Source organism: Sphingorhabdus sp. (assembly GCF_046596595.1).
Taxonomy (GTDB): domain Bacteria; phylum Pseudomonadota; class Alphaproteobacteria; order Sphingomonadales; family Sphingomonadaceae; genus Sphingorhabdus_B.
Map to the genome: position 1 here is coordinate 115343 of NZ_JBKJMB010000036.1, position 56382 is coordinate 171724.

Sequence of the window (56382 nt, forward strand, 5' to 3'; positions counted from 1 at the left end):
CATTTGCGGTAATGCCGGTAAAGCTTATCGCGGAACACGACGTTGCCGTGGCTGGCGGGCCCACCACAACCGTAGCCGCGCTGGCCGGAACCGCTCCAAGACCTACACCTAAACACAAAGCGGCAACGCTGTACGCAGATAGCCCGCGTTTACCAGTCATAGAAAGATTTTTCATAATACACCCCAATTATACAAAACATTATCGTTCAATGCATTGGAGCGACCCACCCTCTTTCCGGTAGCATTTGAAGTTTCCTTCTTAACAAACTGTTAACGATTCGTGGAGTCATATTTTTGACGCGTCCCAATTCGAGACGCATTTGAGACCAGGGATTAACTCGCAATGGCTCCTGTCGGTTCAATACACATAAGGTGGTTGTAGATGCCAACAGATTAGGAGACCAAATACGCAGTATCGACCCAATGTCAGCGTCCCCTTCTGCACGCGATATCAATGATTGGATAGGGACCTCTCAAAAGTTCAAACTGCGTGTCAGCTCCCGCAATCGAACCTCTGGTTCCGTTTTCGCAGGCTGATCGGATTCGAATAGCGCCTATTGCGGCGACGAACCACGGGTGTTCTCTGGCCCGCAGGAATGTGTTATCTTGATTTTAATCACGGTTTATCCCCTAAAAAAGAGAGAAAACTCCTAACGTCAACCGGCTTGAGGCAGGACGATCTCCACACCTCTGATGAGGCACCGCCTATACCGGCATTGGTTGTTCGGCGCGTAGTTTTAGACCGTTGTAAGATATCTCAAGCTGCGCTCGCTCGCATAATGGGCATTTCCCGACCTTGGCTAAATCAAATGCTAACCGGTCGAAATTCAATGTCCCCTGAATTCGTTCTCCGCGGAGGCAAGTTAACAGCAACAAATCCACTTTATTGGACCACCTTGCAATCGAGGTTTAATCTTCATTAGGAAAATATTGAGCCTCAAAAGACCTTGGACAAGTTGGCTGAGTTGACGGTGCATGAACATGTTGCCTAGGACTGAACTCTGGTAACGAAATGTATTATTTTCGAGCAAAGCAGCTCCTGAAAATGACGCGGCGCTATCTTAAAGCAGATATTCGTTCACAGGTAATTCTCTGAATTATAGTCGTAACTTCATGACGCGTGGAATATGCGGTGGCAGTTGTGCCGCCTGCATCGACCGGTAAACGTCTGATTTCAAGCGTTCAGCATAACTCTCGTTCGACCGAAATTGGGTCGCTTGCTGACTGTCTGCTTTTGATCCCGGCCTCTCTTAGGCGGACCGTCCGTTCTGGGGCGTCCAATGATCGCTTTTTATAAACTTATTATGGGTTGGGAGCGGATATCAGCGCGGTTGCCATCGCAGACGGCGGTTTCATTAGTTTTTACGCGGTCTATCCAACATCAATCTAATCACTGCATCTTTATCTTCTGCCGACGCACGAGAAATTTTGCGATCAGCGAGCAAAGGACAGCCCAAATTGCGCCAATGCACCATCCAGCTATCACGTCGCTGGGCCAGTGGACGCCCAGATAGACGCGGGTGGCACCCACCAGAATCGTAAGCAGGATCGCGATGCTGATAAGGTAGATGCGAACCGTGACGAGCTCCTGCGACCGCGCCACGAGCGCGGCCAAGGTGAGATAGACCATGGCGGAGTTCATGGCATGACCACTGGGGAAACTGGCCGAAGTCACCTCGACCAGATGGGGAACCAACTCTGGACGGGCGCGAACGAAAAAGGCTTTGAGCCCGCTACTGACCACTGCCCCGCTGGCTATGGCCGTTGCAACGAACAGCGCCACATAGGCTTTGCGGTCGGCGACGAGATACCCGACAACCAGCACGGTAACGAAGGTGAGAACCGTCACACCGCCCAGCGCAGTGATGTCGATTGCCGTTGCTTTGAGCCATACCGGTCCGATTGGCAGTCCAGGATCCCTGTCGGTCCTGAGGCCGCGAAGGATTAGCTTGTCGAGGGCGAAGGTATCACCCTCCAGCACCTCCGACCCCAGCCAAAACATGCCAAGCAGGCCAAGCGCCAAGCCCAGGAAAGTCACGAGGAATTTGCTGTCGATGCGATGTGGACCGAGCAAGGTGGGAAGCAGACGTGGCATCTACAGCTTATTCACGCTCTTTGGCTGACTTCCGGCTCGCTGGGGCACAAGCAGAATAAGCAAGACAATTGCTCCTGCGAGCACGGCAGTTGCCAAAGGCCGGCTAAAATCCAGTCCTCCCTTGGCAATCGGCTTGTCCAAAAGATCGCCGACGGTGGCTCCCAGTGGGCGGGTAAGGATGAAAGCCGACCAGAAAAGCATGACTCGTGAGATATGGGTTAGAAAATAGAGCGCCGCCAGAATGGCAAGGATGCCCCCGAAAAGTAACGCAGCGCCGGAATAGCCGAGCGATCCATCTGCCACCCAGTCTCCAAGCGCGGTGCCAAGCGTTTGCGAGAAAGTTATCGTGATCCAATAAAACGTCTCGGCGCGTGCGGTATCAATGCGATTTACGTCGACTGTTCCGACGTCACGGTGCCAAGTAAAAAGGGAGATTGCTACCAAGCTGAACAGCAGTAAGGATCCTCCGGGGTAGCCAAGGCCCATTGAACGCGTGGCGAAGTCGGCAAGCGTCGTCCCCGCCGTCGTTGAAGCAATGATGGTCGCCCAATAAAGCCAAGGGCTGAAGCGGCGCGCTCTAATTTGCAGCCAGACGAGCACGATCAATATGATACCGAAGATAGCTGTACCAATTAGATAGCCGTTCAAGCTGCTGCTCGCGGCGCCTGGGGTCGTCTCGCCCAGCCAACTCATGCTCACCGCATCGCCGCCTGTCTCACCCAGCGTTGTCGCCAAAATCTTGGTGACCCAAAAGGCGAGGGTGACCGCAGGAACCTTACTCAGATTGTTGGTCGTGCGGTCGTCCATCTCGATTACCTTTGATATGGCCCTAGCTCATCGCTCGTACGCGGATGCATGGACGACCGCAATTGCGTCGTTACCGCAAAGTCCGCTTTTGATTTAGATATCCAGTTATCCGCTGCGCAGTTTTCCACTCACGGTATGTCTGCTGCTTTGGCGCATTAAGGGTTGGATATCTTGCTACGATGAGAATTTTGCGCGGATGAATTTAAATCGAACTGTTCTGAATTCCAGTCCGCTCCGCAGCAGCGATTGCTCACTTTTTAGTACTGAAGGACGAAATTCAAGATTGGACATTGCGCCCCCCCCTCCCGCTTGAAAACGGGCTGCGTTCGGCCACGGTTCGGTTTACACCATATGTGTAAGTGTCGGGGAGTTAGGGGAAGGTTATGGACAAGGTTTACAAAATTATACAATAAAAACAATGGCACGGTTGGTCTCCAAAACCGATGGTCGTGGGTTCGAGTCCACCAACTCCTGCCATTTTCTTGACAATCTGACCGCTGGTTGCGACGCTTTGTTTTCTTGTGGAGAGAGAATGATGATGAACTGGCAGGCAATGCTTGATGACGCGCCGGCGTATCGCGCGAAACGTGAGGAGTTTGACCGCGAAGGGTTCGTGCTGTTCGAGTCGGTCCTTGATCAGGCAATACTGACGGAAATCCGCAACGCTCTTGCCCCGTATCTCGCCGCGGACATTGCTGGCCGTAATGACTTTGAGGGCCTGAAAACCAACCGTGTATATGCGATGCTTGCGAAGGATCGCATATTTGCCGATCTGGTCTGTCACCCGCTTGCGCTTGCTTTTGCAGAGTCCGACCTTGGCAAGGAATGCCTGCTGTCTGCATGCCTTGCCATCAACATTCACCCCGGAGAGACCGTCCAGCCGTGGCATTATGACGACAGCCATTACCGGCTGCCGCGCCCCCGCCAGTCAATGGGTGTGAGTGCATTCTGGGCGATCGATGAGACCACCGAACTGAATGGCGCAACCGAGATCATTCCGGGCAGTCATATATGGCCCGAACAAAATCTGCCTGGCGGAAACACGCTGGCGACATTTGGTGACAAAAGAGTGCGAAACGTAGACGATGATCCCGGAGCGCGGTCGGACAGCGTGCAGGTGACGATGAAACCGGGTTCGCTTATGCTCGCAAAAGGCACCTTGTGGCATCGCGGCGGCGCAAACCGGTCGGGCGAAAGCCGCATGATCATCACCCCGCAATATTGCCCCGGCTGGACACGGCAGCTGGAAAATATGGCTTTAGCAGTGCCCCCCGCCATCGCGGCGACTCTGCCCGAACGCGCGCGGCAGTTGATTGGCTACTCAATCCATCCACCCTTCATGGGATATGTCGACGGCATGCATCCCAGCAGAGTGCTGGCAGACGCTTAATCCGCCTTGCGCTTCGCAATCTGGTGGTAAACCAGAACGATTACGGCGCCAATGGCAAGCCCGACAATACCGCTTAACGCCGCATCCGCGACCCAAGCCAGCGCGCCTTCATACAGGCCCAAAAGGTTCGCGGGATAAATGCCAAAGCCGTGGACGATAATCTGCCCGCCGACCCAAAGCATCGCGGCGGTGCCGATGGTCGACAATGCCGCAAGCAATTTGGGCATGCCTTTGACCAGCCCGCGCCCAATCGCCTGCGAGCCGCTGTTGTCGCGGCTCGCCATGTGAAGGCCAATATCATCCATTTTCACGATAAGACCGACCACGCCGTAGACGGCAATGGTGATGACAATTGCGACAAACGCCAGAGTTCCAGCCTCAAGCCAGATCGATGTTTCAGCAAGGCTTTTTACTTCGTTTAGTGCAATCGCCATGATTTCAGCCGACAGGATGAAATCGGTGCGCACCGCGCCCTTCACCATTGCGGCTTCGTGCTCTGTGCTCGTCAATTCCGCAAGTTCTTCGACGAGGCTCACTTCCTCATGCGGGGCAATTTTCTCCCAAACCTTCTCCGCGCCCTCGAAACACAGATAGGCGCCGCCCAGCATCAGGATCGGGGTGATCGCCCACGGCAGAAACACGCTCAAAAGCAACGCCACTGGCAAGATGATCACCAGCTTGTTGAAGAATGACCCCTTTGCAATGCGCCAGATAATCGGCAATTCGCGGTCAGGGGTAAATCCGGTGACATATTGCGGGGTGACTGCGGTATCGTCGATGACAACGCCAGCGGCCTTACTGCCTGCTTTGCCGGCAGCGGCCGCCACATCATCTACCGAAGCGGCAGCCACTTTTGCTATCGTGGCAATATCGTCGAGTAAAGCAGCAAGACCGGATGGCATTTAGACAATTCCTTGGCGTGGTGAGCCTTCGGAGATAACCAAAAACCCCCAAAGTTCAAGGCCGTTTGGTGTCAACCGATCGACAAGCCCGCTTTCCGAAACAGACTTGCCTCACATCGATTCCCGCGTTAAAGGCCTAGTCTTTCCGAAATAGGAACCTATATCGCTCTCGACCCGCCGGTCGGAGCGCTGGCGGCTATCCTCGGGATCGAACAGGAAGAAACGAAATGGCAAAGACAAGCCCAGGTGAATTCATCCGTCAGGTGCGGACTGAGATCGGCAAGGTAGTATGGCCGACAAGGCAGGAAACCGTGCAGACCGCGATCATGGTGTTAATCATGACGATCATCCTTGCCATTTTCTTTTTGGGCGTCGACGCGGTTTTTGCCGCAATCGTAAAGGGACTGCTCGCACTAGCCGGGAGCTAAAAGCAGCCCCTCGGAAAAATTTTGGGGAATAGAATAGATATTATGGCACGCTGGTACATCATTCACGCTTATTCGGGCTTTGAAAACAAGGTCCGCGACCAGATTCTGTCAGAAGCGGAGCGCATTGGCCTATCGCAGCTGGTCGAGGCTGTCGAAGTTCCCACCGAGCAGGTCACGGAAGTGCGCCGCGGCAAGAAGATCAAGGCCGAGCGCAAGTTCTTCCCCGGCTATGTTCTGGCCAAGCTCAACATGAATGACGACGTGTACCATTTGGTCAAGAACACGCCAAAGGTTACCGGATTTCTCGGCGCGGGCAACAAGCCGCAGCCAATCAGTGAAACCGAAGCCGCGCGCATCCTCAACACCAAGCAGGAACTCGAAGCTGCACCAAAGAAGCGCGTGTCGGTCGACTACGAAATTGGCGATCAGGTCAAGGTGCTTGGCGGACCATTTGCAAGCTTCAATGGCTTGGTCGAAGAACTAGATTTCGACAAGAACCGCGTCAAGGTATCAGTCAGCATCTTCGGCCGTGCAACGCCGGTTGAGCTGGACTTCGAAGAAGTCGAATTGATGAAGTAATGGCGTTCTCCCGTTGGGGAGAATGCGATGCAAGGCCGCGGTCTGCCTTTTGATAGGCTAAGCTTGCTTTTCCGGCGCGCTTGACCTATTTGCGCCGCTCTTCCGATGAGAATCAGAAGAAACCGTGCGGGAGGCTTTCTTCGGATTGCTGTTTGACCGCTTAATTTGATCCGCTTGTCTCATAAGGGATTTGGCGGAGAAAGAATGAAAGGACGCCTTTAATGGCAAAGAAAATTAGCGGCTATATCGGCCTGCAAGTACCTGCAGGTTCAGCCACCCCATCACCGCCAATCGGCCCAGCATTGGGTCAGCGCGGCGTGAATATCATGGAATTCTGCAAGCAGTTCAATGCCGCCACTGGCGACATGGAAAAAGGCACGCCCATTCCAACCAAGATCACCGTCTTTGCAGACAAGAGCTTCACCTTTGTCATGAAGGCGCCACCAGCGACCTATTTGATCAAGAAGGTTCTTGGCCTGAAGTCTGGTTCGAAAGAGCCTGGCAAGATTACCGCTGGCAAAATCACACGCGCGCAATTGGAAGAAGTCGCCACCATCAAGATGGCCGACCTCAATGCGAACGACATGGACGCAGCCGTTAAAATCATCGCAGGTTCGGCTACGGCCATGGGCCTTCAAGTAGTGGAGGGCTGATCCGATGGCTAAGCTGACGAAAAAAGCAAAGTCGCTTGCGCATCTCGATGCCGACAAGCTGTATGGCGTTGATGAAGCGCTGAAGGCGATCAAGGAAATGGCGACAGCCAAGTTCGACGAAACTATCGAAGTTGCCATGAATTTGGGCGTTGACCCACGTCATGCTGACCAGATGGTGCGCGGCATGGTTTCGCTTCCTGCCGGTACCGGCAAGGACATGAAAGTTGCTGTGTTTGCACGTGGCGACAAGGCTACCGCAGCAACCGCTGCTGGCGCAGACAAGGTCGGCGCTGAAGACCTGATGGAAGACATGCTGGCTGGCAATCTTGATTATGACCGCGTGATCGCAACGCCGGACATGATGGGCATTGTTGGTCGCTTGGGTAAGACCTTGGGTCCAAAGGGCCTGATGCCTAACCCAAAGCTTGGCACAGTCACCATGGACGTTGCCGAAGCCGTGAAGGCTGCAAAAGCTGGCCAGGTTGAATTCCGCGTTGAAAAGCAAGGCATCATCCACAGCGGCATCGGCAAGAAGAGCTTCTCCGATACCGACCTGCGCAAGAACTTCGACGCGCTGGTCGATGCTATCGTGAAAAGCAAGCCAAGCGGATCGAAGGGCAAATATGTCCGCCGCGTAGCCATTAGCTCGTCAATGGGCCCTGGCCTTAAAATTGATTTGGCGGACGTCGCCGGCGTTTAATTTCGATGGTCCGTCATCCTGAACTAGTTTCAGGATAACGAACGTTGGCTTGTTATCCTGAAACAAGTTCAGGATGACGATAGATTTAGAATAAGGGGCTGGAGGGAAACCTCCGGCCCTTTTTGTTTGGATGAACGCCTGAAGAATGGGCAGCGCAGAATCCTGACACTCATTACTCGTCACCCTGAACTTGTTTCAGGGTCTGTTTATCCAATTTGGCTCTAAGCGCGCTGCAAGATGGAACCTGAACCAAATTCAGGCGGTATAGCGATAGTGCAGAAATGGTCAAACGATGACCACAGTGGATAGTGTTCCCACAACATTTACGGTCATACAGACAATGATTGTCAGTCGTTGGTACCTGCCATTTGTTCATATTTGACCGAGGGGCAGCTTTTGGGTGATCTCCTACGAAAGCCGACTTACCGGACACGACAACATTGCTGCCGCTCATTCATATACTGGCAGCGGCAGGTTGAACTAAGAATTTGATGGGAGACTCACGAAATTAATGTTTAATCCATCAGATTGATGGAGAAATGTACACAATGGCTGCACCCGAATGAGGCCATGTTTGACGAGGGTGTATTATGCGGCAGAAACGTCTGTTAAATTATTTCGTATTATTAGCTTTCTTCGCCACGTGTGCTTGCGGCGACAGCTGCGTTTTCAGCAAGCGGTACCCCGACTATCGCTATCGTCTTACGGTGGAGGTCGAAACGCCGGAAGGTTTGAAAACGGGTTCAAGCGTAATTGAAGTTAATACAGCAGTGTCAGGCAAATATTCGATTGTCGGCCCAAACAAAGTAAATATGAAGATACGCGGAGAAGCAGTATCGGTGAATCTTGGCTACAGGGGTACATTATTCGCTTTGCTAAGGTCCGAATACAGCGAAGATTGGGCGCAGTACGCGCTGTTTTCTGCGCACGAACCTGTAAAACCTCCAATACTTACTTTTGGCAATCAGAGGGAGCCAACCTTTGAGGGACAAATGAAGAGTACGCTCAGGCGGCAGGGGAATTATTATGTCGAGCAATATCCGAATAACGTTTCAACTCGACCCGAGTTTCGCAACGAAGGCGGACGTAAAACCAGCAACTATCCGTACATGGTTCGTTTTAGAAATATCACTGATCCAGCCAGCATGGAAGCTGTTGACCCTAACAACCTTATTAAATCATTTGGAGAGGGGGTCGCACTCCGCCGCATAACTGTCGAGCGGACTGAGGACGCAGTTACCTCTAGTATTCAATCGAAACTTCCTTGGCTGAATCGCCTCGCGGAAGAGCGCAGTCCGCTAATTCCTGATCCTCATCGATCTAAGGAGGATACAACGTTGATCCGCCGAATTGGCTCAAGCAGTTTCAGCACAGAGCTTAACAATTAGGCTTCTAGTGGCCGTATGTTGCTTAAAGTTCGAAAGCGTCATGTCTCTTTCCTACAACATCCCAGCCGCCTGGTTAACTGATTGGCGACGCTAAATGCGAACTGACCGAACACGACAACATTACGGACATCGCTGCTCGTTCCGGTGCCGTTAACATTTCGGTCCTTTGAACCTTTGGGGACTTCCATTACTCAGACTGACTTCAGGGTCGGCCTTCATAGGAGGAAAAGGGATGCGAGTGACGAACGTAATGGCAGCTCTATTCTTTGCGCTGGCAGCTTGCAGCGTGAGCGGTCCGGATGGCAATGGCGGTGGCGCTGTCAATGGCAGTTCTGACGAAGTCTATGATATCCGAGTAACGGCAATGTGGTCGTGCCAAGCCGAGGCCATTAAAATCCTAGAGCACAACAATCTCCGAAGCCGAACAAATGCTCCAGCAAGCAATGACCAACCATTCGATGTTTTATACGGCTGGACAGATCGACCAAATGCGGAAAAAATTGCAAATGATATTAGGGCTCTCAAATGCCTGAACAAAGTCGTCGTTCAACAAACCAAAAAGGGCGATTTGTGTCCTTCATGCTAAAGCTAAGGCACTTCGCGAAACATGCAAGTTGACGGCAAATGCAAATCACCTGTAGCCTTCGTAAGTACGATTCGAGCAGAGGGCGACGTTTAAGTCCGCTAACCACAACATTTAGACATTCACGACAACAAAAAATCGCATCGGAATAGGACATTCGTTCACGAATGTTGGAGCCATGGTCCACGGTGGTCATCATTTGACCATTTCTGCACCATCGCTATGCCTCCTGAATCAAGTTCAGGGTGACGGTTAGTGAGAACTTAGGCCCTTTTGTTGGGCGACTTCCGAATGATTGACACAACCCCTTGCAATGTAGGATTTGGCCTGTCAGTTTAATCAGGCAACATCGCCAACCGCCCAATGGCTGCAGGGGCATGCACTCAGCCTCAAGCATTTCAAGCGATGGTTTAGGTGAGACCTTAGTGTGACTTTCCGAAGCAAAAAGCCTAGAAATCCTGACCTAAACCCCGGGCCGTTATCCCCGCGTTCGCGAGGATGACGAAATGTGTTTAGAATAACTCCCTCCCCCGCCGCGCTTGACTCTCCACCCAACCCTGCTAGTGGCAGCGCTGTCCGGTGAAGCGACGGCTTCACCGGCAACCGTCCGAGACAGTTGGCGATGGGAATATGCCCATCTTAATGTCCAGCCTAGACGGGGATAGAGATTTCAGGATTGTCTTTGGCCATCCTTCGCCACCGCTCCGACCATGCGTCGTCTGCGTTCGGCATGAAACTTCCCCACGGACTAAGTCAGCGGAACACCCATCCGGGTGATTCGCTTTTCGTGTTGGGTTGGGCCGGTTCGCCGGGACAGCCCGAATAAGGAGTAATGCATGAACCGTTCTGAAAAGACCGAAACAGTTGCATCACTGAACGCCACTTTTAATGAAGCGGCGGTTGTCGTTGTTACCCGGAACCTCGGGCTGACAGTTGCACAATCGACCGACCTTCGTTTGAAGATGCGCGACGTGGGCGCAAGCTACAAGGTTGCCAAGAACAGTCTTGCCAAAATCGCCCTTGAGGGAACGCAATATGGATCGGTAGCTGAATTGCTTACCGGACCTACGGCGCTCGCCACATCGTCGGACCCGGTCGCCGCTGCAAAGATTGCGGTCGAGTTCGCCAAGACCAATGACAAACTTGAAATTGTCGGCGGTGCGATGGGTGACACTTTCCTCGATGTAAACGGTGTAAAGGCGCTGGCTTCATTGCCATCGCTCGACGAACTGCGCGCTAAGATTATCGGGCTTGTACAAGCACCGGCAACGAAGATTGCTCAGCTCACGACCGCACCTGCAGCGAAATTGGCTCGCGTATTTGGTGCCTATGCTGACCAGAAGGCAGCATAACTTTTGAAATGAAACCGGCTGCGTCCATTTGGGCGAGCCCTACAGATATGACAGAAAATCGGAGTGTTATTTAAATGGCTGATATTGAAAAGCTCGTAGAGCAACTCTCAACCCTGACCGTTCTTGAAGCGGCTGACCTTGCAAAGGCTTTGGAAGAAAAGTGGGGCGTAAGCGCCGCTGCTGCTGTTGCTGTTGCCGGCCCTGCCGCTGCTGCTGCACCTGCTGCTGAAGAGCAGACTGAATTTGACGTTATCCTGACCGGCGACGGCGGAAACAAGATTGCAGTCATCAAGGAAGTCCGCGCAATCACGCAACTTGGTCTGACCGAAGCAAAGGCTCTTGTTGAGTCCGCGCCTAAGGCAATCAAGGAAGCCGTGAACAAGGCAGAAGCCGAAGAAATCAAGGCGAAGATCCTTGCAGCCGGCGGAACCGTCGAACTGAAGTAATTCGGTTTCGGAAGGTTATCTTTTCGAATAAGCAAAAAGGGCGGAGCCTTGGCTCCGCCCTTTTTCTATGCGTGTTCCAACGTTATCCGACGGTTTCAGCTGTCGGCGCGGGCTTCATGTCGCGCAGGCGCCCTGAAAAACCGTCTTTGTTTGCAAATAACGGATCCGTTATTGGTGTATGCACGTCTTTGCGGGGCGCAAACAAAGGATCGGTTATCGGTGCGGCGACCGCAGCTTTGCTGAACAACGGGTCAGTCATAGGGATGTCGGACCGCGCATCGACTATTTTGGGTTCCATTGGCCGAGCCGCCACAAACTGCGGCGCAACTGGCTGAGCCACAGGTGCCTGCGGAGCGGCCACGATTGCGGCCGGTGATACAGGACTATTCTTCACCTGCTGGCTGGATGAGGCATCACGTTGACGCGGCGCAGCCGTATGAGAACCGCGGCGGCGCGCAACGAATACGCCCCCTAAACCAAGAGCCGCAAGCAGCGCGGCAATTCCCGCAAACAAGGGCAGTTCATTATCACCCCCAACCTGTGGAGTTTCGGCCGTAGGAACTTGGCTTATATTATCATCTACAGTGCTAACCGCTGTCGTGCCGACAGGTTCAGCATCCATTGGGGAAATAGCTGGCTCGTTAATAGTCTGCGCCGGTGCTGCAGGCTCAAATGGAGCGACAGCCGCACGCGGGACGGGAGATACTCTTGAAGTGGTTTGCACAACCGTCTTGTTGCGCGGTGTCGGCGTGCGGACGGATTTAGCTTGCTCCTCCGCCTTTGCTTCCTCGAGGGCAGCGGGGTTCACCACGTCATTTTGGGCCGGTAATGTCCTGACGATTGGTGGCGGATTCACTGGAGTTTCGGCAGCAGGCTGAGCTGTGCTTTGCACTACCGGCACTGGAACGGCCACAACCTCCGCGTTTTGCGCTACGGCCATCGACGATCCCGCCATTAATGCCGCAACAAATGCTATATGTGTGCATGACTTTACATGAAGTGCTTTCGTCATATCGCTTCTCCTAAAAGGTAACGCAATACAAACGGTTGAACTCAGGAGTCGGACACATGCGAGCCGCCGTGACGTGCCGCTTAGGCGACGAGACGACTGTTACGGGCGCGCATTAATCTGCCGTTCAGCAAAATTTGGTCGATGACTGACCTGACCATGCTGTCACCTGCGTTGCTAACGTGGCCCCAAATCGGACCTTTCACCAGGTGCAGTTTTTTCTTTGAATTTCCGCATGGCAAAGGCAGTTAGGGCACATGACTGACAATGCAGATCTTGCCGCCTTAATACGAAATATTCCGGATTACCCCAAACCGGGGATCATGTTCCGTGACGTGTCTAGCCTGCTTTTAGATGCGCAAGGCTATCGCACTACGATTGACCGGCTAGCGGCTTTGGTTGACCCAGACACCACGCTGGTCGCCGGCATCGAAGCACGCGGCTTCATCGTGGCGTCCGGTCTGGCTTATGTGCTTGGTTTGGGACAGCTGATGCTTCGCAAACCTGGCAAGCTTCCCGGCGAAAAAATCGGCACCGATTATACGCTGGAATATGGAACCGACCGGATTGAAATGCATGTCGGCCATGTGCAGCCAAACCAGAAAGTGCTGCTTGTCGATGACCTCATTGCCACTGGCGGTACTGCAATGGCGGGCGTTGAACTGATCCGCCAAGGGGGTGGCCGCGTAGAGCAAGCCCTCTTTATCGTCGACTTGCCTGACCTTGGGGGCGCTACAAAGCTGCGTGCCCATGACATCCGCGTTCAGTCGCTGATCGGCTTTGACGGCGACTGATCAGCTCATGGCGTTTGCGGATATCGCGAAGCGCAGGTCTTGATGTCCTTGGGTGCGGGCCGCTCGCCATTGACTTCAAACCGGGCGATATATCCCCCCAGTTTCAGCTGTTCGGTAAATCCCGTCAGGCGATAGCCGACTGCGTCAAATTCACAGAACAACAGTTTCGGCGGAATACCGTGCCGATCAGTCGCGCGGTCGCGGTCGACAACAATTACTTGGCCGCCCTTGGCCAGCGCGGGCCGCATGCGCCAGAGGAAGGCGTAAGGTTCTTCGATCTCATGATACATATGCACCATGAAGATCCGGTCGAAACTATTCTCGGGCAGGCGGGGATCGTCGACCGCGCCTTCTTTAATCGCGACATTATCGAGCTGCTCGCGTGTCACGCGCTCTCCGAGCCGATCGAGCGCGCCGCGGTTGATATCCTGCGCCAAGACGCGGCCTTTGCGTCCAACGCGTTCGGCAAGCCGAATGGTGTAATAGCCCTCGCCCGCGCCGATGTCAGCGACGGTCGTTCCGGGCTGAACACCTGCCCAATCCATCACAAATTCGGCTTCGCCTGCCTCATCGCGTGCAGCTTCGGTTGAAAATTCGGTATCGCCAGCTTGAGAGACCATCCGGTCAGGCCGCGGAAATTCACGGGAGGTCGCATTTTTATCCTGGGATGCAGCTTCTGGCGAGCAGCTGGCCATCAACAACAGCAGCCCGGCTATCCCCATCGCCCTGACTTTCTTATGCATATGCATCCCGCCTACCCTTCGGCCAGCGCAAGTGGTGTGCCGTCGGCCTGCGCGTCGAACGTGGTGAACACATGCCTGACCCAATCGGGCAATGGAATTGGCCGATGCACTTCAAGGTCAACATGCACGCTGACCAGATCAACCGTGGCGCGCAAATCGTCCGAACCGTCTTCAGTCGCACCATGGATTTCAACCAGCTGAGTCATGCTTGTGCGGCCAATTGCGGTCGTTCGCGCCATGACTTCGATCAGTTCGTCCGGCTTGATTGGCGCAAACCATGTAACCGTCGCCTTCTTGACATGGAACTCCAACGGTTCTCCATCAGCATGTTCACGAAACTTCACGGCGCGCCAATATTCGGTAATCGCAACATCGGCATAATCGAGATAGCGCGCGTTGAAGACGACGCCTTGTGCATCGGTTTCGGACCAGCGCACGCGGAAGCGGTGATGAAAGGCAAAGTCGTTGCGTGCCATTTCAAATCGCCTTTGACTGGCCGGGGGTGTTGACCCCCATCGACTGCAAGTATTTCTTCACGTTGCGCGCAGCCTGGCGAAGCCGATGGTCGTTTTCCACCAAAGCAATGCGGACATAGCCTTCGCCATCTTCGCCATAGCCCACGCCCGGGGCAACCGCGACCTTTGCCTCGGTCAGCAACTGTTTGGAAAATTCAAGGCTCCCCAAATGCGCTAAAGCAGGGGGAAGCGGTGCCCATGCAAACATCGAGGCACGCGGCGCGGGAATATCCCAACCTGCGCGCCCAAACGCGTCCACAAGGATGTCGCGGCGCTTGTGATAAAGCAGGCGGTTCTGTTCGACAATGTCCTGCGGACCATTGAGCGCTGCACAGGCAGCCGCCTGAATGGGTGTGAATGCGCCGTAATCGAGATAGCTTTTCACACGAGTCATTGCCGCGATGAGCTCACGGTTGCCGACCGCAAAACCGACCCGCCAGCCTGCCATTGAATAGGTTTTGGACAATGACGTAAATTCGACAGCGACGTCCTTGCCGCCCTTTACCTGCAATATGGACGGCGTGGGATTACCATCAAAATAGAGTTCCGAATAGGCAAGGTCGGACAATATCCATACCTTGTTTTCCTTAGCCCAAGCGACAAGCCGTTCGTAGAACGCGAGGTCCACTGTCTCGGCCGTCGGGTTGGACGGGTAATTGACGACCAGTATCGACGGACGCGGAACCGTGAACGCCATTGCCCGCTCAAGCGACCGGAAGTAATTCTCGTCGGGCGTGGTGGGTACGGACCGGATCGTCGCGCCTGCAATTATGAAGCCAAAGGTGTGGATGGGGTAGCTCGGGTTTGGCGCAAGCACGACATCACCCGGCGCGGTAATCGCGGTGGCGAGGCTCGCCAAGCCTTCTTTCGACCCCATCGTGACAACGACCTCGGTCTCGGGATCGACATCGACCCCGAAACGTCGACCATAATAATTGGCCTGTGCCTTACGAAGCCCTGGAATGCCTTTGGAAGCCGAATAACCATGCGCGTCGGGCTTCTGCGCCACTTCGCACAGCTTCGCGATCACATGCGCCGGCGGGGGCAAATCAGGGTTACCCATGCCTAGGTCGATTATGTCCTCACCCGCCCCGCGCGCCGCCGCACGCATCGCGTTGACTTCAGCGATGACATAAGGTGGCAAGCGTTTGATGCGGTAGAATTCTTCGGACATTGGCTCCCGTTTCCGGTTATCTATTTCAAGAGCCGCCTTCATGGGCGAAGTTTCCGCCCATTTCCACAAAAACTATATCACACATCGATTACCGGGGCCGGTTACCCTTTGCCTTATGCTTCACGCCATGTTTTGACGGCGGTGGGCCGTCCTTGCGGAACGGACGAGCGCCGTCGCGGCTGAATGAACCGCCGCGCGGACCGTCGCCACGTGGACCGCCTCGTGGTGGACCGTCGCCGCGAGGGTTCACGCCCAATTGCGACCGCTGTGGCCGTTCGCCATCGCGGCCCATGCGCTTGTTTTCGCGCGCGGCTTCGCGGGGCGGACCGTTCGCCTGCACGATTTCAACGTCATTGTCTTCGTCGTGACCGGGCTGCGCAATCGCCTTGGTAAACTTTGCGACAGCTGCTGCTGCGATACCTACGTGGGTTTCATTTGCAGCGATACGAATGGCGCCAATGTCGTTCTTGGTGACACCGCCACGACGGCACAATAATGGCAATATCCATTTGGGATCAGCATTGTTGCGGCGACCGACGTTCAGTTTGAACCAAACGGAATCGTCAAACCCGGCGCGATGATCGTCGCGTGGACGCTCACGGCTGCCGTCGTCCAGCAAATCTTCGGCTTGCGGCATTTTGGCGCGATGAACCCGAACCAATGCAGCGGCAATATCTTCGGCCGACATTGTCTCAAGAAGTTTTGCACCCAAAGCGCGATCTTCATCCTCGACTTCAACGGGGGCCAAAAGCGTTTCGAGCAAACGATCATGATCCTTCGCACGAATATCTGCCGCCGTTGGAACCTTGATCCAATCCGCTTCGATCTTTGCACCGCGCAGCATGGACTCAACGCGCTTGCGGCGTTGATACGGCACGATGAGAACAGCTGTTCCTTTGCGACCCGCGCGGCCAGTCCGCCCCGATCTGTGCTGAAGACCTTCGGCATCGCGCGGAAGTTCTACGTGCACGACCAGCGAGAGGTTGGGCAAATCGATGCCACGTGCGGCAACGTCGGTCGCAACACAGACGCGCGCACGGCGGTCACGAAGCGCCTGAAGCGCTTGGTTGCGTTCCGATTGCGAATGCTCGCCCGACAGGGCCACAACATTAAATCCGCGCTCAGTGAGGCTGGCATGAAGACGGCGGACATTTTCGCGCGTCGCGCAAAACAGTATAGCTGTTTCTGCTTCGTGAAGCCGCAGAAGGTTGACCACGGCATTTTCGATGTCCGGCGGAGCAACCGTAACAACCTGATAGCTGATATCGCCATGGCCGCGGTCTTCGCCAACGGTCGAGATACGCAAGGCATCGCGTTGATAGCGCTTGGCGAGCGAGACGATCGGCTTGGGGATCGTCGCAGAGAACAGCAATGTCCGCCGGTCTTCAGGCGTGGCATTCAATATTTCTTCAAGCTCTTCGCGAAAGCCCATGTCGAGCATTTCATCGGCTTCATCAAGGATGGCAACCTTTAACGCGGACAGGTCAAGAGCGCCGCGCTCGAGGTGGTCGCGAAGCCGTCCCGGCGTTCCGACAACAATCTGCGCGCCTTGGTTAAGCGTGCGCCGTTCTTTCGACGCATCCATCCCGCCAACGCATGTCGCGATGCGCACACCGGCTTTGCCATAAAGCCACATCAGTTCGCGACTCACCTGCAAAGCCAGTTCACGAGTCGGCGCAATAATGAGCGCAGCAGGCTCACGTGCTAGGCTTACAAGCCCGCCGTCCAGAATTTGCGGTGCCATGGCAAGGCCAAAGGCAACGGTTTTTCCGGAGCCGGTTTGCGCGGAAACAACCAAGTCGCGGCCAATGGCTTCATCTGTGATAACGGCGGTTTGAACAGGAGTGAGCGCAGTATAGCCACGCGCGGTGAGCGCTTCGTCGAGAAGCGGAGGAATATTATCAAATGTCATTATGCCGCGCCTTTGCGCTCTTTTTTGTTGAATGTCCATGCTGCGCTGCACAACAAAACAATCTTCGACAATTTCGTTTGCTTTGATATGCCCTTGTACATGGCCGACTCATCAAAAATTCCGTCTTTCATGGACCCCAGCCAGTTCATGAATATATTTGAGCAATCCGCCCTAACGACCACTGACCCGATGAAAGCCTATCAGGCGGCTTTGGATGCTTGGGGCGCAGTGCTTGAGCCGCTGGCCAAGGCAGGCCATGACAAAGTCGATCCTGCGGACCGGCGTTTCGCTGCGCCGCAATGGGAGCATCCGGTCTTCGACATTATGCGCCAAAGCTACCATGTCATGTCGGATTATTTACTGTCCGCCGCTGACCAACTGGAGGGCGTGGCGGAAGGTGACAAAGCGAAAATCGGCTTTGCCTTGCGCAGTATCATCGAAGCGATGAGCCCCGCCAATTCGCCCTTTACCAACCCGGTAGCCCTTCAACGCGCAATGGAGTCGAAGGGCGCAAGCCTCATGTCAGGCATGCAACATCTGATGCACGATTTGCAGCAGGGCCAATTGACGCATACAGATTCGACCGCGTTCACGCTGGGTGAAAATATCGCGGCAACGCCGGGGAAGGTTGTCCACCAAACACCCCTATATCAACTCATCCAATATGATCCCTCGACTGAGAATGTCTTGGAAACGCCGTTGATCATCTTCCCGCCTTGGATCAACCGATTCTACATCCTCGATCTGACGGCGGAAAAAAGCTTCATCAAATATTGCGTTGACCAAGGCATCACGGTGTTTGTGGTATCCTGGAAATCGGCGGACAGTTCGATGAAGGATATAATCTGGGACGACTATATTGCCGCCCAAATTGATGCGATCGATACTGTTCGCGCTGGCCTTGATGTGCCCGACGTTCACACGATCGGCTATTGCGTCGCTGGCACTACCTTAGCGGCGACGTTGTCCATCCTCGCGGCGACGGACGCTGCGGACAAGGTCAGGAGCGCAACCTTTTTTACCGCACAGGTGGACTTCAGCACCGGCGGCGAGCTGCTCCATTTTATCGATGACAACCAAATTGCGATGATGGAAGCGCTGAGCGCGCCCCAGGGCTATATGGATGGCCGTTTCCTTGCGCTTACGTTCAACCTACTGCGCGGGAAGGACCTCATCTGGTCTACGGTCGTAAAAAACTACCTGTTGGGCGAAGATTACCCCGCGTTCGACCTCCTCCACTGGAATGGCGACGTCACGAATTTGCCAGCAAAATGGCATCGCGATTATGTCGTTGATCTCTATCGCGACAACCGGCTTGTGAATCCGGGCGATATGTCGGCATTGGGTACGCCGATTGACCTTCGGCGCGTAAAGACTCCAACCTATATTCAGGCAGGGCGTGAGGACCATATTGCGCCTGCTGAAAGTGTCTGGAAGTTACAGGATCATTTTACCGGGCCGACCAAATTCGTGTTGGCCGGCAGCGGGCATATCGCTGGTGTGGTCAACCCGCCGGCACAGATGAAATATCAATATTGGACCAATGACTCGGCCACCACTTCGCTCGATGCCTTTATTGAAACCGCGACCGAGACCAAGGGCAGTTGGTGGCCTGATTGGTTGGCGTGGCTTTCAGACAAAGGCGACGCGCAGGTGCAAGCCACTGCTGCCCGCATTCCCGGTCAAGGCACCCTGAAGGCACTTGAATCCGCACCGGGTAGCTATGTGAAGGCACGTTGAGATCTGATTGACGTTTACGTAAACGTCGACTAGATCACACTTAGCTTTTTTGAGGAGAATCGTGATGCAACTGGAATTCAGCCCCGCCGAAATCGCCTTCCAGCAGGAAGTGCGCGCATTCATCGCCGAAAATTACCCTGAAAATCTCCGCTCGGTTCAGGACGAGGGGCACGATCTTTCAAAGGAAGATTTCCTGTCGTGGCATCGTACTCTTGCGAAAAAAGGCTGGATTGCGCCTGCATGGCCGGTTGAATATGGCGGTACAGGTTGGACAGCCACTGAGCGTTTTATCTGGTCCGAGGAACTTGCTGCTGCAGACTGCGTCGCCACGATGCCGTTCGGCCTATCGATGGTTGGGCCTGTGATCTACACATTTGGGACTCCGGAGCAAAAGGCACGTTTCCTCCCAGGCATCCTGTCTGGTGACGACTGGTGGTGTCAGGGATATTCGGAGCCGGGCGCTGGTTCCGATTTGGCGTCCCTGCGCACAAAGGCTTTGCGCGATGGTGACGATTATGTCGTCAATGGCCAGAAAACATGGACGACCATGGCGCAGCATGCCGACTGGGGTTTCTTCTTGGTCCGCACAGATTCCGATGCAAAGGCGCAAGAGGGTATTAGCTTCCTGCTGATCGACATGAAATCGCCCGGCGTAACTGTGCGTCCAATCATCACCTTGGGCGGCGAACATGAAGTCAATGAAGTGTGGCTCGAAGACGTGCGCGTGCCCGTCGAGAACCGCGTATATGAGGAAAATAAGGGTTGGACCTGCGCCAAGTTCCTGCTTGCACACGAACGTACTGGCATCGCCGCGGTCGCCCGTTCGAAGCGCGGTGTTGAAAAGATCAAGGCCATCGCGCGTACAGAGCAGGACGGTGACCGTCCGTTGATCGCAAACCCATTTTTCAAGCGCAAGATTGCGGAGCTTGAAATCGACCTTACTGCACTGGAATTCACCGAATTGCGCAGCCTTGCAGGCGAAGCATCGGGCAAGGGCCCTGGCCCCGAATCCAGCTTGCTGAAAATCAAGGGATCGGAAATCCAGCAGCGGATTACTGAACTCGCGCTGGAAGCAGTCGGCCATTATGGCGCGCCTTATTTCCGCGGGTTTGGCGAAGGCGACAACGAACATCCCATCGGCCCGGATTACGCGCACCGCGCCGCGCCGACTTATTTCAACGCCCGCAAGACGACGATTTATGGTGGATCGAACGAGATCCAGCGCAACATCATCGCCAAGATGGTGCTGGGTATTTAAAATAAAATTTAGCCGTCACCCTGAACCTGTTTCAGGGTCTTACTTCGCAACGTCGAAAGTAAGATGCTGAAACAAGTTCAGCATGACGGTTCATTGGACAGGATAATTATAATGGATTTCAGCTACACCGAAACGCAGGATATGATCCGCGAGACGCTCAGCCGCTTTTTGGCTGACACTTATGACTTCGATAGCCGCAGCAAGATGATTGCCAGCAGCAGCGGTCGGGATCCGGGTATCTGGAAGGCATTGGCGCAGGATCTTGGAATGCTGGGCGCTGCGTTTAGCGAAGAGCATGGCGGCCTTGGTGGCGGTCATCTTGAAAACGCGTTGATCATGGAAGAACTCGGTAAGGTTATCGCTATCGAACCGTATCTCCAAACTGTCGTTTTGGGTGGTGGTGCCTTGAAGGCTGTTGGTGGCGCTGTTGCGGATGCAGTGATCCCTGAAATCATCGGCGGCAATGTCATTATTGCCTTTGCGTATGCCGAGCCGCAGGGCCGTTATAACCTCGCCAATATTCGTACGACGGCAAAGAAGGACGGCGCTGGCTATGTGCTGAACGGCCACAAGGGCGTGGTTTACGCCGCGCCTTGGGCAACGCATCTGCTCGTCACTGCACGCACAGGTGGATCGAACACCGACGCGGATGGCGTTTCACTGTTCTTGATCGACGCCAACGCCAAGGGCATTGTTCGGCGCGATTACCCAACAGTGGATGGTTTTCAGGCGTCGGAAATCTATTTTGAAAACGCCGCAATTCCGGGAGACGCGCTACTGGGCGACGAAGGCGCTGGCCTGGCGCTTATTGAAACCATTGTCGACGAAGCTACCGTTGCAGTGTGTGCCGAATCATGTGGCGTTACCGCAAAGCTGCACCAAGGAACGTTGGAATATGCGCGGCAACGCAATCAGTTCGGCCAGCCTATTTCGCGCTTCCAAGTCCTTCAACATCGCATGGTCGACATGTTCATGGAGGTCGAGCAATCGAAATCGATGACGACCATGGCAACGCTCAAGCTGGATATGCCAGCAGCCGAACGCATGGCTGCGGTGTCGGCATGCAAGGCAAAGGTGTCTTGCTCGGCCAAGTTTGTCGGACAAAACGCCATTCAGACGCATGGTGGAATCGGCATTACGCAGGAGTTGGCCATCGGGCATTTCTTTAAACGGGCCACTATGATCGAGAATCAGTTTGGCTCGGCAGACCATCATTATGCGCGATTTGAACGGCTAACGCTGGCGGACTAACCCGTCATATTCTATTTTTGTGCACCGCAGCATTTTCTGTTGACAAGGATTGCGCTTCGATTTATTGTGCAGTGCAACACAACAGAAATGGTGCTTGAACATGACCAGTAAGACACAAACAAACGTCCCAGCGAAAACTGCGAAAGCAGAGCCTTCAAAGGACGTAGTTGTAAAGACTGCTCCAAGCACTGTTGCGAAGAAGGCGGTGGAAACACCTGCTGCTTCGCCGGTCGTAAAAACCGCGCCTGTTGAATCAACACCGATTGCTCAAGGAGTAGCGCAAATGACTGACACTGTTAAAGCAACTGCAGAAAAAACCACCGAAAAGGCGACTGAATTCTTCGCTGATGTTCGCGAAAAGGCAACTGACGTCGCCGAAAAAGGCAAGAAGTTTGCCGCTGAAGCCGTTGAATTCAACAAGGCAAATGTTGAAGCCATCGTCGAAGCTGGCAAGATCGTAGCCAAGGGCGCTCAGGAAATGGGCAAGACCAACATGGAATTCGCCAAGAAGAATTTCGAAGAAGTTCAGGTTGCCGTCAAGGAACTGACTGCTGTTAAATCGCCAACCGATTTCGTCAAGTTTCAGGGTGAGCTGGCTCGCAAGGGTTTCGACACTGCCGTTGCACAGGGTTCGAAGAACACTGAAGCGATGGTCAAGTTGGTAAGCGAAATGTTCCAGCCAATTTCGAACCGCATTGCGGCAACGACTGAGCTTTTCAAGAAGGCTGCATAAGCTTTCTAACGTTATTGCGCCGGTGCGTCATGCACTTGCCACCTTCTCTCTCTCCTCCTTTTGGTGGTGGGCAGCCGAGATAAACCGGTGCAATCCAAAAAAGTAGCCGTCCTTTCCCTAACGGAAAGGGCGGTTTCTTTTTGTCATGAAATAATTGACGGTAACGGGGCTTGCAGAGTCACCCTCCCCTACCCTATTTTAGGATGATGCAGACATATATGGCGCAAGATGATGATGACAAAAATGGAGGTACGCCGGGCGTAGGCCTTGCGACTCGCACGCGCCCAAAAACGCAGAAACCAAGCCTGTATAAAGTGTTGCTGCTCAACGACGACTACACACCGATGGAATTCGTCGTGCATGTCCTGAAAGCTTTTTTCCAGATGGACACCGATCAGGCGACGCGCGTCATGCTGCATGTGCACCAAAAGGGGGTCGGCGTGTGCGGGATATTCACCTATGAAGTCGCCGAAACCAAAGTCACGCAGGTGATGGACTTCGCTCAAAAAAATCAACACCCACTTCAATGCACGCTTGAAAAAGCGTGACTAAGGCGGCCCTGATTGTCGGGGCTGGCGACGCAACGGGCGGGGCAATCGCAAAAGCTTTTGCACGCGAAGGCTATGTTGCGTGCGTCAACCGGCGGGCCCGCAATGCCGATCAACTTGAAGCGCTTGCACAGTCGATTCGCGCGGAGGGGTATGCCGCACAAGCTTACCCGGCAGACGCCCGCATCGAAGAAGAAGTTGTCGCAATGGTCGACGCAATTGAGCGAGATATTGGCCCTGTTGAGGTTGCGGTTTTCAACATCGGCGCAAACGTGAATTTTTCTGTACTCGACATGACTGCGCAGGTGTATCGCAAGGTTTGGGAAATGGCCGCATTCGCCGGTTTCCTGATGGGACGGGAAGCTGCGCGACGGATGGTACAGCGCGAATCCGGCACGATCATCTTTACAGGCGCAACGGCAAGTATTCGCGGCGGCAATGGCTTTTCCGCCTTTTCCGGCGCTAAGGGAGCGCTGCGAATGCTGGCGCAGTCCATGGCGCGTGAGCTTGGGCCGCGCAATATCCATGTCGCCCATGTCATCATTGATGGCGGCATTGATACGGCATTTATTCAAGGCATACGTCCCGATTTCGAAGCAGCAAAGGCTGCAGATGCCATCTTGTCACCCGACGCAATTGCGCTGCAATATGTCGCGCTACACAAGCAACACCGCAGCGCGTGGACTCACGAAATGGATTTGCGCCCATGGAGCGAGAGTTTCTGATGCCCAAAAATTTCGAGTTCCTTTTCGATTTCGGCGGACCAAATAGCTACCTCGCGCACAAGGTATTGCCGGATATCTGCGCGCGAACCGGGGCAAAGGCCGTCTACGTGCCCATTTCGCTTGGTGGCCTGTTCAAACTGACAAACAATCAGGCACCGTTGGTTCGCTACGCCGATACGCCCGCCAAGCGGAATTACGAAATGCTCGAGTTCGACCGTTTTGTGCGGACGCATGCCCTGCCCTTTACGATGAACCCGCGCTTTCCGATCAATTCGCTTCAGCTTATGCGCGCCGCCATTGCCGCGCAGCATCTGGGGTGTTTCATGCCTTATGTAGACGTGATCATGGCGGCGATGTGGGAAGATGGGGCGGACTTGACCGATGCGGACGTTGTTGGTCATATCCTGAATAAAGCTGGTCTCGACAGCGCAGCATTGTTCACCTTGGCCGTCGATCCCCAGATCAAGGCTGAACTTATCGCCAACACTGAAGCAGCGGTCGCACGCGGCGCTTTTGGCGTTCCGACCTTCTTTGTCGGTGACGAAATGTTCTGGGGCAAGGAACGGCTTGGCCAAGTCGAAGAAGCGCTCACCAAATCCTAAGTTGCGCCTCAATCGATTCCGGTTAAATACGCTGCGATGGACAAAATAATCGTACGCGGCGGCAACGCGCTTAAAGGCAAAATCCCTATTTCAGGTGCAAAGAACAGCGCGCTGACGCTCATTCCTTGCGCCCTGTTGACCGATGAACCGCTCACTCTGCGCAATTTGCCGCGCCTCGCCGATATTGACGGTTTTCAACACCTGATGAACCAGTTCGGTATTTCGACTACGGTTGCGGGGTCGAGGCCCGAAGATTTTGGCCGCGTCATGACGCTTGAAGCCACGCGGATCACCAGTAACGTCGCGCCTTACGACCTTGTTCGCAAGATGCGCGCATCGATCCTTGTGCTTGGCCCCATGTTGGCCCGAGCTGGCGAGGCAACGGTTTCGTTGCCGGGCGGCTGCGCGATCGGCAACCGGCCAATCGATTTGCACCTGAAGGCACTCGAGGCCTTTGGCGTCGAAATTGAAGTCGCGGCGGGATATGTCAAAGCCATCGCCAAAAAAGGCATACCCGGTGGTACCTATACCTTTCCTGTAGTGTCAGTCGGCGCCACCGAAAACGCCTTGATGGCTGCTTCCCTCGCAAAGGGTACTTGCGTGCTACATAATGCCGCGCGTGAGCCCGAAATTGTCGATCTGTGTAATATGCTCGTCGCGATGGGCGCGCAGATCCAAGGCATCGGCACGTCCGACCTTATCATTCAAGGAAAAGACCGGCTGCATGGTGCGACCTATCGCGTCATGAGTGACCGGATTGAAGCGGGCAGTTACGCCTGCGCGGCTGCCATAACCGGCGGCGATGTCGAACTGATTGGTGCTAAGGCCAGCGAGATGGACGCAACGCTTGATGCCTTACGGCAGGCGGGTGTGACCGTTGAAGATACCGGCACCGGCATTCGCGTATCATCCGACGGGAAGCTTAAGCCGCTGACTATTTCGACTGCGCCATATCCCGGCTTTGCCACCGACATGCAGGCGCAGTTCATGGCGATGCTGTGCATGGCAGACGGCGCGAGCGTGCTGACGGAAACTATTTTTGAAAACCGCTATATGCATGTCCCCGAATTAAACCGCATGGGCGCGCACATTGAAACAAAGGGCCGTACAGCCATTGTGCATGGCGTGAAGAGGCTCACTGGCGCGCCAGTCATGGCAACCGACCTTCGCGCGTCGATGAGCCTCGTTATCGCGGGATTGGTGGCTGAAGGCGAAACTCATGTCAGCCGACTATACCACCTTGATCGCGGTTATGAACGGCTTGAAGAGAAGCTTCAGCTGGTAGGCGCCGACGTTGAGCGCGTAGGAGCCGAATGAGACATTATGTTACATCTGGGCAGTGTAACGAAGGAACTGTTGCTTTATTTGCAATTTTGAGGCATCTTTTGACGAAGTGAAAATAGACCTTATCTCGCCGCGAGTCTCAATCAGCCGCCATCCAGTTTTGGATTCAATTCGGTTTAGCCCGATCGCGACTGTTGTTAGCGACCCCACAAAAACTGACAACCCGCTGATCGCAGTCAATGCAGCCTTTTGTGCGCTTACGGGATATGCCGAAGATGAAGTGATCGGGCGCAATTGCCGGTTCTTGCGTGGTCCGGATACTGAAAATGGCCAGACCGATAAATTACGGACAGCCGTATATGGACAGCGCCCTGCTTTGGCCGAGTTGATCAATTATCGGAAAGACGGCTCACCCTTTCGCAACGCGGTGATGATCGCTCCGTTGTTTGATGATGAAGGCAAGCTTGAACTGTTTGTCGGATCACAGATTGAAGTGCTACCTGAAGAGGAAAGCATTGGCCTTGTGCGTCAGCAACAGGCGGCACAAATTGTTGATCGGCTTTCGCCGCGTCAACGCGAAATATTGCAGCAAATGGCGCGCGGTTTTCGCACCAAACAAATTGCTTACCGCCTGTCCTTAAGCGAAAAAACGGTTCAGATGCACCGCATGCTTATGTTTAAAAAGCTCTCGACCTCAAATGCCGCCGATGCGGTTCGGATTGCAGTCGAAGCCGGGCTTTGATCCATCAGCACTGAACTACAGTGCATATGCGGTATTTATCTTCAACAGATATCAGGCCATTAGGGTGACACAGGCCAGCAGCGCAGGCTTGAAGGCAACATGTGTTTCATACCCCCCTCCATATGAGGCACATGATTATGGTACCCTTTGCCAGCCTTCATACCAGACTGCGACGTTCGCCTGTATCCGAAAGTTAGTTTAAGCATTTTGGAAATTCGTTACTTCCAAGGCGTTATTTGTACCGCTGCATCGATGATGTGGCGGTACTTTTTTAACTGCGGTTCAAAAGCCATAACCGGATAGCACTGGCGAGGCCGCATGGCGTTGGAGATTCCAGTCGTGCCACGTCGATTTGCGCAACCAGCGCATTAACTGGCATTCCATCTACTTCGGCGGCTGCGCGTAATCTATCCCAGAATAACGGCTCCAGGCTGATCGATGTCTGGTGCCCGGCCACCGTCATGCTGCGTTTGACGGGCGGATGAAAAATGTCGCTCAATACGGGTCCGGCCATCAATACATATGTTGGCCACCATTGATCGACAAAGTCGACCCGGTGATGAAGCCTGCGTTGTCGCTCGTCAGAAACTCAACACCGCGCGCGATTTCTTCGGGCTTGCCAAGCCTGCCGACTGGAATTTGTGCGACGATTTTCTCCATTACGTTTTCAGGAATTGTAGCCAGCATTTCGGTGCCGATATATCCAGGCGCAATAGCGTTGGCCGTAACACCGTATCGCGCGCCCTCGGCCGCCAACGACTTTGTAAAGCCATGGATGCCGGACTTGGCGGCTGCGTAGTTTACCTGACCAATTTGCCCGCCTTGGCCATTCACGGAACCAATGTTAACGATGCGTCCCCATTTACGCTCGCGCATGCCCGCGAACACCGCCTTTGCCATGTTAAAGCATCCCGTTAGGTCAACGCGGATAACCTCGTCCCATTGTTCGAACGTCATCTTGACCATCGTGGCGTCTCGGGTGATCCCGGCATTGTTCACCATAATGTCAATCTGGCCATATTGCGCCTCGATCGCGGCGCACGCATCAAGACAACTTTGATGGTCGCCTACATCCCATTTTTGAACGGCAATTCCGGTGCGTTCTGAAAAGGCTTTTGCCGCTGCATCATTGCCGCCATAATTGGCGATGACACGCCGGCCCTTTTCCTGCAGTTTTAAACTAATCGCCTCGCCAATACCTCTGGTTCCGCCCGTGACCACTGCAACTCTATCCATGCGCCGCTCTCCTCCATCCACATTTTTTGCGATGATTAAGGCACCAGCGGTCAAGCGCAAGTTGCCGTAAACGTTAGTCTCAAAAATATAGAAGTCTTACCCTGTCGGCGGTTAAATCCAGCCGGCCAGTTCGCGGCGCATAATAGCCTCGACCATGTCCATACCCACCTCGCCATCATTCAGGCACGGCAAATATGCATAATGGGTACCGCCCTCTTCTTCGAATTGCTCGTGTCCCTGCATCGCGAGTTCTTCAAGCGTCTCAAGGCAATCGACGGAGAAGCCGGGCGCAAAAATCGCAATTTTCTTAGTCCCCTCGCGGGCCAGCCGCATGATGGTATCGTCCGTTGCTGGCTCGAGCCATTTCGCCCGCCCAAAACGCGACTGAAAACTCACGACCAGAGGACGTCCCATCGCTTCGGAAAGCAGCCGCGCTGTTTTCTGGCAGTGACAATGATAAGGATCGCCCAGATGCAAAGTGCGTTCCGGCATCCCGTGGAAGCTGATGACAACAGCTTCGGGTTCAAAATCAAGCGCCGCAATCGATGCCTCCAGCGAGGTCTTTAACGCACCAATATAATGGGCGTCATCGTGATAGGCTGGCAATGTCCGAATGGCAGGGTGCCACCGCATTGCGGTCAGCGCAGCATATGCCTCATCCAACACGGTCCCGGTTGTGGCGCCCGAATATTGCGGGTACATCGGCGCGATCAAGATGCGGTTGCAGCCAGCCGACTTCATGGCGGCAAGCTGGTCAGCGATCGACGGATTGCCGTACCGCATCGCGTAGCGGACATCTGCGCTATGACCCATACGTTCCTGAAGCGCCTCTGCCTGTCCCGCTGTGAAAAACGCAAGCGGCGATCCTTTGTCGGTCCACACTTTTGCATAAGCTTCAGCGGATTTTTGCGGGCGGGTGTTCAATATGATCGCGCGCAATATCGGCTGCCAAATAATCGGGGGTATCTCAACGACCCGGCGGTCCGACAGGAATTGCTTGAGATAACGCTTTACAGCGGGTGTCGTCGGTTCGTCCGGGGTTCCCAAATTTACAAGCAGCACACCGACCTTCGGCGTGGCTACGGGCGGGTGATCAATCGGTAGTATCATCATAGTCCTCGGGACAATAAAGGTAGTTCACGCAACCGAATATCAGCGGCGGAAAAAAGAGCATTGGCAATGGCGGGTGCAACGGCCGGAACGCCAAGCTCGGAAACCCCGCCTGGCGCTTCGTCATTGCGCGCAAATTCCACAACAATCTCGGGCACGTCGGCCAATTTCGGCAGATCAATGTCGCGCAGCCGCCGCGCCGTGGGTAGCCCACTTTCATAGTCGGTGGCCGAACCCAACGCCTGCGCCAGTCCAAAGACGATACCGCCTTCGATCTGCTGCCTTGCAAGATCGGGATTTATCAACCGGCCGCAATCCGCCATGGCATGAATGCGGTCCACACGAACGCCGGTTTCGCTGGTGCGCGCAGTTGCAATGATGGCAATGTGGCTGCCGCGCATGCTGTGGCAGGCAATGCCGCGTCCGCTACCCGATGCACCGCCATCCCAACCCGCCATTGTCGCAACGCCGGTCAGGCAGCGCGCCAGGCGCGTTTGCCCGATCAGCATCTGCATCCGAAAGGAGAGCGGCTCAACACCCGCATACTGGGCCAGTTCGTCAATAAAACCTTCAATAAAAAAGCAATTGTAGCTGTTGGCTAAGCCACGATATGGCCCTGTTGGCATGGGCATTGGCACCGGGAAATGGTCTATCGTGATATTTGGGATGGCATAAGGCATCTGTGCACCATCAAGCGCCAGCGGGTCGAATTCGCCGGAAGCTTTTTTGCGTCCTTTATCCACTGTCTCACCGTCGATACGATTTGCAAGTTCACGCATCGATGAAGCTGTCGCAACGCGTACTGCCAGGCCCGTAATCGCGCCATTCTCATTCATGGCAGCCGACAATCTGCCCAATGCAGGGGATCGGACATGATCACGGATGAAATCCTCTGCGCGCGACCAAGTCAATTGCACCGGCCGGCCTACCTCTTTGGCAATCACGGCCACCTGCGCAGCTATCAGCGAATCGAAATTACGGTCGAAGCTGCCACCGGCCAAGACCGGATAAAGCATGACGTCATCGGCATCGATACCAATAGCCATTGCTGCGGCCTCTTTTGCAGCTTGCGGCGCTTGTGATGCCAGCCACAATTGCAGGCGTCCATTGCGGAAATCTGCTGTCGCGGTGCGTGTTTCGATGGGGGCGTGAACCGCGGCACCGACCGAATAATCGGCTTTATAAATGCGCGTCGCTGTTTCAGGCGCCATGGCCGCGTCGACATCGCCAATCTTTGTCGCACGAAAGCCCGGACCTTTTGCGATAGCGTCGGACAAGGATTGGCTTATCTGGCCGCTGTCTGCCATCCGGCCTTTGGTTCGAAACACTGGCGACATGGCATCCAGCGCCTGATTTGCTGCCCACCAGTTGCTTGCTACCGCGGCGACCCAATCATCGGTTTTGACGACTTGAACGACTCCGCGTATTTTCAGCGCTGCCGCTGAGTCTGCGGACAAGAGGCTCGTATCGCCCGCCGGCCCCGCCCGGACGGACGCAAAAAGCATATCAGGCAAGCGCACATCGCCTGCAAAGCTCGCGCTGCCGTCAATCTTGGCTGACAAGTCGAGTCGCGGTGCGTCGTGCCCCGAAAGCCGGTTGCGCGGTGAAGGATTTACCGGGATCGGTGATGGTGGATCAAGCTGTGACGCCTCAACCACCAACTGCGCGAAGGACAGTCGCCGTTTGCCGAAGGTCACAAAGCCGCGGTCGGTCTGGCACTGCTCCCAATCTGTATCCCATCGCGCTGCTGCCGCTTGGCATAACAAAGCGCGGGCAGCGGCTCCAGCTTCGCGGCATGGCCGCTCAAACTGTCGGATGGAGGACGATCCGCCGGTAACCACGAACATGTCGCGGCGGGCTAATTCGTTGATGCTACTTGCAACAGGGCCACCGCCAGTGTCCAAAGACACGTTTTCCGGCAAAAATGCTGGCGACCATTCGCGCGCCAACAACGTGTTAGCAAATAGTGGGCTTGGCGGCACCGGTTGGACAGCAACAGAACGCCAATCGGCACCCAGTTCCCCGGCAATTATTTGCGCCAGCGCTGTATAGACACCTTGCCCGGACTCGCTTTGCGGGATCGCCACTACCACACTGCCATCCTCGCCAATTTTTAGCCACGGGCCGAATAGATGCTCGCCCTCTGCTGCGCGCAGGTTCGGCGCGTAACGCCTTGGCCACACACCCCAAGCGACCAATAAACCCACTCCTACCCCGCCGCCGATAAGCAGCGTTCTGCGGCTTGGGCCATCTTTCGGCGCAGCCTTTTCGTTCATGCAGGGCTGTCTTTCGGCAGATCGATCCAAGCAGCCACCTTGTGGGCAATAGCCGCGTATGCGTCGCTAATCGCGCCATCGCCAAGTGCAGGTGGCGTCCCCGCATCACTTGCCATCCGGATTTTGATATCGAGCGGAATTCGGCCGAGGAAGGGAATACCAAGCTCGATTGCAGCTGCCTCAGCGCCGCCGGACCCAAAGGGATCGCTCATTTCGCCACAATGCGGGCACAGATATCCTGCCATGTTCTCGACGAGCCCGATAATCGGCACCTTGGCAGTGTCAAAAAAGTTGATGGCACGCATGGCGTCAATCAGTGCCAAATCCTGCGGCGTTGAAATGATAACAGCGCCAACAGGTTTGTGTTTCTGGATCATCGACAGTTGGATGTCGCCGGTACCCGGGGGTAAGTCGACAACAATGTCGCGGACATTGCCCCATTTGGCGTCGACGAGCTGCGACAACGCGTTCCCCGCCATTGGGCCGCGCCACGCGACGGCCTGCCCCGGTTTGACCAATTGTCCCATCGACAGAAACGGCACGCCGCCTGCGCCCATCACGGGTATCATCATTTTGCCTTCTGCTTCGGGCCTGACGCCTTCCACGCCCATCAATCTTGGCTGCGATGGACCATATATATCCGCGTCGACCAGTCCCACCGATCGCCCGGCCCGCGCCATCGCAATGGCAAGGTTCGTCGACAGCGTTGATTTGCCGACACCACCCTTGCCGCTCGCCACTGCGATCAGGCGCGGCGTGATGCGTTCGGCGGTCAACATGATGCGAACCGATTGCGCGCCAGCCCTTTCCGCAGCCTCGCGCACGTCAGCTTCGATTTGGACGCGGTCATCGGCATTGAGGCCAGAAACGTCGAGCATCAGGGAAACCGCGTCATCCACGACTTTTACGCCACTCGCACGAGTGCCAACAACGGCTACAATGGCATCGTAAAATGCGTTAAAATCGGACATGTCTTGCCGAATAGATTCAGAATTGCTGGATTGACACTGTTTTTCTGAAAAACCGTTCCTATAAAGGTTTTATGAGTAAAAAAATCGACAAGCAGGGGTCTATAAACTTGGCAACAGATAGCAAAGGACCGTGGGATTCGCCCGATTCTTCGGATGGTGGCTCAACAGGTAATTCGGGGCGGGGCGGCGGTTCAAAACAAGATCCCGTGAATCCATGGGACCCAACGCCCGATACCGCCACGCGCACACGCACACGCGGCCCGTCACTTGAGGAGTTACTCCGCAGAAAAGGCGGCGGATTTGGTGGATTGCCCCAACGTCCCGATGGCAAAAGCTGGCTGCCGCTCATAATCGGTGGGTTCGTGGCTTTATGGTTGGTGTGGACGAGCGTTCACAGGATTGGGCCCGAACAAGAGGGCGTAGTCACCCAACTGGGCAAATATTCCCGGACGGTATCGCCTGGTATCCAGTTCACTTTGCCTGCGCCGTTGCAGAATATCACGAAGATCGACACGCAACAAATCCAGACGACGTCGGTCGGATCGCCAAAGGCAAGCAGCGAGAATCTGGTGCTGACGAAAGATCAGAGCATCATCGATATGGCTTATGATGTGCGTTGGTCGATCAAGGAGCCGGAATTATATTTGTTCCAGCTTGATAGCCCGGACGAGACCGTGAAAGAGGTTGCCGAAAGCGCGATGCGCGCGGCTGTCGCGAATTTTGACCTGACTCAAGCCATTGGTCCGGGGCGCGGTGCAATTGAGCTTGAGGTGCGTCGCCGTATGCAGCAGGTGCTCGATGAATATCGTGCAGGTGTACTGATCCAAAGTATCTCGATCCGCCAGTCCGACCCACCTGCTGAAGTCAATGACGCGTTCCGTGAAGTCAACGCAGCGCAGCAGCGCCGCGAAAGCTACCTCAACGACGCCCGCGCGTATGCGAGCCGCGTGACGGAGCTTGCGCTGGGTGAAACCGCCGAGTTCGACAAGATCTACGTGCAATATCGTGAAGCACCCGAGGTGACCAAACGCCGGCTATATTATGAAACCATGGAGCAGGTGCTTGGTAAAGTTGACAAGACGATTGTCGAAACCGGTGGCGTAACGCCTTACCTTCCAATTCCGGAATTCCAGAAAAAGACGGCGCCCAAAACCGAGCCCGTGACCGTTACAGGAAACAAGCAATGACCAGCACATTCCTGCGAAACCCTATCTATCTTGCCATAACGGCAATAGGTGCGCTCATATTGATGAGCATGTCGGTGAACGTCGTGCCCGAAACGCAGCAGGCCATCATCAGCAGCTATGGTAAGGTCGACCGCATCGTAAACGCGTATCAGCCGGGTGAGAAATTCGGCGAAACACGCGCTGGACTCACCTTCCGCATACCCTTTGTTGAACAAATCCAGATGATCGACAAGCGCGTGTTGAGTGTCCAGATGGAGCAGCAAGAGGTGTTGTCCACTGATCAATTACGGCTCCAGGTCGATGCATTTGCCCGTTTTCGGATTACCGAGCCCGCGCAGATGTACCGGACGATTCGCACCGAGGACCGTCTGCGTGATCAGTTGCGCACGATCCTGGGTTCATCGCTGCGTAACGAACTTGGCAAGCGGACGTTTTCTGCATTGCTCAGCGCCGAGCGCGGTGAAGTGATGGAAAATATCCAGACCGCGTTGAACCGCGAGGCCCGCAAATATGGTGCTGAAGTCATTGACGTCCGCATCAAGCGCGCCGACTTGCCTGCCGCAACCTTGCAGTCCGCTTATAATCGGATGCGCAGTGCCCGAAATCAGGAAGCCATCGCCATCGATGCCGAGGGTCAGAAGGAAGCCCAGATTATTCGCGCTGACGCAGAAGCCGAGGCTGCCCGGATTTACGCGATAAGTTATAACAAAGATCCGGACTTCTACGATTTCTATCGCGCGATGCAGAGCTATCGGCAGACGTTCCAGAATGGCGAAGGCGCAAGCAACATCATCCTCTCGCCGCAAAACGCCTATTTGGAAAAATTCCGCAACGGGCGTTAGTCGAAGGATCAAAGACGTTCGCGGGTTAGGCAGCCCCCATTCAATTGGCGTTCAGCTTTGCAGCGCCATCGATTGGCAGATTTCGGGCAATTGCCCATTGAATAAACGAAGGGAATGATATCCGTGCGTTACGCTTATGCAGTTACCACCGCGCTTTTGATGGCTGGCGGCACAGTTGCTTTGGTCAATGGAAACCCCGTTACCGCGCAAACAGGGCTCGCAGTGTCGGAACAGGCGAATCTTGCCCCCGGCGGCGCTCCAGCAACATTTGCTGATCTTGCCGCGCAATTGCAGCCAGCAGTTGTCAATATCGCTACGCGCCAAAAAGTGCAGGTCGCGACAAGCTTCAATCCGTTGACCGGCGAGCGTCGTCCCGTGACACAGGATCAGCAAAGCGGCGGTTCTGGTTTCTTGATTTCAAGCGACGGTTACATTGTCACCAACAACCATGTTGTTGCGGGTGGTCCGTCGGGTGATGCGGTCGATCGGGTAGCTGTCACCCTTTTTGATGGCAAAGAGTTTCAAGCCGAAATCGTAGGCCGCGATCCCTCGTCGGATATCGCTTTGCTGAAAATACGCGCAACTGATCTGCCTTTCGTGAAAATGGCGGAATCACAGAAAAGCCGGGTTGGTGATTGGGTGATTGCAATCGGCAACCCGCTTGGTCTGGGCAACACGGTCACTGCAGGGATCATTTCGGCATTGCAGCGTAACATCGGCGCTGGCGGCGCATATGACCGTTTCATTCAAACCGACACCGCGATTAACCCAGGTAACTCGGGTGGTCCATTGTTTAACCTTAAAGGTGAAGTCGTCGGAATCAACAACCGCCTGATTTCGCCTGTGGGTGCCAATATCGGCGTTGGCTTTGCGATCCCTGCTGAAGAAGCCATTCCGGTCGTGGAGTCCTTGAAAAAGGGCGTCCGGCCAGAACGTGGCTATCTCGGCATTAGCATCACGCCCGTGAGTGAGGATCTTTCCGATGCGCTTGGACTTGAAAAGAACCGTGGAGAATTTGTTGCACGCGTTGTTTCTGGTGAAGCGGGCGATAAAGCCGGTTTGAAAGAAGGCGACATTGTCCTGCGCGTCGATAACCGCGAAGTGACACCCGAGGCTACTTTGTCGTACATCGTTGCGAATATCAAACCAGGCACGCGCATCCCGCTCGACATCTTGCGCGAAGGTAAGCCGATGAAAATAAATGCGGTCGTTGGCGCGCGTCCACCTGAAGAAAAGTTGGCACAAAGCAACTTTAACCCAGAGGAAAACAAGGACTTCGACAAACAAACCGATACACCGGATTCGAAGATCATCCGTGACACGATGGGCGTCAGCGTCATTCCGCTTGATGCCGAAATCGCACGCGCACTTGGCATGACTGACGACGTCAAGGGCGTCGTCGTCGATGTTCCGGGCACCGGCACCGGAGCACAGGTTGGATTGCGTCGCGGTGACATCATCGTTTCGGCTAATTACAAGCCACTGAATACAGCCGCCGGCTTAGCTGCTGCGGTGAAGGAAGCTCAGGCAGTAGGGCGCGGCGCGATACTACTTGGTGTCAAACGACGCGGTGCGGCCACGCAATATGTGACTGTCCGTCTCGAAAGTTAAGGCTATTGTCCGCCGCGCCAGTATGGTGTTAATTAAGTCATGAACTTAATTAGTACCGACTGGCGTGGCGACGCCGAACAACTCCTTCCCGATCTTGTCGATCTGCGCCGGGCGATCCACGCCGAGCCTGAACTGGGCTTGCAAAACCCAAAGACCCTCGAAAAAATTAAGGCAGCTTTAGCTGGTCTTCCGCTTGAATTGCGCGAAGGCCCCTCCACCACGGGCTTGGTGGCAACGCTTAAAGGCCCTGCAAATGGTCGTACGGTGCTTCTGCGCGGCGATATGGATGCGCTGCCGCTCCATGAAGATACTGGCCTGGATTACAGCTCGCTGACCGAAGGCGCGATGCATGCCTGCGGGCACGACACCCATGTCGCCATGCTGGTCGGCGCTGCCAAAATGCTGTGTGCCAAGCGCGATCAACTGGCGGGTAGCGTTCAGTTCATGTTTCAACCCGGCGAAGAAGGCCATCATGGCGCACGCTTCATGCTCGACGACGGCCTGATCGATCCGCTGCCGGATGCGGCCTTTGCCCTGCATATCATGCCCAACGCCCCGCGCGGTGTGTTCAGTGGCCGGAGCGGACCCTTGCTGGCATCGTCCGACGTGCTGACCATCACCGTCAAAGGCGCAGGCGGGCATGCCTCCATGCCGCACGACACGATCGACCCAATCCCAGTGGCGTGTGAAATCGTGTCCGCCATTCAAACCATGGTGACGCGCAAAATATCCGTGTTCAATCCAGCCGTTGTCACCATCGCCAAAATAGCGGCTGGAACCACTAACAACATCATCCCAGAAACCGCGCATCTGTTGGGCACCATACGCACGTTGTCGCCACAGACACGTGCGCGGGTCGCCGAAGAGCTGCATCGCCTTGCCCCCGGCATTGCCGCTGCGCACGGATGCAGCGCCGAAGTGCATATCGAACAGGGCTTTCCCGTAACCGTCTGCGATGACCGCGCCGTTCAATTCGGCAAAGCTGCGGTCGAGGATCTGTTCGGAGCCGAAAGCTGGATCACACTCGACACGCCAATCATGGGCGCTGAAGATTTTGCTTACGTCCTTGAAAAAGTGCCCGGCGCGATGTTCTTTCTGGGCGCGTCCCACGAAGGCGACGACTGGCGCACCTGCTGCGGCCTGCATTCCAACCGCATGGTTCTCGACGACAGCGTCATGGCCCGCGGTGCCGCCCTCCACGCCGCCATCGCAGAACGCTATCTGGCCGAGGGGTTTGCTGACTAAATTACTTCCCCGCCGCTGTCTCCACCCCGCGCATGACGCGTAGCACGTTGCCTTGGGCGATTTTGGCCAGGTCGGCCTTTGAATAGCCGCGGCGGACGAGTTCGGCGAACAATGCCGGATAGGTCGACACATTTTCCAATCCGACAGGTAACTCGTCAACGCCGCCAAAGTCGCCGCCAATGCCGATATGGTTGATGCCAGCTACCTTGCGGATATGGTCAATATGGTCCGCAACTTGCGCGAGCGTCGCCTTGGGTTGCGGGTTGGCAGCGATCCACGCGTCGACGGCCGCCTTCTCACCGTCTGGATTACCCGAAAATTCGGTCTTTGCGCGGCCAGCGACTCCCGAACGGTCATATTCCCACTGACGCCGCTCAGCGGACGTAAAGCCGGGCACAAAAGTTACCATCACTACGCCGCCATTTTGCGGCAGCCGTTTCAGCACCGAATCCGGCACATTTCGCGGGTGCGGCGTTATCGCACGGGCATTGCTGTGCGTGAACAATACCGGCGCCGTGCCCTTATCGAGGACGTCATGCATCGTTGCTTCGGACACATGGCTGATGTCGGCAATCATCCCCAGCCTGTTCATTTCGGCCAAAACCTCAAAACCAAAGGGCGACAAACCGTCATGCTTGGGCGCATCGGTTGCGCTGTCCGCCCAATCGGTGGTGAGGCTGTGGGTAATGGTCATGTACCGCGCGCCCAACGCGTATGTCTGGCGCAGGATCTCCAGCGATCCACCGATCGAATGCCCACCTTCCATGCCAATGAGCGACGCAATTTTTCCAGCCTTCATCGCAGCTTCAATCTCTGCGACGGTTGACGCGTAAGCCAAGCTGTCGGGGTAGCGCGATATCATCTGCCGCACGACGTCGATCTGCTGAATGGTGCGCGTCACTGCCTCATGCTTGGGTAACGCCGCGTCGACATAGACTGACCAGAATTGCCCGCCAAGAAATCCGGCCCGCGCCGTCCGCATGTCGGTGTGTGTTTTGGCAAGGACGTCGGCGGGCAAAACATTTAGGTCGAACTTCGAAAAATCGCGGTCAAAGAGCTCGGCAATCTGGTGAGGCGTGTCGTTATGGCCGTCGATGATTGGAGACTTCGCCAACACCTCGCGCGCAGTTTCTTCGGGCGTTGCCGCGATAGCCGGAATCGCAAGCACGCCAAGCACTGCAAATACCGATACGCGCAGAAATCTGAGTACGCATAAACTCCAATTGAGATACTGCACGTTCATAAATACCCTCTCCAACGAACCAGAGGCGACTCTGCCTGAAGAAGGGTTCTGTAGGAAAGTGTTTTGTGCTCAGGGCACCAAAATCGTATCGACTGCTTGCTCTGCCAGTGCCGGATAATCGAGCGTGAAATGCAGGCCCCTGCTTTCGTGCCGCGACAGTGCCGACCGGATGATCAAAGCCGCGACCTCGACCAGATTGCGCAATTCAATCAGGTCAGGTGTCACACGGAAATGGCTGTAATAATCCGCCACCTCGCTGCGCAACAAATCGATTCGATGCTGCGCGCGCTCAAGCCGTTTCGTCGTCCGCACGATGCCAACAAAGTTCCACATGAATTGACGGATTTCGCGCCAGCACTGTGCGATGACGACCTCTTCGTCGCTGTCGGTAACCCGGCTTTCGTCCCATGAACGGATCTGCGGTGGTGGCGGCAAGCTGTCCCAATGGGACTCGATATGCCGGGCACAGGCGTCGCCGAAGACGAAGCATTCAAGCAATGAGTTGGATGCCAGACGGTTGGCCCCATGCAAGCCGCTTTGCGTCACTTCGCCCGCGGCATACAGCCCCGGCGCGTCGGTTCGGCCATCCAGATCAACCAGTACGCCGCCGCAGGTATAATGCTGCGCTGGGACCACCGGAATCGGCTCGCGGGTGATATCGATGCCAAGCCCAAGCAGTTTTTCATAAATGTTCGGGAAATGGGTCTTCACAAATTCCGCCGGCTTGTGGCTGATATCGAGATGGACATAATCCAGACCATCGCGTTTGATTTCGGCGTCATTGGCGCGGGCAACGATGTCACGTGGTGCAAGTTCGGCGCGTTCGTCATAATCGGGCATATAGCGGTGCCCGCTTTTCGGATTAATCAGGAACCCGCCCTCGCCGCGCACCGCTTCGGTGATCAGGAAATTCTTGACCTCAAGATTGTACAGACAGGTCGGATGAAACTGCATGAATTCCATATTCGACACCCGGCAGCCGGCGCGCCACGCCATCGCAATTCCGTCGCCGGTCGCGCCGCGCGGTGCGGTTGAGTAGAGATAGGTCCGGCCAGCCCCGCCACTCGCAAGGATCGTCGCGCGTGCAGTATAGGTTTCGACCTGCCCTGTTGCGCGATTGAGCGCATAGACGCCGTGGATTCGTCCCGAGGTTGAAAAGCGTTCTTGATGCCGCCCGGTAATCAGGTCGACCGCCACCATGTCCGGCACAAGCACGATATTCGGATGCGCTCTGGCAGCGGCCTCCAACGCCTGCTGCACGGCCCAACCGGTGGCGTCATCGACATGGACGATGCGGCGGTGGCTATGCCCACCTTCACGCGTCAAATGCCAGTCATTGCCCTCCAGATTGAACGGCACGCCAAGCTTTGCGAGGCGCTCGATCGCAAGCGGCGCATTTTCCACCACGAACTCGACCGTCGCGCGATTGTTGAGGCCAGCGCCCGCGACCATCGTATCTTCAATATGGTTCTCAAAATTGTCGCCGGGTTCAAGCACAGCCGCGATTCCGCCCTGTGCCCAGGCGGTCGCCCCATCTGAAATAGATCCCTTGGCCAACACAACGACTTTGCGCGTCGTCGCTAGCTGAAGTGCAGCCGTCAAGCCTGCCGCACCCGACCCAATGATCAGAACATCTGTTTCCATTATGCGGTGCTCGTCAGGCGCAGGAAGACGTCTTCGAGGTCAGCTTCTTTGGTGGTTACGTCGATTATGCCAAGACCGAGGCCTTGAATGACGGACAATACTTCGCCAGCGTTCATGCGGTCTTTATTGTAGGTGATTTCAATCATCCGGTCACCGATAAGCTCCGCTTTCTCAAACGCTTCATGCTGTGGCGCGGTTTCGACATCTCGGTCGAGAGTGAGCACCACTGCCTTTTCGCGCGCCATGCCGACCAGTTCGCGGGTAGGCTTGTTGGCGATCAACTGGCCGTGGTTGATAATGGCAATCCGGTCACATAATTGCTCGGCTTCTTCAAGATAATGGGTCGTCAGAACGACGGTGACGCCTTGTCGGTTCAGTTCGACGACATAGTCCCATAATTGTTGGCGCAGTTCGATATCGACGCCAGCGGTGGGTTCGTCGAGGACGATAACGGGCGGCGCATGGACCATGGCCTTAGCCACCAGCAGCCGCCTTTTCATCCCGCCCGACAAGGTCCGGGCATATGCATCAGCCTTGTCTTCCAAGCGCACCGCTTTCAACAATTCCATCGTCCGCCGCTTCGACTTTGGCACGCCATAAAGGCCAGCCTGCAATTCAAGCGCTTCCTTTGGCGTAAAGAATGGGTCGAACATGATCTCCTGCGGCACAATCCCGATCGATGCCTTTGCGTTGCGCGGATGGGCGTCGATATCAAAGCCCCAGATTGCCGCGCTGCCCGAGCTCTTCATGACGAGTCCAGCCAATATGTTGATAAGCGTCGATTTCCCGGCACCATTTGGTCCAAGCAGCCCGAAGATCGAACCTTGGGCAACGTCAAAGCTGACATCGTCCAGCGCCTGTTTTCCTCCCGCGTATTTTTTGGAGAGGTTATTGATCGTGATAGCTTGTTTGGACATGCACCCGCGATAGCGAACGCATGGGTTCTGTGCAATCACATGGACGCGGCAATGCCGATTGATTTGGGAGAAATAGCTAACGCGGTGTTAACCATGTTTGGAAGCCTATGGTTACGTCCTCTTGTGTAGACCGCGTCGGATGCATGGTACCCCTTCCCTTTCGTCGGCGTTGCGCCCTTCAGTTGCCCGCGCGCTGATACCGGGGCTTCTGCTTGGCCTGGCGGCAATGCCATCTGCCGCTTTGGCCGCCCCAGCCCAAGGGGAGGCAAGCGCCGTAGTCGTAAGGCCATTGTCGTTCATCAATTACGAAAATCTCGACTTCGGCCGGATCATTCCTGCAACTGTGGCAGGCACGGTAACGATTTCGACCACAAATGTGCGTACCCAAACGAACGGCATTGTATTAATTGGTAATGATTTTCAGGTTGCCCGGTTTGCCGGGCGGGGCGTGCAGAACCAACGCGTGCGTATTCAAATTACGCCCGCAACCGTAACGCTGACTGGCCCCGGCCCAGCAATGACCGTCAGCAATTTGGTTATTGGCCCCGGAACAACGCTTCAGCAGAACGGGTCATCACCCAACTACCGGATCGTTCCGGCAAATGGCATATTCTTCTTTACCGTGGGCGGACGATTGAACGTTGGCGCGAAACAACCGGCTGGCGCTTATTCGGGTACATTTACCGCTACGCTTGACTACCAATAAACGCCGTTTTCCAGAACAAAATTGACACTAGGACGCGCCCTTTTGTCTGGGCCGTTGCAGCCCTGCCGCAGCTTTGCTAGGCGCTGGCTCATGAACATCAATAATCCCGAAACTATCCGGGTCCGCGAACCGCGGATCGCCTGCGACGGCAGCGGAGATATTCCCGCTGCCTTGGGCCACCCACGGGTCTGGCTTCAAATCGATGAAAAGGGCTATGTCGATTGCGGTTATTGCGATCGGCATTTTGTTCTGGTGGGTGGGCCGGCCGACAACGGCAAGGGTTAATCCGGCGGTGCCATCAGGCCGCAGCAGCGAGATCCTGAAGACGCCCGCGGTCGCGGATCGATACCGTGCGACGATCGGGCAGGTAGATAACGCCATCGGCCTTTAGTCTCGACAGCTGACGGCTCACCGTCTCAATCGTCAGCCCAAGGACGTCACCTATTTGCTGACGATCCAGCGGCAGCTCAAATGCATCCAACCCATTATTATCAGCTGTACAGCCGGTTTCACCCAAGCGAACCGACATTTCAAGCAACAAAGTCGCAATGCGCTCAGTCGCGGTTTTCTTGCCCAACAGCAGCATCCACTCATGCGCTCGGTCCAACTCTTTCAGCGTCCGGCGCAAAAGCTTATGTTCCAATTCCGGGTGCTGCCGCGCGAAGCTGTCAAAGGTTGAGCGGGAAAAGATGCACAATTCGGCGTCGGTCAGCGCCGTCACGGTGTAAGGGCTTTGCTGACCGAAGGGCCGCCCTATAAAATCGGAAGAGAAGACGATGCCGACGATCTGTTCGCGGCCGTCAGACATGCTCATCGAAACCTTAAGTACGCCTTCGATGACATTGGCGACGACCACTGAGTCATCACCTTCCCAAACCACCGTCTGTCCTTTGATTACCCTTTGCTTTCGCCCAATCTGACCCAGCGCCTTAAGTTCATCGGGTTCAAGGCCGGCACATATTGCGCGGTTACGCACGATACATTGGGTGCAGTCTGTCATGATCCCTACGTAGCGCGCTCAACCTCGTGCGACAACCGCTCATCCTGCGGCTTACCCCCAATCAAGATGATGGTGCCACACGTTTGTACAGATTGGTGACGCAATACATGCTGGTTCGCTATTGAGGCAATTGCGTTGGCTGTGACAGGCTATCCAGGCAGACATGGGACCCACAATTTGCATGTTTCTTAAATCGACATTCGCCAGCGTGATATCTCTGGCCTGCGGGGCACAGCCGGCAAGTAGCACGACGAAAAGGAAAACCGCTCGAGTCATTTCATATCCTCTGTGTCGGTCGTTTTAGGGAATCATCGTTAACAAAATACAACCGCGCGCGATCAAAGCAGATTGCCGGGCGGCACCGAAAACTGCTGGCTGGGTGAAAATCAGGCGTCGGAATTATAAATTTACAAGCCTTTGTTACGAACATTTTTACCATTTTGCGTCACCATTGGGACGGACCAGAATATTTTGATTAACATTTGATGGAGTTTCGAATGGCAGTGATTCTGGTCGCTGATGACGACGATATTCTTGTAGAGCTGGCACGGTTCAGGCTCGAACATGACGGTCATACAGTTATAACGGTGAGTGACGGCCAAGCTGCCGTTCAATCCGCGCGCAAATATCTCCCTGACATTGTGATTCTTGACACAATGATGCCGGCGCTCAATGGTCTGGAAGTATTGCACATTTTAAAAAACGACGAAGAGATGTCGGCAATTCCCGTGTTGATGCTTACTGCGCGCAAAGGTGAAGGGGACATCATTGGTGCTCTGAAGTCAGGCGCAAGCGACTATATGACGAAGCCGTTCGCCCCCCAAGAGCTTGCAGCGCGCATTGATGTGCTTCTTGCCAGGGCCGGATATGCGTAACCGAGGACATCGGGCCGAACTAGCATCAATGCTCTTCTGCCTGACGTGCATACCGCAAGCATTATATGCCGAGCCGCCGCCCGTCAGCAAAGTGTCCGTACTACAAGAGACGCAAGCTGCAGGCGATAGCGAACCTGCGAACATTGACTCAATGCGGCGACTGGCAGCATCACAGGCTGCGGCAGGGCACTTTGCAGCGGCGCTTGATACCATCGAACGGGCACAGGCACTTGCGCCGCTTGATAATGACATTGCACTTGCACGCGCGAGAATATTGTTATGGTCCGGTCGGGTGGCGGAGGCGCAGCTTCAGGCGGACGTTGTGCGTGCGCGAGCACCAGCTTATCCGGAACTTGAAGCGCTGGATGCGAGTATCAACGCAAGTTTGACTAAGCGGTGGGCGCGTTTCGGTTTCGCGCTTTCGGCTGGTGCGGCCAAAGTACAGCTGGATGGCGGCCAGAACCAGTATTGGAAAAATCTGACGTTCTCGGGATTTGCCGGGATTGGTGCCAACACAAATCTCACGGCTACCATCGAACATGAACGGCGCAGGGTTTCCGATAGCAGGCTTTCGTTACTGACAACACATACCGGCCCGAATTGGGAGCTGAGGGCTGGGGTAGCATATACGCCATCTGCGGACTTCAAGGAAAATTGGGGCCTGCAATCGGGCGCAGACTTCAAAATTCACAACAACGTGACGTTGTTTTCGGACGTCCGTTATGCCGATTATGGCAACATCTCGGTCGTGTCGGCAGTCCCAGGCGTAAGGTTCTCCAGCAATAAAGATGCGCACACCTTAGCCGTTCAGTTCATCTCCATCAGCCCATCAGACAGCACGACAAAGTTCGGAGCATCAGCCCGTTATGACCGCAACTTTATCAACGGCTCGCGGGTGTTTGGCGGCGTTGCATCCTACCCCGATACCGAAGCCGGATTGACGCGGCAATTGCGGTCGGCATTTGCAGGTGGATCGCTGCCAGTGTCAGACCATCTCTCGCTTATGATGACAGGAGAATATGACCGTCGTGAACAGAGTTACACGAGAAAAGCTCTAAATTTCACCCTCATTTTCAGACGGGCGGATTGAAATGGTAGCTTCGGTCATTTGGGGCTCAGTCATATTTGCAACGCTAATCATGGCCGTATTTCTTCTGCTTGTGGTCCGCCGCATGCTGGGTGAACGCCGCATAAAGCGCGAAGGTAAGGCGATGCTCGGCGCCACCAAAGATGTCCTGCTGCGTATCCAGGATCTCGAGCCGTCGGCGCCTTTGAATCATTATAGCAAGTCTGCACGCATGTATGCGGTGCTTAATCTGTCGAGACTGCTGCGGGGATCAGAACGCGCCAAACTGATGGAATTGGCGGATCAGGACGGTTTGTTCGATTCGGCCCTACGCGATCTCAAAAGCCATAAGCCCCGTCAAAGGGCGCAGGCAATCGAGCTGCTCGATCAGTTCGAAAGCCAAAAATGTGTAACCGCCCTGCGCACCTTAATGGCCAATGACCCGATTTATGAACTTAAGCTAGCGGCGGCCTTTACTCTGGCGCGCTTTGGATCCTTGCCGTCGCCACGCGAGACTATTTCCCATATGTCATTGCTGACCAATGAAAATAGCCGGATCCATCTTGCACTTTTTCGCGCGCTCGCGCCGCTTTACCCCACTGAATTGCGGGCGTTGCTGAATGATCCTGCGTATCACATGATCAAGGCATCGATTATCGACTCCTTGGGATGGTCCGAAGATTTGACATGCCTTGCAGAGATCGAACGCGCGTCATCGGACGCTGACCCGGAGGTGCGCTGCGCCGCACTTCGTGCCGCAGGACAACTTGGACGACCTGAGGCGGGTAACTGGATAATGGCTATGCTTGCTGACCCGAACGTAAATGTGCGTATTCAGGCAATCAGATGTGCGTCGCGACTGTCCTTGTCACAGGCGCATGCCCATATTGAGGCGTTGTCCAATGATCCGTCAGCTTGGGTGCGATGCCGTGCGGACGAAGCATTGTTCGCTCTTCAACCTATGAAATTAAAGGCGCGTATATGACCCTATCTGACAGCTTTTTGAGTGCTGCGGCATCCATTATTCTATCGCTGTTCTGGATTTGCTTTGTCATCGTATTGGCGCGTAACGCGGTCAGCGTGCTTCAGCTTGGCTTGGCCTTCTGGTCGTTCGTGACGCGCGCAAAGCCAAGTTCAAGTAATCTGTTTCTTTGGCAGCGATATGCCGACCTATCGCTGCCTGTGTCGGTTATTGCCCCTGCCTTCAACGAAGAGCTTTCGATCACCCAGAGCGTGCGGGCATTGCTTGCTCTGGAATATCCGCAGCATGAAGTCATCGTCGTCAACGACGGATCGAAGGACCGGACGTTGCAAATGCTCATCGATGAATATGGCTTGATGCCCATAAAGCGCGAGCAGCTGGCAGTACTTCAGAAGACAAAAATTCTCGGCACCTACGCCTCACCGCGATATCCCAATCTTCTGGTTGTCGACAAGGAAAATGGCAGAAAGGCCGACGCTGCGAATGCTGGTATCGGCTTTGCGCGTATGCCGCTTGTCTGCGTTATCGATGCAGACTCCATTATCGAGCGCGATGGCCTGATGCGGGCGGCGGAACCATTTATGGCCGATGATGGCGAACTCATTGCCGTCGGGGGCGCAATCCGGATTGCGAACGGATGCGAAGTGGTCCGCGGAACCCTCACAAAGATCGGTATTCCCAAAAGCTTCATTCCGCGTTTTCAAGTCGTTGAGTATCTGCGTGCATTTCTGATCGCGCGCGTTGCCAATGCAGAACTCGACATGCTGATGCTTATATCGGGCGCATTTGGTCTTTTCCGTCGTTCCGTCGTCGTTGAGGTTGGCGGTTACCGGCATGATACGGTGGGTGAAGATCTTGAACTTGTCGTTCGAATGCACCGGCACATGCGCGAGCAAGGGCGCAAATATCGGATGGCCTTTGTCCCGGAGGTTGTCTGCTGGACCGAGGCACCGGCTACGCTGCAAGGTATGCGTAATCAGCGTGCGCGTTGGCAGCAAGGCGCGCTTGAAACGCTCCAAAGACACAAAGTGATGATCGGCAATCCGAAATACGGGCGTATTGGTATGATCGCCATGCCGCAGCTCGTCATTGAGGATGTTTTGGGACCTCCATCCGAATTGATCGGCTATCTGTTACTTCCGATTGCGTGGAGCCTTGGGATATTGTCCCCCCAACTGGCACTGGCATTTTTATGTGTCACCATATTGTTCGGCACTGCGATCAGCATTGCAACAATCGCATTGGAAGAGCTGCAGTTGCGCCGAACGCCAAATGCGCATGACCTTGTGCGGATTGGCGTTGCTGCGGTGCTTGAAAATTTCGGGTACCGGCAAGCCAATCTTGTGTTCCGGCTCGTTGGCATAAATCGGCACTTTAAAGGCGAAACCGCATGGTCGGCTGTGCCCCGTCTGGGTTTTGGCGCAAAGTAGAATTTCGCCTAGCGGACACCGACGGAAAGCAGGTCAGGATATTCGAGAATGATCTGGATGTGACCTGACTCCGCAGACCGCAACGCCTGTTCCAGTTCACCTGCGGCCTGCCCCAATCCGTCTTCGCCAAAGAACCCTGCGGTTCCGGCAAGCTTGTGCAACATGTCGATCAGTTCTTCCAACTCGGATGGCGACACAGATTGTTTGTTTTGCGCGGTTGCCAGCTGGCCAAACAATTCACGTTTGCGTTCCTGATAACGGTCCTCGACATTGGCCTGCAACTTTGGCACGTCGACGTGGTCTAGAGGCAGCTGCTTAATCGCTTGATTGGCAGGCAAGACGCAATGTTTGAGAATCTCATTCTTGAAATCGTTCAAGCGAAGCGGCTTTGCCAGATGCCCCTGCATGCCAGCTTCTTTGCATGCGTCTATATCGTCCTGATAAGCGTTGGCGGTCAAAGCAATGATGGGGAGTTCATCCGCGTCATATCCCAGATCACGGATGCGTCGTGTGGCCTCCAAGCCCCCCATACCAGGCATTCTCAAATCCATGAACACCATCGCAAAGCTGTTTCTCGCTCGTGCAGCCTGTCGCACGGCTTTAATCGCGCCTTCGCCGTCGCATGCAATCTCCAACTGAATGCCAAGCGCAGTTGCCATGTCCTGCATCAGTTGCTGGTTAATATCATTATCTTCAGCGACCAACACCCGTAGTTCTGGCAAGAGTTCGCGCAGCTTTTCTTCATTGGCAGGTGTGGCTTTCGCAGAAGCCGAATTATAGGCTTCGAAAGGCAGTTTCAGCGTGAACGTTGTGCCTGAGCCTTCCTGGCTCGTCACAGCAATTTCGCCACCCATCAGCCGTGCAAGTTCCTGGCTGATGGACAGCCCCAGACCGGTGCCGCCAAAACGTTGCGAGGTGTCCAGTTCCGCTTGCATGAAAGGCGCAAAAATTGCCTCGAGCCGGTCGGCCGCCATTCCGATACCGCTATCCTCAACCGTGATTTCCAAAAATTGTTGGTTGATGTCTGTTTGTTTAGATGCCGCGATGCGGACATGCCCATGAGTGGTGAACTTTATCGCATTGCTCAACAGATTGAGAATGATCTGCCGGAATCTCAGTGGATCCGTGATTATCTGTTCAGGTAACGCATCCGCCACGGAAATGTCGACCTTGAGGCCCTTCGCCTCGGCTATTGGCTGCATCATGCGTGCGACGCTGCTGAGCACATGATGAAGGTCCACAGGTCCGGGCGCATAGGTCATTTGACCAGCTTCAATCTTTGACATGTCCAATATGTCATTGAGCAGCCGCAACATCGCGCGCCCCGATTCAGCAATCAGTTCAATTTGACGCCGCTGTTTTTCGGTCAGTTCGCCCGCAAGCAATACCTCGGTAAATCCGATGACCCCATTCATCGGGGTGCGAATTTCATGGCTCATATTGGCCATGAAGGCCGAGCGTGCTTCGACCGCTGCTTCGGCGCGTTTGCGGGCTTCTTTTAACTCCTCCTCCATTGCCTTCCGGCGAGAAATGTTGCGAATGGAGGCAATAATTTCACTAGGTTCGTTCGCGGCGTTGCGCACGAGGCCGCAATTTGCCTCCAACCAGAAATACTCGCCGGGTATTTCCATCCGTTCAAGTCGATAGGTAACCAAAGCGTGATCCTTCACGCCATCACGCAGCGCGGCGAAAGCTTCCTCAACCCCGGCACGGTCGTCGGGGTGAAAACCGGTGAGCAGATTTCCGTCGATCAGTGAACCTGCAGGAACACCCAGCAGATTATGCGCCGAAGGAGATGCATATTTGCAAATGCCGGTAAGTGAGAGACGGAATATTCCATCTGTCGCATTGGCTGCCAAAAGCGTGAGCTCCCTGTCGCGCAGGGCAAGCTCTTCGAGCACCTCGTGGCGCTCGGTAATATCAATCACCACACCGACATAGCCAACCACATTGCCAAATTCATCTGTGTCGGGCCTCGCGAGCGTATCGACCCAAGTGACGGTTCCGTCGGAATGCAGCCAACGGAATTCGCTGCGGAACTCTGCTGCTTCGGACAAGGCAGTACACCATTTCGCCGAGACTTCAGCGCGATCCTCAGGGTGGAGCGCATTAACCCATCCTGTGTCTTCCCACATATCGTCCCGTTGCCCGGCAAGCGACAACCAGGCCGGATTGACATATTTATATCCGCCATCACGATCGGTTCTGAAAATCCCGGCTGGGGAAAGGCTTGCCAACGCGTGAAAACGGCGTTCGCTCTCCACTAGCTGCTCGCTGGCAATTTTCTGGCTGGTCACATCAATTGCCACACCGACGAAACCCGCGATGTCGCCATTGCTGTCCAACTCGGCCGATGTAACAACCTCCATCCAAAGTTCGCTACCGTCGGCGGTGTGAAATTCCATTGTTCGTCGTCTCAATTCGCCAGGCTCGAAATCCGACCATGCTGGCTGATCCCTGAATTGCGACAGATCAATGATGGCTCTCATCCATCCATTGCCCATCATATCCTCAGCACGCATGCCCGCTTTGTTCGCCCAAGCGGCATTTATATATGTAAGATGTCCGCGTTTATCGGCACGGAAAATGCCAACTGGCGCTGACTCGGCAATCCGGCGGAATCGACTCTCACTTGCGGCAATAAGGTCCTGCTGAGTCACCATTTCAGTGACGTCCCTGATATTGCCGATAGCCCCGATGAAAACCCCGGCATCATCTACAAGCCTGTGCGCGGTTATATCCACATGGCGAATGGATTCGTCTGCGTGTTTGAAACGATTCCGAAGCGTTGCTGCAACAATTTCGCCCGACGCCAACTGTGCACCGATTTGCTGCGTATTTCTCCGATCGGTCGGGACAACGAGGCGGAATGCCTCCTTTCCTATCCAGTCGCTGACCAGAAATCCGCTGAGCTTTTCCCAAGCCGGATTGAGATATATCCAACGACCCTTGTCATCGGTTCTGAAAATGACTTCGCTTAAATTGTCCGTGATGAGTGCCGTAAACTTCGCGGATTGATCCAAATCGCGTTTGGCAGCGTTCCGCTCCGCCAACACAACAGCGACCGGCAGGCCCATCAGGAAATTTGTCGCCAGAAAGATCTGCAGGGTCAAAAGAGACCAACTTAACTCACCGCGGACAAGCGATATAGGCCCGGTGCCCATTAAAGTTGCTGCTATCGCGATGATGGAAATTATCACAACCGACGCAGCAGTCCCGGAAACACCTGTCAAAAAGGCCGCGAAGATAACAAGCGGGCACGCGAGGAATAACAACGGAAAGGAAGATTGGGTGAAAATCAGCACGCTTACCGCCGTGGTTAAGCCGACAAGCGTTATCCAAGAGAAAATCCTTTGCCGGTCAAGTTTGTGCGCGGTGTGAAAATTATCGATGGCGATGACCACTATCGGCGTTGCAATCACAAATCCCAAAGCATGCGCCGCGACCCAATTCGCCCAAATGGGCAATGCTGCGGGGCCATCCCCCGAAGCCAAAAACAGTGTTGCAAATCCGCCGGAAACCAATGGTGCGGCAAACGCGATCGCGGTAAAGCGTAGCAAAACCTGAAATTCATCCAGTCGCGCACGCACGCCGCAAAAACGTACAGTGAGGGCTAGCATCAACATGACGTCAAACACATTTGCAGTAGCGATCAGCATCGCGCGAGACGGCGGATCGCCTATGTGCAAGAGGACCGCGACATTTGCTACAAAGCTTGCAACCAAAAACCAAACGCGGTGACTTGCCTCGGCCCGCAGCAGAAATGCTACAACAAAGGCATTCGCCAACCAGATCGCTGAAGTCTTTTCGCCATCGCGCGTCCACGCAGCACCGAAATAATCCAAGGCAGCAAATATTGCGGTGACTGCAATGAGACGTACCAGAAACGCTGATTTACTGGGGCTGCTGATGGCAAAATTCATGTCGCGAACTTCCGAAAATGTCTATCCCGCAGATAGGATGGATCGCCCTATCATTCGAACAGGGCGAACCTCGTCAGTCGCACATAGTGGTTAATATCCTGTGTCGGATGCAGCTGTCAGGCCAAGTTTTGCGCACCCCGACCGTCGACGGCGTATGATGAGCGCGGCCACAATCATTGCGAAAATTGCAACCCTATCCAGATGGATTAGAGCGCAACGAAACTTAACGAGACAGGAAAAAGTGGGGGCTATCGGAGACCATATGCTGCTGTCACCTCTTGGTAGCGAAGGAGGGACTTGAACCCCCGACCTATGGATTATGATTCCACCGCTCTAACCAGCTGAGCTACTTCGCCATCCAAGAGTGAATCCCGACCTTTGCGGGGAAGCACGCGGCGCTATAAGCGTGGGGTTTAAGCGGGTCAAGCGTTGTCAGCCGCGAAATGTCCATCTGCCGATCTGTTCCCATGGCCCGCCGCGATAATAATGTGCAGCAAAGCCCGAAATAGCGAGCGGCCGCGGACGGAAACTTTCGGACAGATGCGCATGGAGCGCCTTGGCGGCCGATGGCTCAACCTTATTCTGGACCGTGATGTGCAATTTGGGCGTTGCCTGATCCTGCGGTATCAGCAACCCTCGAAACGCGTCAGCAAGTTCGTCGCGCATGGTGAGGAGCTCAAGGCTATCCACGCGGAACGCGACGCCTTTACCCAGCAGCATGACCTCAGTGAGATATGCCACCGGCGCAGGATATTCGGCAACGATCGCAGCCAGACGCGACTTGATTTCTGGCAGATGGCTTGGCGGCAAGTGATGAAACAAAGTGATGTGCGCATCGACTAAATTGCGTTCGACCGGAAAATGCGCGCGCCGCAGTCCATTGGCCCAAGCTTGGTCGGCTTTGCCCATTTCGGCCGTGATGATGATTGGGGCGGTCATGAAACCTCACAAGTCGTCCGAATGGGAAAACACATTTGCTGCGTCATCCTGAACTTGTTTCAGGATAACAGGTAACCGTCGCTTGGTATCCTGAAACAAGTTCAGGATGACGATATGTCGCACAGAGCAGATGACATGTCGCATAGACCAGACGATATGTCGCGTCCGATTTTCCCGCCAGCCGTCACCCTGAACTTGCTTCAGGGTCTTAATCCCAGAAGACCTCAAAAAAGTAAGATGCTGAAGCAAGTTGAGCATGACCATCATCCTAAATCAAAGACGAATGGCACAAAAAAGCCGCCCGGTCTTGCGACGGGGCGGCTTTTGTTTGCAGCTACCGAAACGCTTTATGCGTCGTCGCTTGCCTCTGCGGAAAGACCGGCGGCTTCCGCAGCGGCCTTCGCCGCAGCTTGCTCTTCGCGGCGCTTGGCATTGGCAGCAGCTTCGGCCTCATCAGCCGCGTCGGAAGCAACTTCTGCTTCAACCTGCGCTTCGATGGCTTCAGCAGCGATCTCGGCCTGTTCAGCTTCGAACATCTGGTCAAGAACGTTAACGCCGTCCTTCTGCAACTCAGCTTCGTCGTCCGAACGGGCCACATTGACCTGAACATTAACGGTAACTTCGGGGTGCAGAACTACCTTGACGCCAAAGACGCCAAGCGTTTTGATCGGCCGTTCAAGAACGATCATGCTCTTGGAAACCTTCGCGTCCTGCGCGATCAGGCCATCTACGATGTCCTTAACCGAAACCGAACCATAAAGCTGGCCAGTCTGCGAAGCTGCGCGGATCAAAACGATCTGTTTGCCTTCAACACTGCCCGAAGCATTTTGTGCTTCATCACGGCGGCTTGCGTTATCGCTTTCGATTTTCGCGCGGTTGGCTTCGAAAACCTTGCGGTTGGCTTCGTTTGCACGGAGCGCTTTCTTGTTTGGCAACAGGAAGTTACGGGCATAGCCGTCCTTCACGGTGACAACGTCACCAATTGCACCAAGCTTTTCAACGCGTTCGAGAAGTATGATATCCATGTTTCGGCTCCTTACTTCACGATGTACGGCAGAAGGCCGATGTGACGGGCGCGCTTGATCGCTTGGCCCAGGTCACGCTGCTTCTTTGCCGACACGGCGGTGATGCGCGACGGGACAATCTTGCCGCGCTCGGAAATGTAGCCCTGAAGCAGGCGTACATCTTTATAATCGATCTTCGGCGCATCTTTACCCTGAAATGGGCAGGACTTGCGGCGACGGAAAAACGGACGTGCCATAAATTAAGCCTCCTGCTCTGCACGGGGTGCACGATCGGGGCGGTCGCCACGATCTGGACGGGGTGCACCGCGATCACGATCGCCGCCACCAAAACCACCACGGTCACCGCCGCGCTCGCTGCGCTCTGGACGGTCGCTCTTGCGCATCATGACCGATGGGCCTGTTTCGTGCTCGTCGACGCGGACGGTCATGTAACGGATGATGTCTTCGTTCATGCGGGTCTGACGCTCAAGCTCGGCGATAGCATCGCCCGAAGCTTCAATGTCGAGCATCACGAAATGCGCTTTGCGGTTTTTCTGAATTTTGTAGGTCAATGTGCGAAGACCCCAGGTTTCGGTCTTGATGACCTTGCCCTTATTGTCTTCGACAATCTTGGTGGCAGATTCTGCCAGCGCATCAACTTGGGCCTGTGAAAGGTCCTGACGCGCCAAAAATACATGCTCGTACAGCGGCATGGGCGTTTCCTTGTTCCTACCGATCGCTGACGCAGCACCATGCATACGCCCCTCCGGCCTTCTTCGAATCCCCAAAGGGGAGCGCGGCTGTTAGGAGGAAGTGGGGTCTATTGCAAGCAAAACGGCGTTTTGCGCCTTAGGCTGCGATACACACCTTGTTGCGGCCCGTGTTTTTTGCTTCATACAGCGCTTGGTCGGCACGGGCAAGAAACGCCGAGCCGCTTTCTCCTTCCTGCAATTGCGCGACCCCGGCGGAGAATGTGACCAAACCGATCGGCCGCAACGTGTCTTTGGCTACCAATTGTTTTGCGGCAAGCCTGCTGCGCACCTCTTCAAGCATCTCCATAGCTTCAGCGGACGTCTTCTTTTCAAACAAAACGACAAACTCCTCGCCACCATGGCGCGCTACATGCACATTAGCTGAGGCAGTTCGCTGCAGGAAATCGCCGACATGATGGATAACCCGGTCTCCAGTTGCATGGCCATGGGTATCATTAATCCGCTTGAACAAGTCGATGTCGCAGAATGCAACCGACAGAGGCGCGCCAAGACGTCCGGTTTCTTCTAACGCGGTTTTCAGGCAGGCTTCGAAGGCACGGCGATTGGGCAGATTTGTGAGTGGGTCGCTAAGCGCCTGTTTCTGGCTTTGCGCCAACCGGCTTTTCAGTTGCAAAATGGCTTTGCCACGGGCTTTAAGCCGTGCTTCGGCTATTGCTGCCCGTTCAATCATTTCGCTCGTCAATTGCTGGAGTTTTTTAAGCTGGTTGACTTGGACTTCGCTGCCATATGCGCTTTTTGCAAGCAACTGAACAGACTCGCCCAAGGCGTCGCCATATTCCGCTGCATCCTTACCCGACCGATCGGTCAACACGGCGGCATCCGTCATCGTCTGGCGGGCATCCTCTACCATCTGGTGCAACTCACGTTCGCTGATGGACGTCCGTATCTCGTCGAGCATATCGCAAGCGTCATGCGGCGCGATACCGCCATGTTCCAACATGTGGCTTTCCACCATCATGCGTTGAATCGACGATGAACAGGTAAGATAATGCCAAGCCAGTTCATAATGGTCGGGAATTGGGTCAAGTCCTGTCTGCGCCAGAAACTCGAAAACCTGGTTCATCAGCAGATTGTGTCGGAGCATGAATCGATCTTCGCGACTGAGGCTGTTGCGTGGCCGCGCCTTTTTATCATGCGGCCGAGTATTTCCGCCAAAAAAGCGGGCAAGGAATTTGGACTTGTGAAGGACCGTTGCCAGTTCAAATTCGTGGGACATGTTCGTCATGCCCGTAACTACGGTCGCAATTTTAGAAACTTTAGACTCGGTCTCGCGTCTACTCAGCCGACAATTTGGTCAGACGCCCAAGCAGTTTCGAGGCAAAGCCACTCAGGGTGTCGTCACGCGCGCCCATGATGACAATGCGGTCGCCAGGCTGCGCCAGTTCAACTATGCGGTCGCCGCAAGCTTCGCGCGTTGGGACATATTCCGCGTTTCTACCAGCGGCTGAAACCGCATCAATGATGCTTTGGCTGCCGACGCTCTTATCTACCGTACCGCCAAAATATACCGGGTCGCACAAAATGAGGTGATCGTCTTTGCCAAGCAAATCTGCAAATACACCAGCAAGCTCGGAGCCCATAACCCGGATCGGGCCATAGCCATGCGGCTGGAAAAAGGCGATTATCCGGCCCGGTAAAGCCTTTAGCGTCGCGAGCGTTGCGGCGATTTTGTCCGGGTTGTGGCCGAAATCGTCAATCACAACGATATCGTTCGCGGTACCAACGACGTCAAAGCGACGTGCAAGACCGCTGAACTGTTCGACGCTGCGAACTGCCGCCGCCACGGATACGCCAAGCGCAACGCTCGCAGCGATAGCGGCCAGCGCGTTGGCGATATTATGCCTGCCGGGAACGATGAGCGTGACCATATGGGTCGTGCCCTGCACATGAAGGGTGAATTTGCTGCCAAGCGGCAAATGGGTGATGTCCGTCGCACGGAAGTCGGCGCCTGGTCCAAAACCGAAGCCGAATGCATCGGGCAAGTCGAGTGTAGCCATCAAACTTGCCGTCTCCGCGTCATCCGCATTCCACACGCAGACCTTCGCCGCCCGCGCAAAATCGCTGAACAATTGTCGCAATTCCTCGAGGCTTTTATGATCAAGGCTGATATTGTTTAGCACCGCGACTTCGGGCGCGAACAACGCAATCGAGCCATCGCTTTCATCAACTTCACTCACAAAGACATCGCCCTGCCCTACACGCGCGCTAGCAAAGGGCGCATCATCGGCCACGAAATTCTTCATCACCGCGCCGTTCATGACGGTTGGATCACGGCCGGCATCCGTCAATATCCAGCCGATCATGCCAGTAACGGTTGATTTGCCGCTGGTCCCGCCAACAGCAACGCTTCGCGCGGCAGCGTTGAACAAACCGGCTAGCAACTCGGCGCGGGTCATGCGGGGGCACCCGAGCGCCTTGGCTTTGGCGATATCAGGCACGCTGTCCTCGATCGCTGCGGACGCAATCAGGATCTGATCTTTATTGGAGAGGCCACTGCCGTCTTGTGGAAACAAATCTATCCCCAGGGCCTCGAGCCATTCGAATTTAGGCGCCAACCGGCCTTGGTCGAGCGCGCGGTCAGATCCGGCGACCGTAGCGCCCCCCTCCCGCACGATGTTGGCCAAGGGCAACATGCCCGAACCACCGATGCCGCAGAAGAAATATGATTTGTTATTGTCCATCGGGGGCGGTTATTGCCGGAACATGATTTTGGCAATGGTGCTCTACTCACATAACATCGTCACCCCCGCGAAGGCGGGGGGCCATCACCTGACCCGCCGGATTTCCGAAACGGTCCGGAGATGGATTCCCGCATGCGCGGGAATGACGACAGATGGAGAAGTGGGTAAGCCATGCGGATAGGCATCTGCGCCCCATCAACACCATTTACCCGCGAGGATGCAGCGCGGGTGACCGCGTTAGCATTCAGCACCTACCCTGCCGCCGAACTCGTCTTCCACGACCAATGTTTTGCCGAAGCCGGGCATTTTGCCGGACCTGACCATGAACGCTGCGCCGCGTTTGTGGATATGGCCAATGACTCAAACCT

General features: G+C 55.0%; 56 protein-coding genes and 1 tRNA gene (2 of these 57 only partly in view). 31 read left to right on the forward strand and 26 right to left on the reverse strand.

From position 1 onward, the window contains the following. Positions 1–175, reverse strand: the 5' portion of a protein-coding gene (locus tag ACLL9E_RS03430) for a PEPxxWA-CTERM sorting domain-containing protein (RefSeq protein WP_411290338.1). Its footprint begins 425 nt before the window's first position; only the first 175 of its 600 coding nucleotides appear in the window; its start codon is at positions 173–175; its stop codon lies off the left edge, out of view. Positions 176–596: 421 nt separating this feature from the next. Here ACLL9E_RS03430 and ACLL9E_RS03435 point away from each other — a divergent pair, with 421 nt between their 5' ends. Further along, the gene (locus ACLL9E_RS03435; RefSeq protein WP_411290339.1) at positions 597–923 is read left to right on the forward strand and encodes a transcriptional regulator; all 327 of its coding nucleotides are present in this window, start codon (positions 597–599) and stop codon (positions 921–923) included. 467 nt (positions 924–1390) lie between these two features. On the opposite strand, the gene ACLL9E_RS03440 is transcribed toward ACLL9E_RS03435, so the two are convergent. After that, positions 1391–2095 carry a phosphatase PAP2 family protein gene (locus tag ACLL9E_RS03440; protein ID WP_411290340.1) on the reverse strand — a complete coding sequence of 235 codons (705 nt, stop codon included), beginning with the start codon at positions 2093–2095 and terminating at the stop codon, positions 1391–1393. Continuing rightward, a complete protein-coding gene (locus ACLL9E_RS03445; RefSeq protein WP_411290341.1) occupies positions 2096–2902 on the reverse strand; it encodes a hypothetical protein in 807 nt (268 codons plus the stop codon). A gap of 532 nt (positions 2903–3434) precedes the next feature. Here ACLL9E_RS03445 and ACLL9E_RS03450 point away from each other — a divergent pair. Beyond that, positions 3435–4292, forward strand: a complete 858-nt coding sequence (locus tag ACLL9E_RS03450; RefSeq protein WP_411290342.1) for a phytanoyl-CoA dioxygenase family protein — start codon at positions 3435–3437, stop codon at positions 4290–4292. Here the strand turns inward: ACLL9E_RS03450 and ACLL9E_RS03455 are convergent. After that, positions 4289–5194, reverse strand: coding sequence for a DUF808 domain-containing protein (locus ACLL9E_RS03455; RefSeq protein WP_411290343.1), 906 nt, complete (start codon positions 5192–5194; stop codon positions 4289–4291). The genes ACLL9E_RS03450 and ACLL9E_RS03455 overlap by 4 nt on opposite strands. Positions 5195–5421: 227 nt before the next feature. Between ACLL9E_RS03455 and secE the strand changes: the two genes are divergently transcribed. The 8 genes from secE (at position 5422) to rplL (ending at position 11323) form a co-directional block, all read left to right on the forward strand. After that, the gene (gene secE, locus ACLL9E_RS03460; RefSeq protein WP_411290344.1) at positions 5422–5622 is read left to right on the forward strand and encodes a preprotein translocase subunit SecE; all 201 of its coding nucleotides are present in this window, start codon (positions 5422–5424) and stop codon (positions 5620–5622) included. 42 nt (positions 5623–5664) lie between these two features. After that, positions 5665–6201, forward strand: a complete 537-nt coding sequence (gene nusG, locus ACLL9E_RS03465) for a transcription termination/antitermination protein NusG (protein WP_315457354.1) — start codon at positions 5665–5667, stop codon at positions 6199–6201. Between the two features lie 221 nt (positions 6202–6422). After that, positions 6423–6854 (forward strand): 50S ribosomal protein L11, encoded by a 432-nt coding sequence (rplK, locus tag ACLL9E_RS03470; RefSeq protein ID WP_411290345.1) that lies wholly within the window; start codon positions 6423–6425, stop codon positions 6852–6854. Positions 6855–6858: 4 nt separating this feature from the next. Further along, positions 6859–7554: a 50S ribosomal protein L1 gene (gene rplA / locus ACLL9E_RS03475; protein WP_411290346.1), complete on the forward strand. Its 696-nt coding sequence runs from the start codon at positions 6859–6861 to the stop codon at positions 7552–7554. Positions 7555–8144: 590 nt separating this feature from the next. Continuing rightward, positions 8145–8942 (forward strand): hypothetical protein, encoded by a 798-nt coding sequence (locus tag ACLL9E_RS03480; RefSeq protein WP_411290347.1) that lies wholly within the window; start codon positions 8145–8147, stop codon positions 8940–8942. 238 nt (positions 8943–9180) lie between these two features. Further along, positions 9181–9528, forward strand: a complete 348-nt coding sequence (locus tag ACLL9E_RS03485) for a hypothetical protein (RefSeq protein WP_411290348.1) — start codon at positions 9181–9183, stop codon at positions 9526–9528. 833 nt (positions 9529–10361) lie between these two features. Further along, a complete protein-coding gene (gene rplJ, locus ACLL9E_RS03490) occupies positions 10362–10877 on the forward strand; it encodes a 50S ribosomal protein L10 (RefSeq protein ID WP_411290349.1) in 516 nt (171 codons plus the stop codon). Between the two features lie 74 nt (positions 10878–10951). After that, positions 10952–11323: a 50S ribosomal protein L7/L12 gene (rplL, locus tag ACLL9E_RS03495; protein ID WP_411290350.1), complete on the forward strand. Its 372-nt coding sequence runs from the start codon at positions 10952–10954 to the stop codon at positions 11321–11323. A gap of 82 nt (positions 11324–11405) precedes the next feature. Here the strand turns inward: rplL and ACLL9E_RS03500 are convergent, their stop codons facing one another. Beyond that, a complete protein-coding gene (locus ACLL9E_RS03500) occupies positions 11406–12335 on the reverse strand; it encodes a hypothetical protein (protein ID WP_411290351.1) in 930 nt (309 codons plus the stop codon). A 254-nt stretch (positions 12336–12589) separates the two neighbouring features. On the opposite strand from ACLL9E_RS03500, the gene ACLL9E_RS03505 reads away from it, so the two are divergent. Further along, entirely contained in the window at positions 12590–13126 is a 537-nt protein-coding gene (locus ACLL9E_RS03505; RefSeq protein ID WP_411290352.1) for an adenine phosphoribosyltransferase, read from the forward strand. A gap of 5 nt (positions 13127–13131) precedes the next feature. On the opposite strand, the gene ACLL9E_RS03510 is transcribed toward ACLL9E_RS03505, so the two are convergent. The 4 genes from ACLL9E_RS03510 to ACLL9E_RS03525 all read right to left on the reverse strand — a co-directional run bounded on the left by ACLL9E_RS03510 (position 13132) and on the right by ACLL9E_RS03525 (position 17470). Beyond that, a complete protein-coding gene (locus ACLL9E_RS03510; protein WP_411290353.1) occupies positions 13132–13869 on the reverse strand; it encodes a class I SAM-dependent methyltransferase in 738 nt (245 codons plus the stop codon). Between the two features lie 11 nt (positions 13870–13880). Continuing rightward, on the reverse strand, positions 13881–14345 hold the full coding sequence (locus ACLL9E_RS03515; protein WP_411290354.1) for an acyl-CoA thioesterase: 465 nt from the start codon (positions 14343–14345) through the stop codon (positions 13881–13883). Between the two features lies 1 nt (position 14346). Then, on the reverse strand, positions 14347–15558 hold the full coding sequence (locus ACLL9E_RS03520) for an LL-diaminopimelate aminotransferase (protein ID WP_411290355.1): 1212 nt from the start codon (positions 15556–15558) through the stop codon (positions 14347–14349). 88 nt (positions 15559–15646) lie between these two features. After that, the gene (locus ACLL9E_RS03525) at positions 15647–17470 is read right to left on the reverse strand and encodes a DEAD/DEAH box helicase (protein WP_411290356.1); all 1824 of its coding nucleotides are present in this window, start codon (positions 17468–17470) and stop codon (positions 15647–15649) included. Positions 17471–17617: 147 nt separating this feature from the next. Between ACLL9E_RS03525 and ACLL9E_RS03530 the strand changes: the two genes are divergently transcribed. The 9 genes from ACLL9E_RS03530 (at position 17618) to ACLL9E_RS03570 (ending at position 26353) form a co-directional block, all read left to right on the forward strand. Continuing rightward, positions 17618–19210: a PHA/PHB synthase family protein gene (locus tag ACLL9E_RS03530; RefSeq protein WP_411290357.1), complete on the forward strand. Its 1593-nt coding sequence runs from the start codon at positions 17618–17620 to the stop codon at positions 19208–19210. Positions 19211–19274: 64 nt separating this feature from the next. Then, a complete protein-coding gene (locus ACLL9E_RS03535; protein WP_411290358.1) occupies positions 19275–20468 on the forward strand; it encodes an acyl-CoA dehydrogenase family protein in 1194 nt (397 codons plus the stop codon). Between the two features lie 111 nt (positions 20469–20579). Beyond that, positions 20580–21719: an acyl-CoA dehydrogenase family protein gene (locus ACLL9E_RS03540; RefSeq protein ID WP_411290359.1), complete on the forward strand. Its 1140-nt coding sequence runs from the start codon at positions 20580–20582 to the stop codon at positions 21717–21719. A 283-nt stretch (positions 21720–22002) separates the two neighbouring features. Next, complete coding sequence (locus ACLL9E_RS03545) at positions 22003–22452, forward strand: phasin family protein (protein ID WP_411290360.1); 450 nt, start codon at positions 22003–22005, stop codon at positions 22450–22452. 218 nt (positions 22453–22670) lie between these two features. After that, entirely contained in the window at positions 22671–23000 is a 330-nt protein-coding gene (clpS, locus tag ACLL9E_RS03550; protein ID WP_411290361.1) for an ATP-dependent Clp protease adapter ClpS, read from the forward strand. Beyond that, entirely contained in the window at positions 22997–23725 is a 729-nt protein-coding gene (locus tag ACLL9E_RS03555) for an SDR family NAD(P)-dependent oxidoreductase (RefSeq protein WP_411290362.1), read from the forward strand. The genes clpS and ACLL9E_RS03555 overlap by 4 nt, the downstream gene beginning before the upstream one ends. Then, positions 23725–24327 carry a 2-hydroxychromene-2-carboxylate isomerase gene (locus ACLL9E_RS03560; protein WP_411290363.1) on the forward strand — a complete coding sequence of 201 codons (603 nt, stop codon included), beginning with the start codon at positions 23725–23727 and terminating at the stop codon, positions 24325–24327. The genes ACLL9E_RS03555 and ACLL9E_RS03560 overlap by 1 nt, the downstream gene beginning before the upstream one ends. A 36-nt stretch (positions 24328–24363) precedes the next feature. Further along, positions 24364–25644 (forward strand): UDP-N-acetylglucosamine 1-carboxyvinyltransferase, encoded by a 1281-nt coding sequence (murA, locus tag ACLL9E_RS03565; RefSeq protein ID WP_411290364.1) that lies wholly within the window; start codon positions 24364–24366, stop codon positions 25642–25644. A 76-nt stretch (positions 25645–25720) separates the two neighbouring features. After that, positions 25721–26353, forward strand: a complete 633-nt coding sequence (locus tag ACLL9E_RS03570) for a LuxR C-terminal-related transcriptional regulator (RefSeq protein ID WP_411290365.1) — start codon at positions 25721–25723, stop codon at positions 26351–26353. A 271-nt stretch (positions 26354–26624) separates the two neighbouring features. Here ACLL9E_RS03570 and ACLL9E_RS03575 read toward each other — a convergent pair whose 3' ends face one another. The 5 genes from ACLL9E_RS03575 to ACLL9E_RS03595 all read right to left on the reverse strand — a co-directional run bounded on the left by ACLL9E_RS03575 (position 26625) and on the right by ACLL9E_RS03595 (position 31946). Further along, complete coding sequence (locus ACLL9E_RS03575; RefSeq protein WP_411290366.1) at positions 26625–26867, reverse strand: ribbon-helix-helix domain-containing protein; 243 nt, start codon at positions 26865–26867, stop codon at positions 26625–26627. Further along, the gene (phbB, locus tag ACLL9E_RS03580) at positions 26867–27589 is read right to left on the reverse strand and encodes an acetoacetyl-CoA reductase (RefSeq protein WP_411290367.1); all 723 of its coding nucleotides are present in this window, start codon (positions 27587–27589) and stop codon (positions 26867–26869) included. Before phbB ends, ACLL9E_RS03575 begins: the two co-directional genes overlap by 1 nt. Before the next feature lie 111 nt (positions 27590–27700). Then, on the reverse strand, positions 27701–28699 hold the full coding sequence (hemH, locus tag ACLL9E_RS03585) for a ferrochelatase (protein ID WP_411290396.1): 999 nt from the start codon (positions 28697–28699) through the stop codon (positions 27701–27703). Continuing rightward, on the reverse strand, positions 28699–30975 hold the full coding sequence (locus ACLL9E_RS03590; RefSeq protein WP_411290368.1) for a molybdopterin cofactor-binding domain-containing protein: 2277 nt from the start codon (positions 30973–30975) through the stop codon (positions 28699–28701). The genes hemH and ACLL9E_RS03590 overlap by 1 nt, the downstream gene beginning before the upstream one ends. Further along, complete coding sequence (locus ACLL9E_RS03595) at positions 30972–31946, reverse strand: Mrp/NBP35 family ATP-binding protein (protein WP_411290369.1); 975 nt, start codon at positions 31944–31946, stop codon at positions 30972–30974. The genes ACLL9E_RS03590 and ACLL9E_RS03595 overlap by 4 nt, the downstream gene beginning before the upstream one ends. Positions 31947–32053: 107 nt before the next feature. On the opposite strand from ACLL9E_RS03595, the gene hflK reads away from it, so the two are divergent. The 4 genes from hflK to ACLL9E_RS03615 all read left to right on the forward strand — a co-directional run bounded on the left by hflK (position 32054) and on the right by ACLL9E_RS03615 (position 36831). Continuing rightward, positions 32054–33133, forward strand: a complete 1080-nt coding sequence (gene hflK, locus ACLL9E_RS03600; RefSeq protein WP_411290370.1) for a protease modulator HflK — start codon at positions 32054–32056, stop codon at positions 33131–33133. After that, complete coding sequence (hflC, locus tag ACLL9E_RS03605) at positions 33130–33975, forward strand: protease modulator HflC (protein WP_411290371.1); 846 nt, start codon at positions 33130–33132, stop codon at positions 33973–33975. Before hflK ends, hflC begins: the two co-directional genes overlap by 4 nt. Positions 33976–34089: 114 nt before the next feature. Further along, positions 34090–35586 (forward strand): trypsin-like peptidase domain-containing protein, encoded by a 1497-nt coding sequence (locus tag ACLL9E_RS03610; protein ID WP_411290372.1) that lies wholly within the window; start codon positions 34090–34092, stop codon positions 35584–35586. 39 nt (positions 35587–35625) lie between these two features. Continuing rightward, a complete protein-coding gene (locus tag ACLL9E_RS03615) occupies positions 35626–36831 on the forward strand; it encodes a M20 metallopeptidase family protein (RefSeq protein ID WP_411290373.1) in 1206 nt (401 codons plus the stop codon). 1 nt (position 36832) lies between these two features. On the opposite strand, the gene ACLL9E_RS03620 is transcribed toward ACLL9E_RS03615, so the two are convergent. The 3 genes from ACLL9E_RS03620 to ACLL9E_RS03630 all read right to left on the reverse strand — a co-directional run bounded on the left by ACLL9E_RS03620 (position 36833) and on the right by ACLL9E_RS03630 (position 40635). Next, positions 36833–38074: a dipeptidase gene (locus ACLL9E_RS03620; RefSeq protein ID WP_411290374.1), complete on the reverse strand. Its 1242-nt coding sequence runs from the start codon at positions 38072–38074 to the stop codon at positions 36833–36835. 69 nt (positions 38075–38143) lie between these two features. Then, complete coding sequence (gene nadB, locus ACLL9E_RS03625; protein WP_411290375.1) at positions 38144–39718, reverse strand: L-aspartate oxidase; 1575 nt, start codon at positions 39716–39718, stop codon at positions 38144–38146. Next, positions 39718–40635 (reverse strand): ABC transporter ATP-binding protein, encoded by a 918-nt coding sequence (locus ACLL9E_RS03630; RefSeq protein ID WP_411290376.1) that lies wholly within the window; start codon positions 40633–40635, stop codon positions 39718–39720. Before ACLL9E_RS03630 ends, nadB begins: the two co-directional genes overlap by 1 nt. 139 nt (positions 40636–40774) lie before the next feature. Between ACLL9E_RS03630 and ACLL9E_RS03635 the strand changes: the two genes are divergently transcribed. After that, positions 40775–41341 (forward strand): DUF4402 domain-containing protein, encoded by a 567-nt coding sequence (locus ACLL9E_RS03635; RefSeq protein ID WP_411290377.1) that lies wholly within the window; start codon positions 40775–40777, stop codon positions 41339–41341. Positions 41342–41431: 90 nt separating this feature from the next. After that, complete coding sequence (locus tag ACLL9E_RS03640) at positions 41432–41626, forward strand: zinc-finger domain-containing protein (protein ID WP_411290378.1); 195 nt, start codon at positions 41432–41434, stop codon at positions 41624–41626. Between the two features lie 13 nt (positions 41627–41639). On the opposite strand, the gene ACLL9E_RS03645 is transcribed toward ACLL9E_RS03640, so the two are convergent. Continuing rightward, positions 41640–42341, reverse strand: coding sequence for a Crp/Fnr family transcriptional regulator (locus ACLL9E_RS03645; RefSeq protein WP_411290379.1), 702 nt, complete (start codon positions 42339–42341; stop codon positions 41640–41642). 497 nt (positions 42342–42838) lie between these two features. Between ACLL9E_RS03645 and ACLL9E_RS03650 the strand changes: the two genes are divergently transcribed. The 4 genes from ACLL9E_RS03650 to ACLL9E_RS03665 are packed head-to-tail and all read left to right on the forward strand — an operon-like array spanning position 42839 to position 46694. Then, positions 42839–43216, forward strand: a complete 378-nt coding sequence (locus ACLL9E_RS03650; RefSeq protein ID WP_411290380.1) for a response regulator transcription factor — start codon at positions 42839–42841, stop codon at positions 43214–43216. Next, a complete protein-coding gene (locus tag ACLL9E_RS03655) occupies positions 43209–44306 on the forward strand; it encodes a hypothetical protein (RefSeq protein ID WP_411290381.1) in 1098 nt (365 codons plus the stop codon). The genes ACLL9E_RS03650 and ACLL9E_RS03655 overlap by 8 nt, the downstream gene beginning before the upstream one ends. 49 nt (positions 44307–44355) lie before the next feature. Beyond that, the gene (locus tag ACLL9E_RS03660) at positions 44356–45267 is read left to right on the forward strand and encodes a HEAT repeat domain-containing protein (protein ID WP_411290382.1); all 912 of its coding nucleotides are present in this window, start codon (positions 44356–44358) and stop codon (positions 45265–45267) included. Beyond that, a complete protein-coding gene (locus ACLL9E_RS03665; protein WP_411290383.1) occupies positions 45264–46694 on the forward strand; it encodes a glycosyltransferase family 2 protein in 1431 nt (476 codons plus the stop codon). Before ACLL9E_RS03660 ends, ACLL9E_RS03665 begins: the two co-directional genes overlap by 4 nt. 8 nt (positions 46695–46702) lie before the next feature. On the opposite strand, the gene ACLL9E_RS03670 is transcribed toward ACLL9E_RS03665, so the two are convergent. The 8 genes from ACLL9E_RS03670 to ACLL9E_RS03705 form a co-directional block, all read right to left on the reverse strand. Further along, the gene (locus tag ACLL9E_RS03670; protein WP_411290384.1) at positions 46703–50617 is read right to left on the reverse strand and encodes a PAS domain S-box protein; all 3915 of its coding nucleotides are present in this window, start codon (positions 50615–50617) and stop codon (positions 46703–46705) included. A gap of 279 nt (positions 50618–50896) precedes the next feature. Beyond that, positions 50897–50973: transfer RNA gene (locus ACLL9E_RS03675), tRNA-Met, on the reverse strand. Between the two features lie 76 nt (positions 50974–51049). Further along, the gene (locus tag ACLL9E_RS03680) at positions 51050–51556 is read right to left on the reverse strand and encodes a 2'-5' RNA ligase family protein (protein WP_411290385.1); all 507 of its coding nucleotides are present in this window, start codon (positions 51554–51556) and stop codon (positions 51050–51052) included. A gap of 347 nt (positions 51557–51903) precedes the next feature. Continuing rightward, the gene (gene rplI / locus ACLL9E_RS03685; RefSeq protein ID WP_411290386.1) at positions 51904–52581 is read right to left on the reverse strand and encodes a 50S ribosomal protein L9; all 678 of its coding nucleotides are present in this window, start codon (positions 52579–52581) and stop codon (positions 51904–51906) included. An 11-nt stretch (positions 52582–52592) separates the two neighbouring features. Further along, positions 52593–52817 carry a 30S ribosomal protein S18 gene (gene rpsR, locus ACLL9E_RS03690; protein WP_411290387.1) on the reverse strand — a complete coding sequence of 75 codons (225 nt, stop codon included), beginning with the start codon at positions 52815–52817 and terminating at the stop codon, positions 52593–52595. A gap of 3 nt (positions 52818–52820) precedes the next feature. Then, on the reverse strand, positions 52821–53273 hold the full coding sequence (gene rpsF / locus ACLL9E_RS03695) for a 30S ribosomal protein S6 (protein WP_411290397.1): 453 nt from the start codon (positions 53271–53273) through the stop codon (positions 52821–52823). Positions 53274–53409: 136 nt separating this feature from the next. Beyond that, on the reverse strand, positions 53410–54549 hold the full coding sequence (locus tag ACLL9E_RS03700) for a GGDEF domain-containing protein (protein ID WP_411290388.1): 1140 nt from the start codon (positions 54547–54549) through the stop codon (positions 53410–53412). A 58-nt stretch (positions 54550–54607) separates the two neighbouring features. After that, positions 54608–56014, reverse strand: coding sequence for a UDP-N-acetylmuramate--L-alanine ligase (locus ACLL9E_RS03705; RefSeq protein ID WP_411290389.1), 1407 nt, complete (start codon positions 56012–56014; stop codon positions 54608–54610). A 171-nt stretch (positions 56015–56185) separates the two neighbouring features. Here ACLL9E_RS03705 and ACLL9E_RS03710 point away from each other — a divergent pair, with 171 nt between their 5' ends. Beyond that, positions 56186–56382: the start of an LD-carboxypeptidase gene (locus tag ACLL9E_RS03710; protein ID WP_411290390.1), read on the forward strand. 640 nt of this gene lie beyond the right edge of the window; 197 of the gene's 837 nt are visible here — the first part of the coding sequence; it begins with the start codon at positions 56186–56188; its stop codon lies beyond the right edge, outside the window.

Excerpts from the sequence above, each read along its gene's own strand:
- ACLL9E_RS03435 (WP_411290339.1), top strand. The coding sequence starts at position 597 with ATGTGTTATCTTGATTTTAATCACGGTTTATCCCCTAAAAAAGAGAGA.
- ACLL9E_RS03440 (WP_411290340.1), bottom strand. The coding sequence starts at position 2,095 with ATGCCACGTCTGCTTCCCACCTTGCTCGGTCCACATCGCATCGACAGC.
- ACLL9E_RS03445 (WP_411290341.1), bottom strand. The coding sequence starts at position 2,902 with ATGGACGACCGCACGACCAACAATCTGAGTAAGGTTCCTGCGGTCACC.
- ACLL9E_RS03450 (WP_411290342.1), top strand. The coding sequence starts at position 3,435 with ATGATGATGAACTGGCAGGCAATGCTTGATGACGCGCCGGCGTATCGC.
- ACLL9E_RS03455 (WP_411290343.1), bottom strand. The coding sequence starts at position 5,194 with ATGCCATCCGGTCTTGCTGCTTTACTCGACGATATTGCCACGATAGCA.
- secE (WP_411290344.1), top strand. The coding sequence starts at position 5,422 with ATGGCAAAGACAAGCCCAGGTGAATTCATCCGTCAGGTGCGGACTGAG.
- nusG (WP_315457354.1), top strand. The coding sequence starts at position 5,665 with ATGGCACGCTGGTACATCATTCACGCTTATTCGGGCTTTGAAAACAAG.
- rplK (WP_411290345.1), top strand. The coding sequence starts at position 6,423 with ATGGCAAAGAAAATTAGCGGCTATATCGGCCTGCAAGTACCTGCAGGT.
- rplA (WP_411290346.1), top strand. The coding sequence starts at position 6,859 with ATGGCTAAGCTGACGAAAAAAGCAAAGTCGCTTGCGCATCTCGATGCC.
- ACLL9E_RS03480 (WP_411290347.1), top strand. The coding sequence starts at position 8,145 with ATGCGGCAGAAACGTCTGTTAAATTATTTCGTATTATTAGCTTTCTTC.
- rplJ (WP_411290349.1), top strand. The coding sequence starts at position 10,362 with ATGAACCGTTCTGAAAAGACCGAAACAGTTGCATCACTGAACGCCACT.
- rplL (WP_411290350.1), top strand. The coding sequence starts at position 10,952 with ATGGCTGATATTGAAAAGCTCGTAGAGCAACTCTCAACCCTGACCGTT.
- ACLL9E_RS03500 (WP_411290351.1), bottom strand. The coding sequence starts at position 12,335 with ATGACGAAAGCACTTCATGTAAAGTCATGCACACATATAGCATTTGTT.
- ACLL9E_RS03505 (WP_411290352.1), top strand. The coding sequence starts at position 12,590 with ATGACTGACAATGCAGATCTTGCCGCCTTAATACGAAATATTCCGGAT.
- ACLL9E_RS03510 (WP_411290353.1), bottom strand. The coding sequence starts at position 13,869 with ATGCATAAGAAAGTCAGGGCGATGGGGATAGCCGGGCTGCTGTTGTTG.
- ACLL9E_RS03515 (WP_411290354.1), bottom strand. The coding sequence starts at position 14,345 with ATGGCACGCAACGACTTTGCCTTTCATCACCGCTTCCGCGTGCGCTGG.
- ACLL9E_RS03520 (WP_411290355.1), bottom strand. The coding sequence starts at position 15,558 with ATGTCCGAAGAATTCTACCGCATCAAACGCTTGCCACCTTATGTCATC.
- ACLL9E_RS03525 (WP_411290356.1), bottom strand. The coding sequence starts at position 17,470 with ATGACATTTGATAATATTCCTCCGCTTCTCGACGAAGCGCTCACCGCG.
- ACLL9E_RS03530 (WP_411290357.1), top strand. The coding sequence starts at position 17,618 with ATGAATATATTTGAGCAATCCGCCCTAACGACCACTGACCCGATGAAA.
- ACLL9E_RS03535 (WP_411290358.1), top strand. The coding sequence starts at position 19,275 with ATGCAACTGGAATTCAGCCCCGCCGAAATCGCCTTCCAGCAGGAAGTG.
- ACLL9E_RS03540 (WP_411290359.1), top strand. The coding sequence starts at position 20,580 with ATGGATTTCAGCTACACCGAAACGCAGGATATGATCCGCGAGACGCTC.
- ACLL9E_RS03545 (WP_411290360.1), top strand. The coding sequence starts at position 22,003 with ATGACTGACACTGTTAAAGCAACTGCAGAAAAAACCACCGAAAAGGCG.
- clpS (WP_411290361.1), top strand. The coding sequence starts at position 22,671 with ATGGCGCAAGATGATGATGACAAAAATGGAGGTACGCCGGGCGTAGGC.
- ACLL9E_RS03560 (WP_411290363.1), top strand. The coding sequence starts at position 23,725 with ATGCCCAAAAATTTCGAGTTCCTTTTCGATTTCGGCGGACCAAATAGC.
- murA (WP_411290364.1), top strand. The coding sequence starts at position 24,364 with ATGGACAAAATAATCGTACGCGGCGGCAACGCGCTTAAAGGCAAAATC.
- ACLL9E_RS03575 (WP_411290366.1), bottom strand. The coding sequence starts at position 26,867 with ATGGCCGGACCCGTATTGAGCGACATTTTTCATCCGCCCGTCAAACGC.
- phbB (WP_411290367.1), bottom strand. The coding sequence starts at position 27,589 with ATGGATAGAGTTGCAGTGGTCACGGGCGGAACCAGAGGTATTGGCGAG.
- hemH (WP_411290396.1), bottom strand. The coding sequence starts at position 28,699 with ATGATACTACCGATTGATCACCCGCCCGTAGCCACGCCGAAGGTCGGT.
- ACLL9E_RS03590 (WP_411290368.1), bottom strand. The coding sequence starts at position 30,975 with ATGAACGAAAAGGCTGCGCCGAAAGATGGCCCAAGCCGCAGAACGCTG.
- ACLL9E_RS03595 (WP_411290369.1), bottom strand. The coding sequence starts at position 31,946 with ATGTCCGATTTTAACGCATTTTACGATGCCATTGTAGCCGTTGTTGGC.
- hflC (WP_411290371.1), top strand. The coding sequence starts at position 33,130 with ATGACCAGCACATTCCTGCGAAACCCTATCTATCTTGCCATAACGGCA.
- ACLL9E_RS03610 (WP_411290372.1), top strand. The coding sequence starts at position 34,090 with ATGATATCCGTGCGTTACGCTTATGCAGTTACCACCGCGCTTTTGATG.
- ACLL9E_RS03615 (WP_411290373.1), top strand. The coding sequence starts at position 35,626 with ATGAACTTAATTAGTACCGACTGGCGTGGCGACGCCGAACAACTCCTT.
- ACLL9E_RS03620 (WP_411290374.1), bottom strand. The coding sequence starts at position 38,074 with ATGAACGTGCAGTATCTCAATTGGAGTTTATGCGTACTCAGATTTCTG.
- nadB (WP_411290375.1), bottom strand. The coding sequence starts at position 39,718 with ATGGAAACAGATGTTCTGATCATTGGGTCGGGTGCGGCAGGCTTGACG.
- ACLL9E_RS03630 (WP_411290376.1), bottom strand. The coding sequence starts at position 40,635 with ATGTCCAAACAAGCTATCACGATCAATAACCTCTCCAAAAAATACGCG.
- ACLL9E_RS03635 (WP_411290377.1), top strand. The coding sequence starts at position 40,775 with ATGCATGGTACCCCTTCCCTTTCGTCGGCGTTGCGCCCTTCAGTTGCC.
- ACLL9E_RS03640 (WP_411290378.1), top strand. The coding sequence starts at position 41,432 with ATGAACATCAATAATCCCGAAACTATCCGGGTCCGCGAACCGCGGATC.
- ACLL9E_RS03645 (WP_411290379.1), bottom strand. The coding sequence starts at position 42,341 with ATGACAGACTGCACCCAATGTATCGTGCGTAACCGCGCAATATGTGCC.
- ACLL9E_RS03650 (WP_411290380.1), top strand. The coding sequence starts at position 42,839 with ATGGCAGTGATTCTGGTCGCTGATGACGACGATATTCTTGTAGAGCTG.
- ACLL9E_RS03655 (WP_411290381.1), top strand. The coding sequence starts at position 43,209 with ATGCGTAACCGAGGACATCGGGCCGAACTAGCATCAATGCTCTTCTGC.
- ACLL9E_RS03660 (WP_411290382.1), top strand. The coding sequence starts at position 44,356 with ATGGCCGTATTTCTTCTGCTTGTGGTCCGCCGCATGCTGGGTGAACGC.
- ACLL9E_RS03665 (WP_411290383.1), top strand. The coding sequence starts at position 45,264 with ATGACCCTATCTGACAGCTTTTTGAGTGCTGCGGCATCCATTATTCTA.
- ACLL9E_RS03670 (WP_411290384.1), bottom strand. The coding sequence starts at position 50,617 with ATGAATTTTGCCATCAGCAGCCCCAGTAAATCAGCGTTTCTGGTACGT.
- ACLL9E_RS03680 (WP_411290385.1), bottom strand. The coding sequence starts at position 51,556 with ATGACCGCCCCAATCATCATCACGGCCGAAATGGGCAAAGCCGACCAA.
- rplI (WP_411290386.1), bottom strand. The coding sequence starts at position 52,581 with ATGGATATCATACTTCTCGAACGCGTTGAAAAGCTTGGTGCAATTGGT.
- rpsR (WP_411290387.1), bottom strand. The coding sequence starts at position 52,817 with ATGGCACGTCCGTTTTTCCGTCGCCGCAAGTCCTGCCCATTTCAGGGT.
- rpsF (WP_411290397.1), bottom strand. The coding sequence starts at position 53,273 with ATGCCGCTGTACGAGCATGTATTTTTGGCGCGTCAGGACCTTTCACAG.
- ACLL9E_RS03700 (WP_411290388.1), bottom strand. The coding sequence starts at position 54,549 with ATGTCCCACGAATTTGAACTGGCAACGGTCCTTCACAAGTCCAAATTC.
- ACLL9E_RS03705 (WP_411290389.1), bottom strand. The coding sequence starts at position 56,014 with ATGGACAATAACAAATCATATTTCTTCTGCGGCATCGGTGGTTCGGGC.